The organism is Dehalococcoidia bacterium (genome assembly GCA_040902535.1).
In the GTDB taxonomy this organism is placed as follows: domain Bacteria; phylum Chloroflexota; class Dehalococcoidia; order DSTF01; family JACRBR01; genus JBBDXD01.
In genome coordinates this window covers 56,231-113,901 of the sequence record JBBDXD010000018.1, presented here as the reverse complement: position 1 = coordinate 113,901, position 57,671 = coordinate 56,231, and the positions used below count along the sequence as shown (strand labels likewise).

The 57,671-nt window shown below is 65.7% G+C and carries 48 protein-coding genes, 2 pseudogenes and 1 riboswitch (1 of these 51 cut by a window edge); of the genes and pseudogenes, 21 read left to right on the top strand and 29 right to left on the bottom strand.

The window, feature by feature from the left end:
* The 4 genes in view from trpS to WEB52_08700 are tightly spaced (at most 1 nt apart) and all read left to right on the top strand, a layout consistent with a single transcriptional unit that may run on beyond the window.
* Positions 1–755, top strand: partial view of a tryptophan--tRNA ligase gene (trpS, locus tag WEB52_08715; protein ID MEX2226515.1) — the 3' portion only. The gene continues 265 nt to the left of window position 1, outside the view; 755 of the gene's 1,020 nt are visible here — the last part of the coding sequence; its start codon lies off the left edge, out of view; it ends in the stop codon at positions 753–755.
* Entirely contained in the window at positions 752–2,239 is a 1,488-nt protein-coding gene (gene trpE / locus WEB52_08710; GenBank protein ID MEX2226514.1) for an anthranilate synthase component I, read from the top strand. Before trpS ends, trpE begins: the two co-directional genes overlap by 4 nt.
* 1 nt (position 2,240) lies before the next feature.
* The gene (locus WEB52_08705; protein MEX2226513.1) at positions 2,241–3,488 is read left to right on the top strand and encodes a methyltransferase domain-containing protein; all 1,248 of its coding nucleotides are present in this window, start codon (positions 2,241–2,243) and stop codon (positions 3,486–3,488) included.
* Positions 3,488–4,069, top strand: coding sequence for an aminodeoxychorismate/anthranilate synthase component II (locus WEB52_08700; protein ID MEX2226512.1), 582 nt, complete (start codon positions 3,488–3,490; stop codon positions 4,067–4,069). Before WEB52_08705 ends, WEB52_08700 begins: the two co-directional genes overlap by 1 nt.
* Positions 4,070–4,156: 87 nt before the next feature.
* On the opposite strand, the gene WEB52_08695 is transcribed toward WEB52_08700, so the two are convergent.
* From WEB52_08695 to WEB52_08675, 5 genes are all read right to left on the bottom strand, one after another.
* On the bottom strand, positions 4,157–4,561 hold the full coding sequence (locus WEB52_08695) for a VOC family protein (GenBank protein ID MEX2226511.1): 405 nt from the start codon (positions 4,559–4,561) through the stop codon (positions 4,157–4,159).
* A gap of 74 nt (positions 4,562–4,635) precedes the next feature.
* Entirely contained in the window at positions 4,636–5,916 is a 1,281-nt protein-coding gene (locus WEB52_08690) for a glycosyltransferase family 4 protein (protein MEX2226510.1), read from the bottom strand.
* 180 nt (positions 5,917–6,096) lie between these two features.
* The gene (locus WEB52_08685; GenBank protein MEX2226509.1) at positions 6,097–6,564 is read right to left on the bottom strand and encodes a VOC family protein; all 468 of its coding nucleotides are present in this window, start codon (positions 6,562–6,564) and stop codon (positions 6,097–6,099) included.
* 157 nt (positions 6,565–6,721) lie between these two features.
* A complete protein-coding gene (locus tag WEB52_08680) occupies positions 6,722–8,020 on the bottom strand; it encodes a right-handed parallel beta-helix repeat-containing protein (protein MEX2226508.1) in 1,299 nt (432 codons plus the stop codon).
* Between the two features lie 196 nt (positions 8,021–8,216).
* Complete coding sequence (locus WEB52_08675; GenBank protein MEX2226507.1) at positions 8,217–9,317, bottom strand: methyltransferase domain-containing protein; 1,101 nt, start codon at positions 9,315–9,317, stop codon at positions 8,217–8,219.
* A 251-nt stretch (positions 9,318–9,568) separates the two neighbouring features.
* Here WEB52_08675 and WEB52_08670 point away from each other — a divergent pair, with 251 nt between their 5' ends.
* Both WEB52_08670 and WEB52_08665 read left to right on the top strand, forming a co-directional pair.
* Positions 9,569–10,564 (top strand): TIGR03557 family F420-dependent LLM class oxidoreductase, encoded by a 996-nt coding sequence (locus tag WEB52_08670; protein MEX2226506.1) that lies wholly within the window; start codon positions 9,569–9,571, stop codon positions 10,562–10,564.
* A gap of 52 nt (positions 10,565–10,616) precedes the next feature.
* Positions 10,617–11,027, top strand: a complete 411-nt coding sequence (locus tag WEB52_08665; GenBank protein ID MEX2226505.1) for a cupin domain-containing protein — start codon at positions 10,617–10,619, stop codon at positions 11,025–11,027.
* Between the two features lie 67 nt (positions 11,028–11,094).
* Here WEB52_08665 and nhaA read toward each other — a convergent pair.
* Positions 11,095–12,963 (bottom strand): annotated as a pseudogene (gene nhaA / locus WEB52_08660) (Na+/H+ antiporter NhaA).
* Between the two features lie 419 nt (positions 12,964–13,382).
* On the opposite strand from nhaA, the gene WEB52_08655 reads away from it, so the two are divergent.
* Positions 13,383–13,943, top strand: coding sequence for an RNHCP domain-containing protein (locus WEB52_08655; GenBank protein MEX2226504.1), 561 nt, complete (start codon positions 13,383–13,385; stop codon positions 13,941–13,943).
* A 75-nt stretch (positions 13,944–14,018) separates the two neighbouring features.
* Here WEB52_08655 and gap read toward each other — a convergent pair whose 3' ends face one another.
* The 7 genes and pseudogenes from gap to WEB52_08620 form a co-directional block, all read right to left on the bottom strand.
* Positions 14,019–15,035 carry a type I glyceraldehyde-3-phosphate dehydrogenase gene (gap, locus tag WEB52_08650; GenBank protein MEX2226503.1) on the bottom strand — a complete coding sequence of 339 codons (1,017 nt, stop codon included), beginning with the start codon at positions 15,033–15,035 and terminating at the stop codon, positions 14,019–14,021.
* A 150-nt stretch (positions 15,036–15,185) separates the two neighbouring features.
* Entirely contained in the window at positions 15,186–16,025 is an 840-nt protein-coding gene (locus tag WEB52_08645) for an amidohydrolase family protein (GenBank protein ID MEX2226502.1), read from the bottom strand.
* Positions 16,026–16,043: 18 nt separating this feature from the next.
* Positions 16,044–17,233 (bottom strand): annotated as a pseudogene (locus WEB52_08640) (ATP-binding protein).
* Positions 17,234–17,315: 82 nt separating this feature from the next.
* Entirely contained in the window at positions 17,316–18,758 is a 1,443-nt protein-coding gene (locus WEB52_08635; GenBank protein MEX2226501.1) for a TldD/PmbA family protein, read from the bottom strand.
* Positions 18,759–18,787: 29 nt separating this feature from the next.
* Positions 18,788–19,594, bottom strand: a complete 807-nt coding sequence (locus WEB52_08630; protein MEX2226500.1) for an alpha/beta hydrolase — start codon at positions 19,592–19,594, stop codon at positions 18,788–18,790.
* A complete protein-coding gene (locus tag WEB52_08625; GenBank protein ID MEX2226499.1) occupies positions 19,581–20,411 on the bottom strand; it encodes an alpha/beta hydrolase in 831 nt (276 codons plus the stop codon). The genes WEB52_08630 and WEB52_08625 overlap by 14 nt, the downstream gene beginning before the upstream one ends.
* Before the next feature lie 82 nt (positions 20,412–20,493).
* Complete coding sequence (locus WEB52_08620) at positions 20,494–22,575, bottom strand: alpha-amylase/4-alpha-glucanotransferase domain-containing protein (protein ID MEX2226498.1); 2,082 nt, start codon at positions 22,573–22,575, stop codon at positions 20,494–20,496.
* A 246-nt stretch (positions 22,576–22,821) separates the two neighbouring features.
* Positions 22,822–22,960: riboswitch (cyclic di-AMP (ydaO/yuaA leader) on the top strand.
* A 4-nt stretch (positions 22,961–22,964) separates the two neighbouring features.
* On the opposite strand from WEB52_08620, the gene WEB52_08615 reads away from it, so the two are divergent.
* Positions 22,965–24,815 (top strand): glycosyltransferase family 2 protein, encoded by a 1,851-nt coding sequence (locus WEB52_08615; protein MEX2226497.1) that lies wholly within the window; start codon positions 22,965–22,967, stop codon positions 24,813–24,815.
* A gap of 90 nt (positions 24,816–24,905) precedes the next feature.
* Here the strand turns inward: WEB52_08615 and WEB52_08610 are convergent, their stop codons facing one another.
* The 5 genes from WEB52_08610 to WEB52_08590 form a co-directional block, all read right to left on the bottom strand.
* Positions 24,906–25,883, bottom strand: a complete 978-nt coding sequence (locus WEB52_08610) for a DinB family protein (GenBank protein MEX2226496.1) — start codon at positions 25,881–25,883, stop codon at positions 24,906–24,908.
* Between the two features lie 4 nt (positions 25,884–25,887).
* Positions 25,888–27,849, bottom strand: a complete 1,962-nt coding sequence (locus tag WEB52_08605) for an alkaline phosphatase family protein (protein ID MEX2226495.1) — start codon at positions 27,847–27,849, stop codon at positions 25,888–25,890.
* A gap of 19 nt (positions 27,850–27,868) precedes the next feature.
* Positions 27,869–28,801 (bottom strand): 23S ribosomal RNA methyltransferase Erm, encoded by a 933-nt coding sequence (gene erm, locus WEB52_08600; protein ID MEX2226494.1) that lies wholly within the window; start codon positions 28,799–28,801, stop codon positions 27,869–27,871.
* Between the two features lie 284 nt (positions 28,802–29,085).
* Positions 29,086–32,283, bottom strand: coding sequence for a DUF3179 domain-containing (seleno)protein (locus tag WEB52_08595; protein ID MEX2226493.1), 3,198 nt, complete (start codon positions 32,281–32,283; stop codon positions 29,086–29,088).
* Positions 32,284–32,440: 157 nt separating this feature from the next.
* Positions 32,441–33,442 carry a hypothetical protein gene (locus WEB52_08590; protein MEX2226492.1) on the bottom strand — a complete coding sequence of 334 codons (1,002 nt, stop codon included), beginning with the start codon at positions 33,440–33,442 and terminating at the stop codon, positions 32,441–32,443.
* 208 nt (positions 33,443–33,650) lie between these two features.
* Between WEB52_08590 and WEB52_08585 the strand changes: the two genes are divergently transcribed.
* Positions 33,651–34,829, top strand: a complete 1,179-nt coding sequence (locus tag WEB52_08585) for a cysteine desulfurase family protein (GenBank protein MEX2226491.1) — start codon at positions 33,651–33,653, stop codon at positions 34,827–34,829.
* Here WEB52_08585 and WEB52_08580 read toward each other — a convergent pair.
* Positions 34,826–36,013: a M20 family metallopeptidase gene (locus tag WEB52_08580; GenBank protein ID MEX2226490.1), complete on the bottom strand. Its 1,188-nt coding sequence runs from the start codon at positions 36,011–36,013 to the stop codon at positions 34,826–34,828. The two genes, WEB52_08585 and WEB52_08580, sit on opposite strands and share 4 nt — an antisense overlap.
* Positions 36,014–36,171: 158 nt before the next feature.
* Here WEB52_08580 and WEB52_08575 point away from each other — a divergent pair, with 158 nt between their 5' ends.
* Positions 36,172–37,110 carry a DUF3105 domain-containing protein gene (locus tag WEB52_08575; protein ID MEX2226489.1) on the top strand — a complete coding sequence of 313 codons (939 nt, stop codon included), beginning with the start codon at positions 36,172–36,174 and terminating at the stop codon, positions 37,108–37,110.
* A gap of 48 nt (positions 37,111–37,158) precedes the next feature.
* Here the strand turns inward: WEB52_08575 and WEB52_08570 are convergent, their stop codons facing one another.
* On the bottom strand, positions 37,159–38,010 hold the full coding sequence (locus WEB52_08570; protein MEX2226488.1) for a phosphatase PAP2 family protein: 852 nt from the start codon (positions 38,008–38,010) through the stop codon (positions 37,159–37,161).
* A 486-nt stretch (positions 38,011–38,496) separates the two neighbouring features.
* On the opposite strand from WEB52_08570, the gene dnaA reads away from it, so the two are divergent.
* From dnaA to WEB52_08545, 5 genes are all read left to right on the top strand, one after another.
* Positions 38,497–39,888, top strand: coding sequence for a chromosomal replication initiator protein DnaA (gene dnaA / locus WEB52_08565; protein MEX2226487.1), 1,392 nt, complete (start codon positions 38,497–38,499; stop codon positions 39,886–39,888).
* An 82-nt stretch (positions 39,889–39,970) separates the two neighbouring features.
* Positions 39,971–41,152: a DNA cytosine methyltransferase gene (locus WEB52_08560; GenBank protein ID MEX2226486.1), complete on the top strand. Its 1,182-nt coding sequence runs from the start codon at positions 39,971–39,973 to the stop codon at positions 41,150–41,152.
* Between the two features lie 69 nt (positions 41,153–41,221).
* Positions 41,222–41,971, top strand: a complete 750-nt coding sequence (locus WEB52_08555; protein MEX2226485.1) for a PmeII family type II restriction endonuclease — start codon at positions 41,222–41,224, stop codon at positions 41,969–41,971.
* Positions 41,972–42,006: 35 nt separating this feature from the next.
* Entirely contained in the window at positions 42,007–42,681 is a 675-nt protein-coding gene (locus WEB52_08550) for an endonuclease III (protein ID MEX2226484.1), read from the top strand.
* Positions 42,682–42,725: 44 nt separating this feature from the next.
* Positions 42,726–43,259, top strand: coding sequence for a DinB family protein (locus tag WEB52_08545; GenBank protein MEX2226483.1), 534 nt, complete (start codon positions 42,726–42,728; stop codon positions 43,257–43,259).
* A 2-nt stretch (positions 43,260–43,261) separates the two neighbouring features.
* Here the strand turns inward: WEB52_08545 and ald are convergent, their stop codons facing one another.
* The 4 genes from ald to WEB52_08525 all read right to left on the bottom strand — a co-directional run bounded on the left by ald (position 43,262) and on the right by WEB52_08525 (position 46,735).
* The gene (ald, locus tag WEB52_08540; protein MEX2226482.1) at positions 43,262–44,380 is read right to left on the bottom strand and encodes an alanine dehydrogenase; all 1,119 of its coding nucleotides are present in this window, start codon (positions 44,378–44,380) and stop codon (positions 43,262–43,264) included.
* A gap of 29 nt (positions 44,381–44,409) precedes the next feature.
* A complete protein-coding gene (locus tag WEB52_08535) occupies positions 44,410–45,273 on the bottom strand; it encodes a fumarylacetoacetate hydrolase family protein (GenBank protein ID MEX2226481.1) in 864 nt (287 codons plus the stop codon).
* Positions 45,273–45,842 carry a GAF domain-containing protein gene (locus WEB52_08530; GenBank protein MEX2226480.1) on the bottom strand — a complete coding sequence of 190 codons (570 nt, stop codon included), beginning with the start codon at positions 45,840–45,842 and terminating at the stop codon, positions 45,273–45,275. Before WEB52_08530 ends, WEB52_08535 begins: the two co-directional genes overlap by 1 nt.
* An 80-nt stretch (positions 45,843–45,922) precedes the next feature.
* Positions 45,923–46,735, bottom strand: coding sequence for an alpha/beta hydrolase (locus WEB52_08525; protein MEX2226479.1), 813 nt, complete (start codon positions 46,733–46,735; stop codon positions 45,923–45,925).
* Between WEB52_08525 and WEB52_08520 the strand changes: the two genes are divergently transcribed.
* The 3 genes from WEB52_08520 (at position 46,734) to WEB52_08510 (ending at position 49,380) form a co-directional block, all read left to right on the top strand.
* Positions 46,734–47,783, top strand: coding sequence for an alpha/beta hydrolase (locus tag WEB52_08520; protein MEX2226478.1), 1,050 nt, complete (start codon positions 46,734–46,736; stop codon positions 47,781–47,783). The genes WEB52_08525 and WEB52_08520 overlap by 2 nt on opposite strands.
* An 86-nt stretch (positions 47,784–47,869) precedes the next feature.
* Complete coding sequence (locus WEB52_08515; GenBank protein MEX2226477.1) at positions 47,870–48,331, top strand: hypothetical protein; 462 nt, start codon at positions 47,870–47,872, stop codon at positions 48,329–48,331.
* A 2-nt stretch (positions 48,332–48,333) separates the two neighbouring features.
* The gene (locus tag WEB52_08510) at positions 48,334–49,380 is read left to right on the top strand and encodes a diguanylate cyclase (GenBank protein ID MEX2226476.1); all 1,047 of its coding nucleotides are present in this window, start codon (positions 48,334–48,336) and stop codon (positions 49,378–49,380) included.
* A gap of 98 nt (positions 49,381–49,478) precedes the next feature.
* On the opposite strand, the gene WEB52_08505 is transcribed toward WEB52_08510, so the two are convergent.
* From WEB52_08505 to WEB52_08495, 3 genes are all read right to left on the bottom strand, one after another.
* On the bottom strand, positions 49,479–50,075 hold the full coding sequence (locus tag WEB52_08505) for a hypothetical protein (GenBank protein ID MEX2226475.1): 597 nt from the start codon (positions 50,073–50,075) through the stop codon (positions 49,479–49,481).
* Between the two features lie 178 nt (positions 50,076–50,253).
* Complete coding sequence (locus tag WEB52_08500) at positions 50,254–50,631, bottom strand: response regulator (protein ID MEX2226474.1); 378 nt, start codon at positions 50,629–50,631, stop codon at positions 50,254–50,256.
* A gap of 101 nt (positions 50,632–50,732) precedes the next feature.
* Entirely contained in the window at positions 50,733–51,632 is a 900-nt protein-coding gene (locus WEB52_08495; protein MEX2226473.1) for a DegV family protein, read from the bottom strand.
* Between the two features lie 91 nt (positions 51,633–51,723).
* On the opposite strand from WEB52_08495, the gene rpsO reads away from it, so the two are divergent.
* Positions 51,724–51,993, top strand: coding sequence for a 30S ribosomal protein S15 (gene rpsO / locus WEB52_08490; protein MEX2226472.1), 270 nt, complete (start codon positions 51,724–51,726; stop codon positions 51,991–51,993).
* A 261-nt stretch (positions 51,994–52,254) separates the two neighbouring features.
* Positions 52,255–54,645, top strand: coding sequence for a polyribonucleotide nucleotidyltransferase (locus WEB52_08485; protein MEX2226471.1), 2,391 nt, complete (start codon positions 52,255–52,257; stop codon positions 54,643–54,645).
* A gap of 96 nt (positions 54,646–54,741) precedes the next feature.
* Here the strand turns inward: WEB52_08485 and WEB52_08480 are convergent, their stop codons facing one another.
* Together WEB52_08480 and WEB52_08475 are read right to left on the bottom strand one after the other, a co-directional pair.
* A complete protein-coding gene (locus WEB52_08480; protein MEX2226470.1) occupies positions 54,742–55,512 on the bottom strand; it encodes an enoyl-CoA hydratase/isomerase family protein in 771 nt (256 codons plus the stop codon).
* Positions 55,512–56,423, bottom strand: coding sequence for a cyclase family protein (locus WEB52_08475; protein MEX2226469.1), 912 nt, complete (start codon positions 56,421–56,423; stop codon positions 55,512–55,514). Before WEB52_08475 ends, WEB52_08480 begins: the two co-directional genes overlap by 1 nt.
* Before the next feature lie 411 nt (positions 56,424–56,834).
* Between WEB52_08475 and WEB52_08470 the strand changes: the two genes are divergently transcribed.
* The gene (locus WEB52_08470; protein ID MEX2226468.1) at positions 56,835–57,446 is read left to right on the top strand and encodes a hypothetical protein; all 612 of its coding nucleotides are present in this window, start codon (positions 56,835–56,837) and stop codon (positions 57,444–57,446) included.
* Positions 57,447–57,671 lie beyond the last annotated feature (225 nt).

The window sequence follows — 57,671 nt, the reverse complement described above, 5'->3', positions numbered from 1 at the left end:
ACGCGGAACTGACGGTGCTGCTGAGTTGGTTCATGCCGCTCGGACGCCTGCAGCGCAACCCAACGCTGAAGGCGGAGATGGCCGACCTCGAGACCGGAAAAAAGGGCGTTCCCGTCGGGTTCTTCATCTATCCGTTGATGCAGGTGGCGAACATCCTCATGCCGCGCGCCCACCTGGTGCCCGTCGGCGACGACCAGCTGCCGCACATCGAGATGACGCGTGAGATCGCGCGAAAGTTCAACCGCGATTTCGGCGAGGTGTTCCCGGAGCCGCAGCCGCTCGTCGGCCGTGTGCCGCGCCTGGCCGGGCTCGATGGTCAGGCGAAGATGAGTAAATCGATCGGCAACACGATCGACCTCAAGGACGACGCCGAGACGGTAACGCGCAAGGTGATGAGCATGTACACCGACCCGACGCGCCTGCGCGCGACCGATCCCGGACACGTCGAGGGCAACCCGGTGTTCATGTACCACGACGCGTTCAACCCAAACGTCGACGAGGTCAACGATTTCAAGGAGCGCTACGTGAAAGGAACGGTCGGCGATGTCGAGGTGAAGAAGAGCCTCGCGGTCGCGATCAACAACCTGCTCGAGCCGTTCCGCGAGCGCCGCGCGCATTACGAAGCGCGCCCCGAACTCGTGCGGGAAGCGCTCGAACAGGGCAGCAAGGCGGGCTACGATGCGGCGCAGGCGACGATCGAAGCCGTGCGCAAGGCGCTGCGCCTCGATTACTTTCCGCGAGGCATGCCGTCATGACCCCCTGCCTCCCGACGCTCGAACAGGTGAAGGCGATGGCCGGCCAGGGCAACATCGTGCCCGTGTACCGCGACGTCGCCGCCGATCTCGAGACGCCGGTGTCGGCGTACCTGAAGGTGGCCCGCGGCCAGTACTCGTTCCTGCTCGAGTCCGTCGAAGGCGGCGAGCGGCTCGCACGCTACAGCTTCATCGGCACGGAGCCGTACCGCGTCATGCGCACCGGCGAGCATGCCACGGAACACGAGCAGTCCGGCGACCCGCTCCTCCAGATCGAGGACGAGTTGCGACGCTACACGCCCGTGCGCGTGCCAGGACTGCCGCGCTTTCACGGCGGCGCCGTCGGGTACATGGCATACGAAGTCGCGCGCTACTACGAGAAGCTGCCGTTGCCGGATGCTGATCCGCAGGGGTTCCCGGAGTCGATCTTTCTCTTGACCGATACACTGCTCGTCTTCGATCACCTGCAACACAACATCAAGGTCGTCAGCCACGCGCGGTTGGACGGCGACATCGATGCCTCATACCGCCAGGCGACGTGGAAGATCGAAGAGCTTGTCGCACGCCTCGAGAAGCCGCTCTCGCGGCTGCCCTACGAAGCGCCGCGCGTCGAGGGGGCCGACCGCAGCGTCGCCTCCAACACGACCGAAGAAGCGTTCAAGGCCAAGGTCGAACGCGCCAAGGAGTACATCCGAAAGGGCGACACTTATCAAATCCAGGTGTCGCAGCGCTTCGAGCGCCGCACCGATGCGCATCCGTTCGAGGTGTATCGGGCGCTCCGCACCGTGAATCCTTCGCCGTACATGTACTACCTGGAACTGGGCGACATGCACGTCGTCGGGGCGTCACCGGAGATGCTCATCCGCGTCGAGGACGGCGCGATCGAGACGCATCCGATCGCCGGCACGCGACGCCGCGGCCGCGATGCCGAAGATGAACAGCGCATGGCCGATGAGTTGCAGACGTCGGAAAAGGAGCGCGCCGAGCACATCATGCTCGTGGACCTCGCGCGCAACGATCTCGGCCGCGTCTGCGAGACGGGCAGCGTGCAGGTCACGTCGCTCATGGCGATCGAGCGCTACTCGCACGTCATGCACATGGTCTCGCACGTCGTCGGCAAGCTCCGCTCCGGCGTCACCATGTACGACGCGCTGCGCGCCTACTTCCCGCACGGCACGGTGACCGGCGCGCCGAAGATACGCACCATGGAGATCATCGCGGAGCTGGAGGGACAGCGGCGCGGCGGCTATGGCGGCTGCGTCGGATATTTCGACATGTCCGGCAACTGCGACACCGCGCTGGCCATCCGCACGGTCTGGATGAAGCCCGGCGTCGCCTACGTGCAGGCGGCGGGCGGCGTCGTCTTCGATAGCACGCCCGAGGAGGAATACACCGAGTCCGGCAACAAGGCGCGTGCGATGATGCGCGCGATCGAACTGGCAGAGCAGCGTCTGGATGCGCTGCCCCGCGGCTCGCTCGGATACTGAGGTGAGCACGCAGCCGGAGTTGTTGTCCGCCGCACTCATCGAACGCGATGCGCTCGTGCTGACGGCGCGTCGCAAGCAAGGCCGCCCGCCGTTTGCGGGGCAGTGGCTGCTGCCCATGACGGCCGTCGGCAACGACGAGACCGCCGAGGAAGCGGTGCGGCGCCACACCGCCCAGCAATTCGGCGTCACCGTCGCGAACGAGATCTTCGTCGATACCGTGTACCTGGAGGATCCCGACGACAACGCGCGCTACGTCGCCAACGTCTTCCGCGCGGAACTCGCCGAAGGCGCGCTGCGCTTCAACGCCGCCGGCGACTACGACGACGCGCGCTGGCTCTCGGCCGGCGATCTGCCGAACGTCTGGATGCCGCCCGCGCTTCGCGAGCCGCTGGTGCGCATCCTCAACGAAGAGCCCGTCGAGGAGATGCCGGCATGGACGCCGGAAGCGACAGCGGAAGCAACGCCGCTCGCCGAGCGCGAAGCCGATCCGGCGCCGCCGTGGCCGCCGCCGGACAACCGCGCCGCATGGGAAGCCATCGCGAAGGCATGGCAGGACGAGCGCTACGGCGACCGATTCGGCACGCGCCTGATGTGGACGTGGCGTTCGTCCGAAGACGACCTGCATGTGCTCGACGACGTGCGAGGCAAGCGTGCGATCGTGCTTGGCTGCGGCGGCGGCCAGGACGCCGTGGCGCTCGAGAAGCTCGGCGCCGTCGTGGTCGGCGTCGATCAGTCGCCGTCGCAGATCGCCTACGCGAAGAAGTACGCGGTCCGGCACGCCGCGCCCAACGCGTCGTTCGGTGAAGGCCCGATCGAAGACCTGTCACGCTTCGACGGCGCCAGCTTCGACCTCGCCATCGCGATCGGTGTCATGGAGTACGTCGAGCGCATCGATCTCGCGCTGGCCGAAGCGGCACGCTTGCTGCGGACCGGCGGCACGCTCGTGCTGTCCGTGAAGCATCCGTTCGACGTCATCGTCGACGGCGGACCGCCGTTCGTCGTCTGGACGTCGTACTGGACGCCGCATCACGATCTCAACCGGCTCGTCGCCGCGACGGACGCGCCGCCGCTGCGCTCGTACATGCGGACGCTGTCCGAGTGGTTCGACCAGCTCGCCGCGGCCGGCTTCGCCGTCGAAGGCATCGTCGAGCCGAAGGAAGACGAACAGCCGCCGATCGCGGACGACCTCAGCGCCGAATGGCTGGCGCTGCTGCCGTATGCACTCATCATCAAGGCGAGGAAACGCTGATGCTCCTGCTCATCGATAACTACGACAGCTTCACGTACAACCTCTACCAGTACCTCGGCGAACTGGGCGCGGAAGTTGAAGTCGTGCGCAACGACGGCGTCACGCTCGAAGACATCGAGGAGATGGCGCCTGACCGCATCATCATCTCACCCGGTCCTGGCAACCCCGACGACGCGGGCATCAGCAAGGACGTCATCCGCCGCTTCGCCGGCAAGACGCCGATCCTCGGCGTGTGTCTCGGCCATCAGTGCATCGGCGAAGTCTTCGGCGGCGTCGTGGAGGGCGCGGGCGAGATCCTGCACGGCAAGGTGTCGCACGTCACGCACGACGGCAAGGGCGTCTTCGCGGGCCTCTCATCGCCGATCGATGCGACGCGCTACCACTCGCTCGCGATCCGGCCCGACAGCGTGCCCGACGCGCTCGAAGTGAGCGCGCGCAGCGAGAGCGGCATCATCATGGGCGTGCGGCACCGCGAACTGCCCGTCGAAGGCGTGCAGTTTCATCCCGAGTCGATCCTGACGCCGGATGGGCATCAACTGCTGCGGAATTTTTTGGCGATGGAACGCAGTTCCAAGTTGTAAGTCCTAAGTTGTAAGTTCTGGGCTGCGAGTTCTGGGTTTCGGGGTTGGTCTCACCACCGCTCACATTGACGCACGATGCCCCGCCGATCACTCAAGGAACTTCCCGATCAGCCAAACATGGCCAAACGGGTCGATGACGCCGCCTTGCAGCATCCGTAGATTTGGTGTCGCCCCGACGGTCTCATGCCGGCGCTCTTCGACAGCGCTCCCTGCCCGCGCCCCCGCCGCGATCGCCCGTTCCTGCACCTGCTGCGGGTCGTCGGCAAACAGCTCGATGCGCACGGTCGTGTAACCAGCCACATCAGGAGATCGGGTCCCGTTCGGCGGCGACTCCTGCGCGAGGAACACCTCCGCCCCGTCAATCGACAGGCCCGCCACCTGCGCCGGCTCGCCGATCCTCCAGCGTTCTTCCGCCCCGAACGCTCGCTTGTAGAACGCGATCGCCGCTTCCGCGTCGCTGACTGCCAGCATCGGTGAGATCTGCGTCGCCATGCGTTCCTCCAGTCCATGCTTTGAACGCGCGGTCAAGGGTTCGAGGTTCTGGGTTCTCCGCGCCGTAGGCGACTTCACACACGAGCACCCACACGCGCATCGCGCGCGATCACTTCCTCGTACAGCTCCACCGTCATCCGCGCCGTCCGCTGCCACGTGAAATTCGCGCGGATGTGCTCGCTCGCCGCGGCGCCCATGCGGGCGCATCGCTCCGGATCGTTGAGCAGCGACTTGATCGCGCCGGCGAGCGCATCTGCATCGCCGGGGCGCACGAGGATCCCCGTGCGGCCGTCCTCGATGAACTCCGGGAACGCCCCCGCCGTCGTCGCGATGACCGCGGCGCCGCATGCCATCGCTTCGGCGGCAGGCAGCCCGAACCCCTCGTACAGCGACGGCGACACGACGATCTGCGTGCTGTTGTACAGCGATACGAGTTCGTCCGTCGTCAGCCGCGGGATGTATTCGACGAAGCGCTGGAGGCCGTGCTTCCACACGAGTGGCGGCACGACCTTCATGTCCTTCTCCTTCTTGTCCTTGAACAGCAGGCGGAAGTCCATCTCGTGCTGCAGGCGCGCGCACGCCTCGATGAGGAAGCGCGCGCCCTTGTTGCGGTCCTCCGAGTCGCCGACGAACAGGATCGTCTCCGGCTCCCGGCGCGCGCCCTCGACCGGGTGCATCACGTCGTGGTCGACGCCGTACGGGGTCTGGCGGATGTGCGACAGCGGGATGTTCATCGACTCGCTCACGGAGTGCGCCGAATTGCGCGACCCCGTGAGCACCATGTCGATGCCGTTCGCGACGATCGACTGCATGCGTCCCGGAAACCACGTCTCATTCCACAGCCGGTCGAAGACGTTCTTCGCCTCGCGGACGTTGTTCGCTTTATCGATGGTCAACGGATGATGCAGGCTCGCGACGACGCGCTTGCCCATCAGCCGTTTCATCGCCAGCACGCCGTACCCGAGCGTCTGGTTGTCGTGCACCACGTCGAACGGCCCCGTCTGCGCCTCGACCTCGGCTAGCTTGCGATACGCGCGCACACTGAAGGTAAAAAACAGCGACGACAGCGATGCGCGCGTCGAGGCGAATTCGTAGAAGTTCCACGGGTGCAGCATCGCCATCGGATGGTGCGAGTGATCGTACGCGTGCTCGTCGCGGCCGTTGAGGAACGCCCAGAAGCTGTACGTGTGCAGCCTGTGATGCACCACGCCCTCGGCCAGCGCTGGATACGGACGCCCGGAGATGACGTGCACCTCGTGGCCCATCTTCAGCAGTTCGCGCGTGATGTAATGCAGGTAGACGCCCTGTCCGCCTGAGTACATGTTGCCCTGGTACATGATGAAGCAGATGCGCATCGGGAGTTGTAAGTCCTCAGTATTGGGAGTTGTAAGTCCTCAGTATTCAGTTCTAAGTTGTAAGCGCCTCGTAGACGCCACTGCGAGTACGAACCGCGTTCTGCCAAACCTTGCGCTGCCGGAAGTCTTGCATGACTCCCCTCCTCGAAGCACTTACGACTTACAACTTACGACTGACAACTAACCGTCATCGCTCCACTCGTCCGGCGTGAGATCGAGCGGTGTCTTCGCTTCCACCGCTTCCGCCGTCTCCACCGTCTCTACCAACTGAATGCTCAACCCGTGCGTCGCCGCCATCGTCACGAATGCCGACCGCACGCCCGGCGTCGCCTCGATCGGCTCGCTCACCTTGATGCCGCGCTCGCCCAGCTCCGCCACCGCCGCATCGAGGTCGTCGACTTCGAGCGCGAGGTTATAGAAGCCCTCACCCTTGCGTTCGAGGAAGCGCATGATTGGGCTGCCCGGCCCGCGCGGCGCAGCCAACTGCAACACGTCGTCGCCGATCGCCACGTCGCGCGTGCGCACGCCGAACGCGTCGATCTCTCGCGGCTCGTCCGATGCACTGGAGAACAGCGCCTCGAACGTCTCGCGCGCCTGTTCGGCGTCACGCACCGCGATGGTCAGATGGTGGATGCGCTTGATTCGCATGACGAGCGCCATGGTAGCGGACGCACAACGTACGGCGTAGGACGAAGAATGGAAACCTGGAACCTCGAACTTAGAACTTAGACCTGGAAACTGCGACGACCTTCATCACGTTGAACTAGAGGTTTTAGGTTCAAGGTTCTAAGTTCTCGCTTCTCCGTCACGGCGTCGTCTCGTGACATACGCCGACGCTGTTGTTGACGTTTCCCGTCAGCACGTTGCCCGACGTCGTCACGTTGCCCGCGCGGAAGAGGCAGATGCCCGAGCCGCGATTGTCGTAGATCCTGTTGTTGACGATCCGGCCGAGCGACGTGTTCACGTAGGACACGCCGATGCCGCGGTTGCCGTAGATCCGCGAGTTCGTCACGTCTACGTTCGCCCCTTGCGCGAGCACGCCGCCGCCGAGCGTGCCGGTTTCGGGCAGCACCACCGAGTCGTGGATGTCGTTGTTGTTGATCGAGCCGACGGCGCGTATGCGCTGGTCGACCGCGATCTCCGGATATTTCAACGGGTCCGGATACGCCCGAAGCTCGATCGCGTGCTCTTCGTTGCGGTCGTACTCATCGTTCTCGGAAGAGATCGTCGCGCCCCAGACGAATAGTCCGCTCAACTCGTTGCGCCAGATGTGGTTGTTGCGGAAGGTCCCGCGCGTGCCCGGAAACATCACGATGCCCGTGCTGCCGCTCGCCTGGATCACGTTCGAGTCCAGGATCACGTTCGCGTCGCCCACGTAGGCGCGGAGATTGTCGAGATAGCAGTCCGGCACTTCGACGAAGCCCGGCGGCAGCAGCGCGCACGGCGTCTGGCCGGCGAATACGCCGGGGCCGTCGTTGTGCGAAATGATGTTCCGCGTAACGACGGTGTTCGCCGTCTCACCGACCGTCGATACGCCGACGCCGCGGTTGTTGAAGATCCAGTTGCGTTGCACCGTCACGTTCGACTTGTTGCGCGTCAGCACGCCGTCCCCCTGGATGGCGTACACGAACGAATCTTCGATCGTGCCGATGCTGTTGCCGTCGTAGTGAATGCCGAGCGTGCCGCCGCCTACGTCAATCCTGCGAAAGACGACGTTCTGACTGCGCCACACGTAGGCGTTGGAAGGGTTCCCGACGTACAGCGTGAAGTCTTCGAAGGTAAGGTTCTTGCTGTTGAACACGAGCATCCCGTCGCGCGTGCCGCCGGCGATGATCGTCTGGCGCGGCCCCTGTCCTCGTAACGTGATGCCTGACTTGCCCTGGAACGTCACCGGCCCGCGATACACGCCTGCCACCATGCAGATCACGTCGCCTGAGCGACCACCATCGATGAGCGATTGAAGCGTATTGGGGAAGGCGAGCTTGTTGCACGTACCCGCTTCTGCGTGCCGCGCACCCTGCGGGCCCAGCAGTGGCATCGCGGCCAGTACCGCGATCGCGACGGCCGCCGCGACGAACAAGCGAACAGGCAGCGTCCCTGGCATCAACACCTCACAACCCCGCACGACGCAACAGCGCTTAGCGTACCCGCCGGACCGCGCGCCAGAAAGGACCGCATGCAGCGGTCGCGCATCAGCCTACACAGAGCGTCGGTGTGCGACATCGATCCGTGAAGCTGATCGCATGGCTGACGCTGGCGCCCCAGTGTCGAGCGGCCACGCCGGCGGCCGAGCGGAACGCCTACGGATGCAGCCGATAGAACCGGAACTGCGCGTGCTCGATCGGCAGCACCTCGACGCGCTGGAATCCCGCGTCCGTCGCGTACGTTTCGAGGGTCGATGCGCGCATCACCGTCCCCGTCGCGGCCGATGGCTCGTCGGCCATGCCCGCCGGCAAGCAGAGCAGCGTGCTGAACGCGTAGAACAGCCGCTCCATCGGGTCGTCCGTGACGGTGAACGCGTCCGCCGTGCGCTCATCCGCGACGATCGCCGTGCCGCCCGCGGCGAGCATGTTTCGCATCGCCCGCAACACGTCGACCGGCCGCGATAAATCGTGGATGCACTCGATCGCGAGCGCGAGGTCGAACTGCTTGGCAAACGCCCCGTCGCCGGCGTCCTGCTGATGCACCGTCACGCGTTCACTGAGCCCAGCGTCCGTCACGTTTCGGCGCGCCAGTTTCACGGAATGCTCGTCGAGGTCGAAGCCATCGACGCGCGCCGACGGGTAACCGCGCGCGATCGCGATGCTCGACCACGCGGCACCGCATCCAACATCGGCGACGCGCGCGCCGGTCAGCAACTTCTCATGCACGTCCGGAACAGCGGGCAGCCACTCTTGCGTGAGCAGATGCTCCAGCATCGGCCGGTTGACGTCCGCCTGGCTCTCGATGATGTCGGGGCCAAACGCGTCGTACGGCACGCCCTTGCCCGTGCGGAACGCCTCCATCACCAACGGCAGCGCGTTCGCGCAGCCGATCAGATAGCGCGCGAACGGCGCCGCGTATGCCAGGCTCCGCTCGTCCGTCAGCGCTTCCGCGTGGGGCGCCGGCAACGTGAAGGTGCGCTTGTCGAGCGGCGCTCCCGTGTCGTCGACGTCGAGTACCCCCGCCACCACCTGCTGCTCAAGCCATTCGCGCACCATCCGTTCCGACGACCCTGTGCGCCGCGCCAACTCCGCCGACGTCGCCGGCCCGTCCTGCGCCAACGATCGATAGAAACCCAGCCGGTCGCCGATGTAGACGTTCGCGGCCTCTCCGGTGGCGAGCGCCAGCCCGAAGATTTTCTCTGTGAGCGCGTCTCGCTGCTCCTCGTACGTCGTCTGGTCCGAGCGTGTTGCGGTCACGATGTTTCTCCTCACGATGAACGTCTGCATATTGCCGTCGCAAAGACGCCGGCCGTTTGAGTGTGCAGCATCGCCCCGCACCTGCGCCTCGTCCATCCGGCGGACTACTTGTCCTGATTTCGGACGAAAGGCCGGTGCGGAGCGCGCTCTACACGCTCTCTTAATGCGAGCCGCGCCCGCGGGCACCCGGCGCTTATGCGTGCCGGCCTACCCTTCTCTCAACGATTGCCTGCAACGAAGGATTCCACTCGATGATTGAACTCGGCTACACATTGTCCAGCGAGGAGTTTCCACCCCTCGAGTTGGTGAAGCACGCACGCATGGCCGAAGATGCCGGCTTCACGTTCGCGCTGATCTCCGACCACTACCATCCGTGGGTCGACAGCCAGGGTCACAGTCCGTTCGTCTGGTCCACGATCGGCGGCGTCGCAGCGAGTACCGAACGCATCCGCATCGGCACCGGAGTCACGTGTCCGACGATGCGCATCCACCCCGCGATCATCGCGCAGGCGGCTGCGACCTGTGCAGCCATGCTGCCCGGCCGCTTCTTCCTGGGCGTCGGAACGGGTGAAAATCTCAACGAGCACATCACCGGCGAACGGTGGCCATCCGCCAACGTCCGCCGCGAGATGCTCGAAGAAGCGGTCTGGATCATCCGCAAGCTCTGGAGCGGCGAGAACGTCGACCACGAAGGATCGTTCTACCAGGTCGTCGACGCGCGCATCTACACGCTGCCCGATCCGCTGCCGGAGATTTACGTGGCCGCGAGCGGCGAGCATGCAGCCGAGCTTGCCGGCGAGATCGGCGACGGGCTGATCGGCGTCGCGCCGGCGAAGAACGTCGTCCAGGCGTTCGAGGCCGCGGGCGGCCGGGGCAAGCCAAAGTACGGCCAGCTTACGGTCTGCTGGGCCAAGGACGAGGCGAGCGCCCGCAAGACCGCCTACGAGATCTGGCCCAACGCAGGGATCACCGGCGAACTGAGCGCCGAACTGCCGTTGCCTCGTCACTTCGAACAGGCTTCGAAGATGGTGAGCGCAGACGACGTCGCGAAAGACGTCGTCTGCGGTCCCGATCCGCAGAAGCACATTGAACAGATCCGAAAGTACGCCAACGCCGGATTCGACCACGTCTACGTGCACCAGGTCGGCCCGGACCAGCAGGGCTTCATCGACTTCTATCAACGGGAAGTGGTGCCACAGCTTGGTGACCTGCTCGTCGAACGGCAGCGCAAGCGGCGGGTGGCATAATGTCTCGTGGGCCGTCCGGCCTCGGCGAACGCATCGATAGGGGATACCGCTCATGACGCTGATCTGGACCGGAAACATCGAAGATCTCACCCGCGCCAACACAACGTTTCGCACGGTCGTGCGGGTTGGCGAGCACAGCGAGCTGACGCTCATGTCCATCGAGCCCGGTGGCGAAATCGGACTTGAGGTGCACCCCAACATCGATCAGTTCCTGCGCATCGAGTCCGGCCAGGCGCAGATCAAGGCCGGCCCCGCGAAGGACGACCTCCGCGAAACGCACGACGTCAAGGAGGATTGGGCCTTCATCGTGCCCGCCGGCACCTGGCACAACGTGATCAACACCGGCGATGAGCCGCTCAAGCTCTACACGGTGTACGCACCGCCCAACCACGCACCCGGCACCGTGCACGACACGAAGGAGGACGCCGACGCCGCCGAACGCGCAGAGCACGCCCGGACGTAGACGCTGCGAGCAAAGCAGGATCTCACGTACGCCACGCGAAGCCGTGCGGCGGCACGACTCCGAACTTTCAGCCCGTGCCGGTCGATTCGCGCCCTGCCTCGAGCGCAGCAGCCAGGCTCTCGACGTCGTAGGGGCCGATATGGCGCTGGTCTCCGATGAAGAACGTCGGCGTTCCGCGGGCGCCGCTGGCGGCGGCGCTGATCAGGTCTTCGCGGATGCGCTCCGCGCGGTTGCTCTGGTTTAACGCGCGCGCGAACTGTTCGACGTCCAGGCCAAGCTCATCCGCGTTCCCCAGCAGATCCGCAAACTCGAGCTGATCCTGGCGCTGAAAGAGCAGGTCGTGCATCTCCCAGAAGCGCCCCTGCGCACCGGCGGCTTCCGCCGCCTCCGCCGCCAGTTGGGCGTGCGGGTGGATGCTCGCCAACGGCAAGTGGCGGAAGACATAGCGCAGTTGGCCGCCGAAGCGCTGCCGCAGTTGTTCGACGACGCCGGTCGCCGCGCTGCAGAACGGACACTCGAAGTCCGCGTACTCGACGAGCGTCAGCGGCGCACCGACCGGTCCGCGCACATGATCGCGCCCGGGCTCGACGGCCCGGTCGAGCACCATCGGCAGACTCGCTGTGGGTTCGCCGAGCAGTACCGCCGCCAGCCGAGAGATCACCCATCCGGCCGCGGTGGCCAGCACCGCGGCCATGAGGACGCCCACCGTCGCTTGCTCTCGCAGCGCCGGCGTGTCGAACGCCAGGTCGGCGATCAACAGCGAAACAGTGAACCCGATGCCGGACAACGCCGCGCCTCCGACAAGCTGGCCAGGCGCTACGCCCTGTGGCAATGACCCCAGCCCGAGCCGCACCGCACCCAATACGCCGATCCCGCTGCCCAGCAACTTTCCGGCCACCAGGCCAAGCACGACGCCCCACGTGATCGGCGATCGCAGCGATTCGGCGAGCAGTCCGCCCCGCAGATCCACGCCCGCGTTCGCCAGCGCGAACACCGGCACGATCACGAAGCTGATCCACCCGTGCATCGTCACCTGCAGCCGCTCGTTGACGGAAAAGCTTGCTGCAGTCCGATCTTCGGCGAGTATCCGACGTCGGGCGTCGGCGATTGCCGAAACGCCTGGAACAGCGACGCCGCCCGTTCCACCGCCTCGCGTCGTGGCGCGTACGCGCCGATCAGCAATCCAGCGGCCATGCCGGCGATCGTCGGGTGGAGCCCCGACTCAACGGTCGCCAGCCACAACGCCACGCCGACCACCGCGTACACCGTCGTGCGCCACGCGCCGAGCCGATCGAGCAACGCAAGGGCGCCAAGGCAGCCGACGGCGATTGCCAGCGCGCCGTAGTCGATGGCATCCGAATACACGAATCCGATCACGGTGACGGCGATCAGGTCGTCGAAGAGTCATCGTCAGCAGGAACACGCGGAGCTGCGTCGACACCGCCGGCCCCACCAGCGTGAGCGCACCGAGCAAGAATGCCGTGTCGGTCCCGATCACGACGCCCCAGCCGCTGGCGGCTTCACCCGAAGGATTCAGTGCCAGGAACAGCAGTGCCGGCGCGGCGATGCCCGAAATCGCGCCTATTGCGGGAAGGACGACGCGGCGGGTGTCCGTGAGTTCGCCCACTGACAACTCACGACGCACTTCCAGGCCGAGCACGAAGAAGAACAGCGTCATCAGGCCGTCGTTGACCCAGTGTCGAAGGTCCTTGGTCAGTTGATCGCCGCCTACGCGGACGGCCAACTCGGTGCCCCAGAGCGACTCGTAGCGGTCCGACCACGGCGAATTAGCCCACGCCAGTGCCAGCACCGTCGCGGCCAGCAGCAGCCCGGCGCTGCTCGCCTCCGTCGCCATGAAGTGGCGCAGCGGCGCCGCGACCTGCTCGAACAGGGATTGCTGCCGGGTCTGATCCGACGTCGCGTCAATCGCAGGCATCAGGCGCTCGATCGACGGGTTTGCTGCCAGCGTGGGACGTCGGACATGCAGTCTGGCGTTGGTTCGGTAGATGCTCTCACGACTCGATTATCGCGCATCCGCGCGGCCTAAAAACTTGCGTCGCTCGGTTGCCGCCTGCCATACTCGCCCATCGACCACGGGTCGCTAGAAAGCAGGTCTTGGTGCTTCGAATCACGCTTCCCCTTGTGACGGCGCTCCGCGCCGCAGCGCTGCCTGCTGTGTCCACCCGCTAGCGATCGTTCTCACCCGCGGGCTCTGAGACAGGCTGTCACCAATCGGTGGTGATCCGCTTCTCTTTGCACATGGCATAAACGCGACGGCGTCACGCGTGCGCTTGCAACGCCGCACAGTGCGTTGCGTCCGCACGCCGGAGCCTTGATCTCGGCGTTTTCCACTGAATGTCAACCGGCGTGCACAACCGCGCGCCGGCCAGAGGAGTTGAACCATGTTGTCATCGTCATTCATGCCCACTGCCGTCACTCGGGAACTCATCGGCGAGTTGCAGAGCCGCGCCGCGCACTGCGGTGTCCGCGGCGCCCGAGAGGCGTTCAGCAATGTCCAGGACGTATCGACGCGGATCTCGCTACGAGAGCCGCAAGGGAAGGATTCACGGTGTTAGCGATGAGTTTCGCTGCCGCCACTGCAAGATGATAGTCGGCGCTCCGCCCTCCGGCGGCCGCAATCGCAATCATTGTCCGCTGTGCCTGTATTCACGGCACGTCGATGGCCGCACGCCCGGCGATCGCAACAGCGACTGCGGCGCCATCATGGCGCCCGTCGCCGCGTTCGTCCGGCGCAAGGGTGAGCACGCGATCGTGCATCGCTGTCTTGCCTGCGGCTTCGAGCGCTACAACCGCATCGCCGCCGACGATAACTTCGCGTCGGTGATGCGGCTGCCGGTAGTCGAGCAGCGCACGTCGCGGCGCGGCGACGGGATGCCGTCAGAGCGCACGGCGTAAGTCAGAGGGGCGGCGGAATCACTCCGCCGCCCCTCTCTGTTGTCTGTTGTTTGTTGTCTGTTCTCGCCGAAGCCCCTACAGCCCCTTTGCCGCCACGAACGCGCACAAATCCGCCGTCCGGCACGAGTACCCCCACTCGTTGTCGTACCACGACGCCACCTTCACCAGGTCACCGGCGACCACGTTCGTCGTCGCCGAGTCGACGATCGACGAGTGCGGATCACCCTTGAGGTCCATCGACACCAGCGGTTCGTCCGAGACCGCGAGTATGCCCTTCATCGCGCCGGCGGCGGCCTTCCGCATCGCGTCGTTCACTTCCTCCGCGCTCGTCTGCTTGTCGACCAGCGCCACGATCTCGACGATCGAAACCGTCGGCGTCGGCACGCGGTACGCCACGCCGTCGAGCTTGCCTTCGATCTCCGGGATCACAAGCTTCAGCGCCCGTGCGGCGCCCGTCGACGTCGGGACGATGTTCATGGCGGCCGCCCGCGCCTCGCGCAGGTCGTTCGACGCCATGTCCAGCAGCCGCTGCGAGTTCGTGTACGCGTGGATCGTCGTCATCTGACCCTTGAGGATGCCGAACGTATCGAGCAGCACCTTGACCGTCGGCGCAAGGCCGTTCGTGGTGCACGACGCATTCGACACGACGGTGTGCTTCGAACGGTCGTACGTCTGCTCCGCGTTCACGCCCAGCACGAGCGTCGCGTCTTCGTTCTTCGCCGGCGCCGAGATGATCACCTTCTTGACGCTGTCGCGCACGTGCGCGCGCGCCTTGTCGGCGTCGGTGAACAGCCCTGTGGACTCGACGACGATATCGACGTCGACCTGGCCCCAGGGGATCTTCCCCGGCTCGCGCTCCGCGAACACCGTGATCGGCTTCCCGTCGACGACCAGTCCGCCTTCGGCCGCCTCCACGGTCCCCGGATAGCGCCCGTAGTTCGAGTCGTACTTGAACAGGTGGGCGTTCGTTTTCGTGTCGAAGAGGTCGTTGATGGCGACGACCTCGAGCGCGCCCGGATGCCGCTCCTTGATCGCCTTCAGTACCTGCCGCCCGATGCGGCCAAAGCCGTTAATGCCGATGCGCGTCGCCATGTTGGGCGTCCTTTCCGTCGATGCTGCTGGTACAACCATTGTGCCGCGCCCCGGAAGCGGGGTCTAGCCAAACAACACGCCCCCCGCACCGTAACCACCAGGTTCGAGGTTCCGGGGTTCTTGGTTCTGTCTTCTCAGGCGGCGCTCCCGCTACGGATCGATCCCCAGCAGGCGCGCCGCGTTCTCGCGCAGGATCTTCGGCCTCACGTCGTCGGTGAAGCCGGCCGCTTCGAAGTCACGCAACCAGCGCTCCGGGGAGATCGCCGGATAGTCCGACCCGAAGATCACCTTGTGGCTCACCATGTGATTTGCGTACGTGATCAGTGACGGCGAGAAATACTTCGGCGACCAACCCGAGAGGTCCATGTAGACGTTGGGCTTGTGTACGAGCATCGCGAGCTGCTCCTCTTGCCACGGCCACGCCGGGTGCGCCAGCACGATCCGCAGTTCAGGGAAGTCCGCCGCCACGTCGTCCATGTACGGGATCGGCCGCGCGTAGCCGAGTTTGATGCCGCCGCCGCCCGGCTGTCCCGCCCCGACGCCCGTTGTGCCGGAGTGGAACAACACGATCAATCTCAGTTCCTGCGCCTTCGCCCACAGCGGATAGAACCGCTGGTCGTTCGGAAAGAACGCCTGCTGCTGAGGATGAAACTTCAGTCCCTTGAGCCCGAGATCAACCACGCGCTCCAACTCGCGGACGGCGATCGCGCCCTTCCACGGATCGACGGTTCCGAAGCCCGTGAACGTGTCCGGCCAACGTCGCACGCAGTCGGCGATGTACTGGTTGGGTACCGGCGCGCGCCCCGTCGTCGTCTCCGAGTCGATCGCGAAGAGCACGCCGAACATGTCGAGGCGCTGGTAGTAGTCCGCCATCTCTTCCGCCGTCGATGGCGGTGGCTCGCCGCGAAAGTACGCCGCCATGGCGGCTTGCTCGGCGGTCGAAAGCCCGCCCGGACCCGGCGGGTGAATGTGAAAGTCGATGGCTTTCAAGGCTTCACTTTCAGCTACTCACGCCCGCCATTCGTCGCCGGGCATGATCCGGCGCATGAACTTGTCAAACAAAGGGACCGTGAACGCCGTGTCACCGAACGACGGGCTATAGATCATTCCCTTCGAAATAAGCTTGTTCCGCACGGGCCCTAGCGACGTAACCTTTTGCTCGAGTTCGTCAGCGATATCGCCCGATCTGTGCGGACCGGGACCAAGTTCAGCCATCGCACGCAGGTACCGCTTCTCTCCGGGAGCCAACCGGTCGAGCCGAACACGGAAGAAACTCGCATCGAGCGCTGCCGTCGCCAAGCGAGACGCCGCTCGGACGTCTTTAGCCGTAATCGGCGATTCGTCGGCGATGTCCCAGGCGTGCTTGCCCCACTCCTGAAGAAAGTAGGGATAGCCATGCGTTTCACGCACGATTAGTTCCAGAGCATCGGGCATCACCTCGACCCCGGAGTCGTTGGCGGGTTTGACGATTGCGCGTTTGGCGGCATCGGCAGCGAGTGGACCGATCTCGGGGAACTCGAATAGCCGCTCAGCGTACGACTTAGCGCGTCCCATCCGGCCGCGAAGCTGTGGCAGCCCAGCGCCGATTAGAATCACTGGGAGTCGTGCCTGCGCGGTGCCATGAAGAGCCATGATGAGTGCTGCGAGCTCGTCCTCGTCGACATACTGTAGTTCGTCGATGAACATGGCGAGTACGGTGTCCGCTTGTTGTGCGGCTTGGCCTGCGGCCTCAAGCAGGGCGTGCAAGTCGTGATCCAGATCCCCGTTGTCGGCCAACCCGGGCTCTGGATCGAAGTCCATGCCCACTTCGATGTCGTGATACTTGACCTTCAGTGCTTTCGCAAAGCCTGCGAGCGCGCGAAGCGCACGCTGTGCACGATCTTTCGATCGCTCATCAGAGATAAGCGCAGAAGCGCTTGGCGCAGTTCCGGCGCGAGAAGGGCGGGCAAAGAACGATTCTCAGGCGCCTCGATCCGAAGTGTCTGCACACCTGACGATGCGGCGTCGTCCCTCATCCGGTCGAGGAGCACGGTCTTCCCAACACCGCGGAGTCCTACCATGAGCAGGCTCTTAGCCGACAATCCGCGGCGCGTCCGTTCGACGGCGATCGCTACCACCTGTAGCAGCTCGTCGCGGCCGGCTAGCTCCGGCGGGGGCGTGCCGGCGCCCGGGGCGAAGGGGTTGGTAACCGGATCCATGCGGCAATTATAGCAAGTTTAGGGAGTTTATCGGAAAGAGATAAACTCGCTAAACTCGATCAAATTGATGGGCAACGGCGTCCTACTTCATCAGCCCGACCTGTACACCGCGAAATCGCGCCGCCGCAGCACCGTGCCCGGTGTGCGCCACCTGCTCCGGTTGGCCTTTGCCGCAGTTCGGCGTGCCCCACACCACCCACTCGTCGCGGTTCGCGATGGCGTCACAACTGCCCCAGAAGCGCGGCGTGATGCCGGTGTACGTGGCGTTCTTGATCAGCGCGCCGAGCTTGCCGTTCGTGATCTCCCGGCCTATCTCCGTGCCGAACTGGAAGTTCAACCGCTTGTCGTCGATGCTCCAGCTCCGGTTCGTCTCCATGTACACGCCATCGTCCGTGTCGGCGATCATGTCGGCGAGCGTCCACTCACCCGGCTCCAGGCTCACGTTGGTCATGCGGATCAACGGGATGCGATTCCACCCCGAAGCGCGCATCGCGCCCTGGCTGGTCTGACCGAGCGCGCGCGCCGTCTCGCGCGACGTCAGATAGCCGACGAAGCGCCCTTCGCGCACGATCGGCGTCGACTGCGCGGGCACCCCTTCGTCGTCGTAGCCGAATGTGCCGAGGCCGCCCGGTATCGTCGCGTCGGCCGTCATGTTCACGTGCTCCGAGCCGTACATGAAGCTGTTCAGTTTGTCGAGCGTGAGAAAGCTCGTGCCTGCGAACGCCGCCTCCGTGCCGAGCACGCGGTCCAGCTCGATCGGATGCCCGCACGACTCGTGGATCTGCAGCGCCACCTGGCTGCCATCGAGGATCACGCTCGTCACGCCGGGCTCCAGCGACCTCGCGCGCAGCAATTCCGCTGCTTCTTCACCGACGCGCAACGCATTCTCCTCGAGGTCCCAGCGTTCGATGAACTCCCAGCCCTCGGTGCCCTGGTGGCGGCCGACGCTGTTCGGGAACGACCGGTTCTGCACCTCGCCCTCGTCCACCGCCGTCGCCTCGATGCCGCAGCCGGTCTCGTACAACTCCTGCTCCGTGTACGCGCCCTCGCTGTTGGCGAAGATCTTGTCCTCGCGCTGGCAGTAGACGTTGCTCTCCGCCGAAATGATGTTCGGCGCCTTGCGTATCGCGTCGTTGACGCGCAGCAACAGCGAGATCTTGTCTTCGAGCGACACGGCGAACGGGTCCGTCTGTATCGGCGTGCGATACGTCCCGCTTCCACCCTGCGGCGGTCCGATGTCGGCCTTGGTGCCCGGCACTCGCGCCGATGCCTTCGCGACCGTCACGGCGCGCGCCGCAACGGCGTCCGCCTCATCCATCGTCATCTTGTGACTGCCTGCGAAGCCCCAGTACCCATCGACGATCACGCGAACGCCGAAGCCCAGCGACTCGTCCGACGTCAGCGCCTCGACGTTCTGGTTGCGTACGTCGACGGACTCCGCCTTGAAGCGCACGACGCGCACGTCGGCGTAGCTCGCCCCCCGTTGACGAGCTGTGTCGAGAGCGCGCATCGCGAGGTCGCGCATAAGGCCTCCGTGACTGACAGTGCCGCCGGTTAGCGTTCGTTCTCGGTCAGAAATTCGATGATATCGCGGTTCAGCTCGTCCGCACACTCCGTGAAGACGATGTGCTTCGCGTCCGGATAGATCTTGATGCGCGCATTCGGAATCGCTGCCGCCATCTTGCGGCTATTCTCGACGGGGACGATGCCATCGTGCTGGCCGTGCAGGATCAGCGTCGCCGTGGAAAGCTTCGGCAGCCGGTCCAGCGTGTCGTGCTGGCTGACGGCCGTGAGCTGCCCGATACGCCCCTCGAGCTTCGAACGCAGGTGCGCGTTCGCCAGCGAACGCTCGACGATCGCGGCGTCGTGCTCGGCGATATAGGCGTCGCCGTAGTGCAGCGGATACGTCGATCGCGCCGCGGCGGCCGGGTCCGGAATATCCGCAGCCGCGAGAAACACCGCCATCTGCTCGGGCGGCGGCGATACGTGATGCGGGCCGCCGGGCGTCGTGCAGATCAGCACGAGCCGCCGCACGCGCTCCGGGTACGTCAGCGCGAGGTTCTGCGCCACCATGCCCCCGAATGACGCCGCCGCCACGTGCGCCGACGCTTCGCCGGCGGCGCTGAGCACGCTCACGCAATCGTCTACGAAGCCTTGCATCGAGTAGCCGCTCGATGGCACGTCCGACCGTCCCGATCCGCGCGGGTCGAAGACGATCACCTTGAATCGCTCGGCCAGCGGCGCGATGTTCGCGAAGTACACCAGCGTCGTCGAGCCGAAACCGGGGATCATGAGCAGCGGATCGCCCGAACCGTGGACCTCGTAGTAGAGCTGCGCACCGTCGGCGCTAGCGTGCGGCACTCGTCGCTCCTTCGATGCGGGCATGGCGCTGCAGAAATTCGATCACCAGCTCATCGGCGATCGCCTGCCCCTCGAGGTTATAGCCATGGCCCAGGTCTTCGAGGACGTGCAGCTCGGCGTGTGGCATCCGTTCCTTGAGCAGATGCGCGTTGCCGGCCGGCATCATCACGTCGTCGGCGCCGTGGATGATCATCACCGGACAGGCGATCTCGTGCAGCCGGTCGTACGTATCGTGCCGCGCTGCCGCCAGCACTTGCCGCATGTAGGAATCGCGCGGCGCCGCCAGTTCCGCCGCCGCGCGCGCACGCTCGAGCAGCGACCCGCGGTTCGCCTCGATATATGCATCGCTGTAGCCGAGCCGCCAGCCCGCTTCCATGCCTTCGTCACCGCCGAGCGACTGGTTTTCGATCATGCGCCGCACGGTTTCCGGCGATGGTTGCACGCCGCGAATGGCGCCTCCCGTCGTGCAGCCCAGGATCAGCGCTCGCACCCGCGCCGGGTGACGCAACACCAGTTCTTGCGCCACCATCCCGCCCATCGATGAGCCGTAGATAAACGCCGCATCGATCGCGGTCGCATCCAGCAGCGCCGCCGCGTCGTCCGCGAGCCCGGCGATGCTGTACTCGCCCTCGGGCTTGTCGCTGCGTCCGCAGCCGCGCGCGTCATACCCGATCACTTCGAAGGGCCGGCTGTACGACTCAATGAGGTACGGGATTTCGCGCAGATTCGCGCCGAGGCCGCCGATCCAAAGCAGCGGCTCGCCGGTTCCGTGCCGCTCGTAGTAGATGTCAATGCCGTTGACGCGTGCTACCGACAAATGAACCCCCTCGGCCGGATTGTATCGCGGGCGGCGAACGCGGGCTATGCGGTGAACCGCCGAGGTGGGAACTTTGCGCCGCTCACTCCACCACCGACCACGCAAGCCGCATCGACATCGATGCGCCTGGCGCAAGATCGAGCGCGCGAACGAACGACACCGATGCGCCCTGCGCAACGCGCTCCAGTCCGCCCTCCGATGAAGACACCGTGTGGACGGGAAAATGCCACACATCGACGTCACCTTCGATCTCGCAGCGCATCCCCCACGGCGCGCTTCCCCGCACGACGATCGCGTCCGTCCGCACGACGCCCCGCTCATTGTGAAGATCGATTGAGCGTTCATCGGTCTCCAGCCGCGCGATGCGGTCGTCGCCGTCTGCCGCCTGCGGCGCGGACACGTTCCACTCGCTGACGAACCGTCCGCTACGATGCTCATTACTGACGTTCACGCACTTGTACGTCACCGCGATCTGCTCGCCGCGCGCCGGCATCTCGACGCGCTTCTCTATGCTCCACCCGTTAGACGCACGCGCCATCACGACGGACGCGCCGCCTTCGCCGCAGTCCGTCTCGCACGACCACGCACCGTCCGGTTCAAACAACGCGTGCGCTTCAGAACGTGCAAACCGCTCGATACCCTCGTCCGAAGGCAGCACCCACTCTTGCAGGCCGCCGCGCCGATGTCGGTCGAATGCGAGGTCCTCCGCCAGGCCCTCGTGCTTGAGCCGCACGCCGCCGTGGATGTTCGTCAGGTCGCCTGTCGATTGTCCGGCCGTGCCGCTCAGGAGGGCCTCGTGATACGCCTCGCGCCGCCGCGTGATCACGTCGATGAACGCGTGGTCGCGACGCCGCAGGTCGAATTCGCTCAGCATGCCGCCCTGTTCCGGGTGCAGCATCAATGACACGTCGGAAGACTGCATCAGCAATTCGCGCTGCCCGTCGTAGTCGAAGTCATCGGCTTCGATGCGCACGCCGCTATGTCCGGCTGCCTCATCGGCGAGGCGCTCCGCCTGCACCAGGTTTGCATGCGTCGCCGCGCGAATGTTGCGGAGATACAGCCCGCCGAACACGCCGTGCCAGTAAGGGCAGTTGCATTGCGCGCGCCAGAGGGCATCGCGCGCCGAAGCGTTGTCCGTTTGTTCTAGCTTTCGGTCGATCCGCAGACCGCGCTTGTGCATCGCGTTCGCTTCCGGATATTTCGCCAGGAAGTAACGCCAGAAGCCGCCGCGCACGTACTGCAACACGTCTTCGCGCCCGCTCTCGTGCAGTTGCGCAGCCACTCGATGATATTCCGCGCTGGACTGCGCGGGCATCGCCCACTCCATCATCTCGGCGTACGACGCCGTCGGCAGGTAGACGAGTCCCCGCGCCTCGTGGCGGCGCATGTATTCGCCGGGCGTCACCATCTCGAGCCAGTCTTGCTCAGCCTCGACCGCGGCGAAGAATCGCTCGATCCAACCCTCGTCCCAGACGTGTTTGCGCGTGGTCGGCCAGCCGCCGAACTTCTCGCCGTCGTCCCCGAGCACGATGTACGGCGCTTCGCGTGTGTTCGTGTCGGCGCGGTGTCGCAGCTCCGCTATCAAATCTTCGACGTTCAACCAGGGGATCGTGTAGCGAAGGCGCTGGCTGCCCGAGAACAGGTTGATCCGTTCGCCCTGGTCCTCCGTGATGTAATACCCGTCGAGCGCATCCGCAGGCAGCCCCACCATGCGAAAGTGCGCGTCATCGACAAGCGTCCATCGCACGCCGGCATGCGCAAGCGGCACTGGCAGCCCCGGCTCCCACACGCGTTCTGTCAGCCACAAGCCGGTGGGCGTTTGTCCGAACTTCTCTTCAATGAAGCCCGTCAGCTTGCGGATCTGGCCGGCCTTGTCGCCGTCGGGAATCATCGGCAGGACGGGCTCGTAGTAGCCGCCTGTGAGCATCTCCACCTGGCCGCGCTCGCACAGTCCCCGTAGGCGCTCCATGTAGTCCGGGCGATTCGCCATGATCCAGTCGAAGAGCGGCCCTGAGTTGTGGAGGCCGATGCGGATCCCCTCATGACGCTCAAGCGCCGCCAGCATCGGTTCGTAGGCGTCATTGAACAGTTGTTCAATGACGAACCCGTAGTTCCCGACCGGCTGATGGTTGTGCAGGACAATGCCCAGGTACAGGCGGCTCATGCGGGCAAGCTCCGTACGGCGTCTCGTGCCCAGTCTACGCCCGTATAGAACGCGTACAAAGCCGGAGAGGGATAAAGAACACGTGACGGATGCTCAATCACGGGCGCAGGGGCGAGACACATGGCCGTTTTCGATCTAAGCTCGCCTGTGGGGAGAGGTCGAGGCGCGTGCCCGTGAGGAGCGGACATAGTACGGTCGTTTCTTGACACGCCAACGAAGCCACCCATAAGATCGAGCGGATAATTGAATAGCGAACAGCCGAGTCCCCTCGTGAGAGGGGAGCGGGGGACCCGAACGGATCCCGGGCTGAAGGTCGCACATGCGACCGGGGGAACCTTCTCCCCTAAGCCGGCAGCTAACCTCGTAGGCTTTGAAGGTCGGGCCAATGCATGGACGACCTTTTTTGTTACCCGTCGCAGACTGAGGTGCACGGAGGCACGCCGACGCTCGCGAGAACGAAGAAGCGCATCAAGACAGCCAGCAGCTTCCACGCACCGTGGGAGCCTGTCGTCGCGCCCGAGTTCCGCGACGTGCCACCGCCGCACCTGCTGAGCGGCGGCGCCGTCATGGCCGCGCCCTATGCGCACGCATCCGCCGACCACGACGCCGCGGTTGCGGTGATGCAACGGACCGCGCACCCGCGCGCCCTCAACGAGATCGCGCACCCGGTCGTCGATGTCGCCACGGCGGTGCGCCAGCGCGTGCGCGTTACCCCGTGGATCCGCATCGGGCTGCGCCTGCTCGACGTATTGCCGCTCGCGCTCGCCGTGGGCCTGATCACGTTCCTGGTCTGGGGCGCGATCTGGCTGCCGATCCCGCTTGTCGCCGTGCTCCTCGTCTTCGATGTCTACTGGGCCTGGCGCTCGATCAATACGGGCCTCCACACACTCTGGGGCTATCGCGCGCTCAAGGCCACCGCGCGCATCGACTGGCGCCATAAGTACGATGCAGAGACGTTTACAGGCAACGGCCGCAAGCAGGACGTCGTGGCCTGGGATGACATTCAGCACCTGATCATCATTCCGACGTACAAGGAAAGCATCGAAAAGCTCAGCGCTACCGTCGGCAAGCTCGCCGAAAGCGAAGTCGCGCGGGAAAAGTTGCTGGTCGTTATCGCCATGGAAGCGGCGGATCCCGACGCCGGCGCCCGCTACGAAGAACTGACGCAGCGGTACGGCCACAGCTTCCTCGCCATGGTCGGTACCACGCATCCCAGGGGCATCCCCGGCGAAGTGCCCGGCAAGTCATCGAACGAGGCGTGGGCTGCCCGCCGCGCGAAGCAACTCTTCTGCGATGAGATGGGCTACGACATCGACACGATGACCGTCACAAGCTGCGATGCTGACACGCTCTTCCATCCGCGCTACTTCACCGCTCTCACGTACTACTTCGCCACGAATCCACAGCGTTACCGGACGTTCTGGCAGGGCCCGATCTTCTACTACAACAACGTCTGGGACGTACCGGCCCCGCTGCGCATCCAGAACAGCCTCGGCGGCATCAACCACCTGGCGAAGCTCATGCGCAAATACGTCGTGCTCTTCCCGCAGTCGACGTACAGCCTCAGCATGCGCATGTGCCACGACGTCGGCTACTGGGACGTCGATGTCGTGCCCGAAGACTGGCACATGTTCCTCAAGTGCTTCTTCGAACTCGGCGGCGAGCCCGATGTCCAACCGATCCTGCTGCCCGTCGGCAACGACGGCGTACGCGCGCACAGCTACAAAGGCACGTTCTGGGAGCACTATCAGCAAGCGCGCCGCCATGCATGGGGCTGCTCCGACATCCCGTATGCGCTGCGGCAGTTCGCGCGTCACCCGGAGATCCCGTTCCGCAAGCGTCTGCGCCGCACCTGGAGTCTCACAGAGAATCACGTGCTCTGGTCATCGCAGTGGTTCCTGATCACCGGTGTCGCCGCGAACATGTCGGCGGCGACGTGGGGCGGCTTCATCGGCCTGCAGCCGTTCCAGCAGCACAACATCCCGGAGTGGTTCCTGCCGCTCTCGCGCTACATCCTCATGCCCTGCATGATCCCGCTGATCGTCATGATCGGGCTCGACATGCTGATGCGTCCGCAGCGGCCCTCGCACTGGAAGCTCTGGCTGTATCCGGTGCAGTTCGCGCAGTGGTTCCTGATGGCGCCGATCACGCTGTTCTTCACCGCTATGCCCGCGCTCGATGCACAGATCCGTCTCGCGTTGGGCTTCCGGCTCGACTACAAGGTGACGGAGAAGGCCTGACGCCGTTGTTCCGCGCGCGGACTCGGCCCCGCGCGTTCGTCGCACGTAGAAACGCTCCGGAATTCCGGAGCGTTTCGCATGGTAGCCCGTCTAGTCCGCGCGGGACCGGTGTGCGGCGATCTGTTCAAGATGCGCCCGATTGTGGTTCGCGAGCCACGACCCCATATCCAGCACCGATACGCGGCCGCTCACAAGCTCTACTCGCTTGCGCCAATCGGCGGTACCGAGCGTGGCGATCATCGAGAGTGCATCATCGACAGCCACGGAGAAACGCGATGTCAACTCCTCGCCCGTCATCTCTTCGTAGCCCTGGCCCTCCAACAGCTTCCACGGGAGCGGCGAACGCTCGGCTGCCTGCGGCGTTTCGGGGTCGAGCACGGACCGCAGCCGGCGACAGAACAATTCGGCGATGTCGATCATGTGCCCGGCGATTTCCTTCATGCACCACTCGCCGGCAGCGAGCCTTCCGCGCAGGATCGCGTCAGGTACGCCTGCCATGTTTCCAGCCAGCGCGCCCGGCGCCTCGCTCAGCATCGCTACGATCTCGGCGGGCTGGCGACGTGCGATGCGCTCGCTCGTCGACGAGAAGAACGGCGCGAACAACTCGAACTCAGCGGCGATCGATCCGCACGCGGGACAGACGTCGGGCCGCTGCTCCTCGACGAGGTACCCGCACTCCAGACATCCGAACAGGAACTGCGCGACCTCGCGCTCGAACACGTCGCGATTTCGTTCGAGGCTGCGCCGTGTTGTGTCCACCACGCCATACACAGACTCCGCAACATCCAGAGCGAGCGCGGCGACCGGGGAACTGATGCCGCCCAGTGCTTCGATCTCCCGGTGCAGGTCCTCGGTCAACGTCGCGATAAGCAACGGACTCATCGCGTCAACGGAGAGCGATCGCTCGATGATCAACGCTCGCCCCCGCGACGCCAGCGCCGCCGCGCGCAGCACCTTCGCTGTGTTGAGTCTGCCCTCGTCGACCGCGCGCTCAGCGGCCGCCAAACAGCGTATGGCGTTGATCGCGTTCCGTTCGGCGATCGCACGCAGGCTGGACGCGTCTTCCATGGTGCTAGCGCCCGCCGTACAGTTGTCCCCGCAGGTCCTCCCGCACGCTCGTGCCATCGAGCAGCAGGCGGCGCGGATTGTAGTCTTCGTGTTGCACCAAGATGAACATGTCCTCCGGCTCGACGTTTGCCGGCAGCGGCAGCCCGCACGTGCCGCCCGCGTCCGTCTTCGCGCGCGAGAGCACCTTCGCGCCATGCGTGCCCAGCGTCACCTCCGCGCCCTCGATCGGCGGCCGCTCGCCCGACTCGTCGACGTCATTCGCGAGCACTTCGACCATCGCCGTGCGGCCATCCTCGTGTACCGTGATCGCGACGGCCATGTCGATCAGATAGACAAGCGGCGCCGGGACGACGGCCTTCATGCCCGCATCGACGACAGCCTGCACCTGGTTTGCCCGCAGGTCGGCGTCGGTCGGCGCCATGCCGTGATCCGTCGTCATGACGAACAGCGTGCTCTCCAGCAGGCCCTGCGCCTCCAGCACGTCCATGATGCGGCCCATGCGCACATCCGTCTCGTCGAGCGCCGTGCGTTCGCCGTCCGAGTGCGGCCCGTAATCGTGGCCCACGCCGTCGGGCAGCGTCAGTTCGTGGAACATGAACCTGGGCGGCGGGTGGCTCTCGTCGGTGTACAGCACGATCGCCTGCGCAACGCCCCGGTTATCGACGATCGACTCCTGGTGCGCGCCCTTCTGATCATCCTGCAACCACTTCGCGCTCGTATCGCCTTCGTATCGTGCGGTGATCTCACGCAGCCGGTCGCGGTCGCCGATCACGACGCGCTCGAGCGTCGCGTGGTCGGCGCCGCGCGTGCACGGCTCATGGATCGATGCCGTGAACGCGCCCTGCTGCCCCTGCCACGGCCCGAAGACCCGGTGAAACGCCTCGTACAGCGTCTCCACGCCGTCGCCGAGGAATCGCGCCGTGTCGAACTGCTGCCCTTGCGGCGTCACGACCTCCCGCTTGTCCCGCAGGTAGTACGTCGGGTTGACGATGTCGTGGTGCCCGCCCCAGGCGCCGGTGCCGATCGCGTTGTGGCTCGGCCACGTGATGCTTGGAAAGTTGGTGAACGACCCGAACTCGAACATCGTGCCGTCCTTGATGAGGCGGCGCAGGTTCGGGATCGAGTCCGGATCTTCGGCGAGCCTGTGCTTCAGTTCGGTGTTGCTCAACCCATCGAGCAGGAAGATGTACGCGCGTTCGGCGCGCCCGGCCGCCTCCGGCTCGATGATCTCGTCGAGCACGCGGCCGTCCTGGCGCTTGAGGTACACGTCCGCCGCGACGCCCCGCTCCGACGACGTACGCCCCGTAACGTCCTTGCCATCGATCAACGGCATCCCGCACAGCTTCGCAATCGTCGGCGCGACGTCCACCTGACGCGACGGCGCATCGGTGATCAGGCCCTTCTTAATGCCGGGGCCGCGAAAGACGAGCGGCGAACGCGCCTGCACGGTGTCGAGAGCGCCATGCTGCCCCGGCTGGCGGCCGAACGCGTAAGCCTTCGGGTTCATCACGAGATCGGGCGCGTTCGGGCTGTCGAACAACTGCGCGATGCGCTCGTACGCAAACGGATACGTGTTGTGCTCCGGTTCGATGAACGCCCGGTTGGCGTCAACTCCCGGAAACCCCGAGGCTTTCGACGCGGCGACCTCTTCGTCGATCGTGGCGAGCGCCTTGTGGTCCTGGTTCGCGACCGGGTTCTCGCCGATCTGCTCGATGACGCGATACTCGTAGCCGCCGCCATCCGCTGCCAGAAAGCGCTGAAAGCGGATCATGCCACGCTTCGCCCAGACCTCGTAGGCGTCGTCACGGTGCGTAATCACAAGGTCGGTCTGCGGCCCCGCGGTGGCGTCGGTGAGCAGGATGTGGATCGCGCGGTCGCCGGACTCGTACTGGTTCGCGTCAAGCCCTTGCCCGCCCTCGCGTTCCGGCCCGACGGGGGTGGTCACCCGTTCGTGCGTCGCTGTCATGAGGCACCTCTCGTCGATCTCAGTTCGGGAACCTCCGGGGAGTGGGCATCATGATCGGCCAGCATCGGTCATCGTGCAACCGGCGCGATCCCGCTTCCCGCTTCCCGCATCCCGCCTCCAGACCGGTGGGTCCGCGGCACGCCTGCGCGTGGAACCGGAATAACGCCAGCCACTGGCCGAACGTCAGCGCCGACGGCGCCGCGCGCAGGTCGAAGCGCAGGTCGCGCGAAAGGATCACGAGCTGCCGCCGCGTGAAGTAGGGCCGGAGCGCCGTCCGAGCATCTGCCGCGCCGCTCCGGAAGCCCTGCCGCACGAATTGGCGCCATGCCTCCATCTCCCGCCGCGTGACGAGCGGCTCATGCCGTTGTTTCACGTGCAACATCGCGACGTCGACGGGCGGCGGCGGTGCAAAGTCGCTCCGCGCCAGGCGACGCGCCACCTCGATCGAGAACGCCGGTTTGTGCGCGAGCGAGAACATCGTTTCGTGCGGCACGCCGGCGAACTTCATCGCCGCTTCGCGCTGGACGATCAGCCAGGCGTCATGCGGCGGTTGCGGCGCATCGAGCAGCCGGCGCACGAGCGCCGCCGTGATCGAAAACGGCACGTTCGACACGACGGCGTACGGCTCGCGCGGCAACGGGAACGCCAGCGCGTCGGCGGGGTGACACTCGATGTTCGTGCGCCCCACGAATCGCGACCGCAGCGATCGATACAGCCGCGGATCCTTCTCGATGGCGATGACCGTGTACCCCGCGTCGGCGAGCGCACGCGTGATGATGCCCTGCCCTGCGCCGATGTCGAGCACCATGGTGCCCGGTGCAAAACGCATCTCCGCCACGATGTTTCGCACGAGCGACGGACTGTGCAGAAAATGCTGCGACCGCGGTTCACTCGCGTGTGCAGCGCGCCCCCGACGACCGATGACTGACGACTGACGACTACGACCGACCATGTGTTCCTCCGCGCCGGCCGCAGGCCGCGATGTCGCGAAGAAACGATCAGAGAATGATGAAGAGACGCGGCATCGAGGCCGTCAGCGGGCGTATTGCTACAAACGTCCGTGACAGTTGAAGGTGACCGGCGGACGGATCCGCCGGGCAGCGTCCGCCGGAGCGGACCTTAGCTGCGTGGCCTCATCATGCCTATCATCGAGTACAAGGCTACAGCGGGCGCCGACACGTCGCAATCCGGAACGCAAGCAGGATGACAGGACACGCGCGCGCCCGCCGCATCGAACTACTCATCGATCGAGGAGGCAGCCGGCTCATCGTGCGCGTCAGGGTGCACGATCTCGATGCCGGGATAGACGGAGGCCACGCTAAACCAGAAGCCGACCACCATGGGCACCGGCTCCAACTGCGCCCCCCGAAGCGGACCATCGACAGCCCGGCCGAGCGTGTCCCACACAGACCCCGTGCGGCGTTCGGTGAAGGCGTCCGCACCGCTTGCCTCGAACGTCTCCGTCTCGGGCGATCCCGCGACGTGCGGCGCGTACGCCGTCATCGTCCCGATAGGGCGTGAGTCGCGGTAGTTCTGGCTGTCCAGCAGCGACCACGCGCGCCAGTCGAAGAAAATCACCACGGGCGTGCCGCTTACCGTGATCGGCAGGACCATGTTCATCTTCGGACCGCCGTCCGGAAACGGCACGGCGACGCGCTCGCCGTTTGATTCGATGACGGCGACGCGGTCCATCGGTCGCAACCGATCGTCGATGGCTGCGAGCGTGAAGATTGGCCGGCCATCGCGCACCTCGTAGCCGATGTACGGGTTCGTCGTTCCTTCGAATGCGGATGATTCGATGGCAAGCGTCGGCGCGTCAGGGTATGCCAGCGCGTAGTCCTTCCACGGCACCACACGCGCGCTCCGTGCTTCGAGCCGTGTGCCCGCGAGTTCGCCCGTCACCGCGACGCCCGTGAGCTGTTGCCACCATGTCTCTGTCTCCCGGTCGTAGAGCAGCGCGTTGCCGTCGCGGAGCAGCCCCGTGATGCTGAACGTGACCGTGCGTCCAGGCAACGTCCGGCTGAACACGCGCGCGCTGCCGGCGATCGGATCGTACGTAACGGCCACCGGCTCGCCGCCGATCGTATCGTTGACGATGCCGCGCCAGATCACGTAACGCAGGGGGTAGCCGCGTACACTCTCACCGTCCTCAACGACGAGCACCGGTTCCTCATGAAAGAGCGATACTTCCCTCGCGGGTTTCATCGTCGGATCATCGAGCGCAGCGAAGAAGTCGCGCTCCTGGCCCTTGACGATGCCCTCGAGCCCGTCGCCACGGCTGAGGTCGGTGCGCCACACGCCGGAGAGATCGGCGGCGGCGACGCCTTTCCCCTCCCGCAATGAGACTCCGACGCGCCGATTCGCGGAGCCGGTCAGGTCGGAGACGACCTGGAAGTCCCCTGGCGAACTGGCACCTTCCTGCATCGCCGCCTGCACGCGCCGGATGTCCTCGGCGCCCTCGATCCAGTCGGCTGGATCGAGGTTGGGCAGCACGACGCAGCCGACTCCGCCGGTCGATGGATAAGCGTTGTAGACCTGCGATAAATGGGCGTAATTCAACTGCAGCGGCTTCCGGTGCTTCATGTCGAAGAACGGCCAGTTGAAGTCCATGGTCTGCCCCGGCGCGTTGTGATAGGCGACACTGCGCAACGCACCGTCGCGGCACTGTGAGGCGGACAACTCACGCGCGATGATCGTGTCGTTGGGCGTCGGGTTGCGATGCGCCGAGTAGAGAAAGAAATGGCGGCCGTTCGAGATGAAGAGCAGGGGCGCCAGCACGGCGATCGCGGCAAGCGTCGCGACCCACGCACCCGACCGTGTTGGGTAAACGTCTTCCGCCGCGGACAGCAGCCGGTCAACGGCAATCCCGGCAAACGCGGCCAGCGGCGGCAGCGCGTAGTGCATGCGTGATATGACGACGACACCGTAGGGCGAAAGGACGCCGGAGACGACCACGGCCACCGCAAACCACATCAGGACCATGAAGAACGGCGCACGTCGCACCCGTGTCAGCGCGAAGAAGAACCCGGCGACCGTGAAGACGACGGTGAGACTGTCGAGAAGACTTCCGGCGACGTAGTGGTGATCCGCCGGGTTGTACGTCCAGCCCAGAAGGCTTCGCGAGATATTCTCACCGACGAGCTTCCAGAAGGGGTAGTTCGCCTTATCCGTCCCCTCGCCCAGGGTCGCATCGATCACCTCCCACTGATTTGTTGCGAAGATGGGGAGCGCAAACACGATGAAACCGGCGACGAGCACGCCAATCGACGTCGCCTGGCGGCGCAGCGAGCCGGCGTCGAAGCGCTGCCATGTCAGCGCCAGCGCCGCGACGCCTGCGATCATGATCGCGGACCGTGACGAGTAGAACGTGTAGAAGCCCATGCCCGCGAACAGTCCCGATGCGAAAAGGAAGGCCATGCTGCCGCGGCGGACGCCAGCCGCGAGCAACGCCAGACAACCCACCGCCGGGAAGATCGCGAGAATGTTGTCGTAGCCGGTGTGCGCGTATGCAAACAGGTAGTGCGATGCGCCGAGGAAGAGGGTCCCGAACACCGCGACGCGCACGCTGAACAACTCACGCAACAGCCAGTAGAACAGCGGGAGCGTGAGCGCGATCGCGAGCAGCGATGCCATCTTCCACCCGAATAGCGAGTCGCCGAACACGCGAATGCTCAACGCCTGCCAGGCTGAACTCAGGACCGGGTGATATCCGAACGGTCCCGACTGGCTGAACCAATTGATGTCTGGTTGGTCGCCAATGCGCTTCGCCCAAACGTAGAACTCGCCATCGTCTCCGATGGTCGAGTAGCGCCAGTTGTTCAGATCCCGGGCATTGATCCCGATGAACGTCCCTGTGATCGCGAACACCGCCAGCGCCTCGGCGGCATGAGACCACGCCAGGCGCAGGCGCCCGTAGACCCCGCGCATCACATCGATCGCGACGACGCCTGCAAGCATCGCGAGCACGCTCAAGAAAAACAGCCAACGATACGCAGGTTCGTAATGCCCGTTGTACAGCCGCAGGTTGAGCCACGCCCAGATGACCAGCGGCACGACCAGCAGCGCGACCACAATGCGCGCCCGCAGCGGCAGTGACAGGGATGCAGATGAGGGCAGGAACCGGGGCAGGCCCCGCGGCGCAAGCGCGGCAAACACCAGGCCGCCCGCGACGAACAGCGGCACTCCGAATGCGAGAGCGTTGGGGCGACGGAAGTCCCACGTCCAGCGATGCTCGAGCCAGCGCGTGAAGGGCCAGTCGAACGGGGCTTGCTCGTGATCGATCGCCCACTGGCCCCATGCGATGAGCACGAACGTCATTGCGAGGACTACGAACGTGGCGGCGCGCGCAGCCGATGCGGCGAGCGCCAGCGAGTGCGCCGGCTGGGCTTCGGCGTCAGCCCCGGCCGGCTGAGTTATCTCGTCCTGAGTGTCCATGCGAGGTGATGATACGGGACGCGAGCGGCCTCGTCTCGCGCTATCGGCAGGGTGGCTATTTTCGGACGGCGGGGCGGCGCGAGGGCAGCCTTCGGCCCGAGCCAGGGCGTCTCGCTGCCCGCGCGCGCGTTTCTTCGCGCCCGCACAGGCGTCACCGTCAGTCGCCGGCCGCGATGCCGCCGATCATCTCATCCAGCAGGACGATGAACTCCGCCGTCACCTCGGTGCGGATGGCGTCGTTCACGTAGCCACCGGTGTTGTCCCAGCCGCCGGTGTCCGTCTGCTGCGCGATCAGCGCCTCCCCGACGCGCTCCGCCAGGCCGAGGTAGCGCTGCTCGCCGGTACACGCGTAGACGAGCGCCGCGCCCCAGCCGACCTTGCCGACCTGCGCCGTCTCGTACATGTCGTCGCCGAACTTGAATGCCAGTTCCAGGTACTGCTTGCCAATCTCGACCCACTCGCGGTCCGCGGTCGTCATCGTCAGCTTTGCGAGGAATGCCGCTGCGATGCCCATGTTGAAGTAGGCTTGTCGCGGCTTGCCGAGCTGGATTGATCCGAGCCGTTGCCGCTCCTCCGGGAAGTCCGTCTTTATGCCGGCACCCGGCTTGTAGATGATGTGCAGCGCGTTGGCGGCGTCGGGCTGCGCTTCCCACAGCGTGCGCATGAAGCGGCCGATGTTCTTCGCCGCAGCGACGTGGCCCGTCATCAGCAGCGCGTTCCCCGACTGCGTGCTGCACTGGATGTCCTGCGGCGCCTCCTCGTTGTCGCGCTGCGTGCGGAATCCGCCATCCTCCGCGTGTTGCATGAGCAGCAGGAACTCGGCGCCCTTGCGCGAGATGTCGTAGCGGCCGAGCTTGTGCGCGCCCGCGACGATCCACGCGTTCGGGTATGGATACGCGCGGTCCATCAGCGCACCGCGAAGCGGCCCCGCGAAGTCGCCTTCGCTTGTCTGCACGTTGCGCGCGATCCACGTCGCGAGGCGGTTCGCCGCCTCGGGCTCCCCCGCCGCCGCGAGCGCCCACAGCGACTTGTAGTACGGCCCCAGACCGTCGTTGGCGCCGCCGAACGAGCCGTCGGGCTTCTGCTGCGCCAGCAGGTGCGCTGCGCCTCGATCGCGTGCGTCGCGCAGCCGGGTGATGATCGCCGAACGTGTGACCATGGTATTCCTCACTTCGCTGGGTCTGCGGCCAGTCTATGGCGGCGAGTGCGGACTGTAAACGCCGGAACGAAGAACCTGGAGCCGAGAACCTGGAACCAAGAACCTGGGAACCTGGGCAATTACACGGCGGGGTCCAAGGTTCCTCTGTTGTCTGTTGTCTGTCGTCTGTTGTCCAAGGTGCCTCCGCCCCGTGATATCGTGCATCGCCATGGATAGCGACCGCCGCATCTACTTCGACCACGCCGCGACGACGCCTACCGACGAGCGCGTCGTTAAGGCGATGCTGCCGTACCTGACGAACGCCTGGGGCAATGCCTCCAGCATCTACGCCGAGGCCCGCGAAGCGCGCAAGGGCCTCGATGCGGCACGCCGCACGGTCGCCGGCGTCCTGGGCTGCAAGCCGAACGAGGTGATCTTCACGAGCGGCGGCACGGAGGCCGACAACCTCGGCCTGCGCGGTGTGGCGGAGGCTTCGCGACGGCGAGGCGACCACATCATCACGACGGCGATCGAGCACCATGCCGTCCTCCATGAGTGCGAACAGCTCGAGCGTAGGGGCTTTCGCATCACGTATTTGCCGGTCGATGGCGAAGGCTTCGTCGACCTCGATGCACTGCGCGCCGCGCTCGACGATCGCACGATCCTCGTCAGCGTGATGTACGCGAACAACGAAGTCGGCACGATTGAGCCCATCGCCGAGGTCGCGCGTATCGTCAAGGAGCGTGATCCGCACATCGCGCTGCACACCGATGCCGTGCAGGCTGCCGGTGCGCTCGAACTCGACGTCGACGCTCTCGGCGCCGATCTTTTGTCGCTCGCCGCGCACAAGATCTACGGGCCGAAGGGCGTCGGCGCGCTGTTCGTGCGGAACCGCACGCCGTTCCTGCCGCAGACCGTCGGCGGCTCGCAGGAGCGCAACCGCCGCGCCGGCACCGAGAACGTTGCGGGCGCCGTCGGTCTCGCGACAGCGCTGCAGCTCGCGCAGGACGAACTGTCCGCTCGCAACGCGCACCTCATCGCGATGCGCGACCGGCTGCTCGATGATTTGCCGCGGCGTGTGCCCGGCACGATCGTCACCGGGCCGCTCGACCGCGCACGCCGCCTGCCGAACAGCGCCAGCTTCGCGTTCGAGAACGTCGAGGGCGAGGCCGTGCTGCTGCAGCTCGACCTGCTCGGCGTCGCAGCCAGCAGCGGCTCCGCCTGCACGACGGCATCTCTCGAACCGTCGCACGTGCTCGTCGCGATGGGCGTGCCCGAGCGCTATCAGCGTGGCAGCCTGCGCATCACGCTCGGCAAGGGCAATACGATGGCCGACGTCGACCGCCTGCTCGAGGTGCTGCCGCCGGCGGTCGGGAAGATCCGCGCGCTTGCGCCCGCCGCGCGCTAAGACGCCCGCCGTGCGCTCTCTCTGAAGTCACGCCTGATCGCATCCAACAGCCCCGGCTCCAGCGCGATGTCTACGCCGGTCATGGCAAGCGCCTTCGCGGTCTGCAACATTCCGGCGTGGGCGCCGTCCGTCGCGGCGACGGCCGTGAATTCCGGCGAATGCGTGAACGTCGGGCTGCCGACGCCAAAATTCGGGTGGATCGACGGCACGACCTGGCTGACGTTGCCCATGTCGCTGCTGCCCGACGTGAGGTCCTTCATCTCGTAGAACATCTTGCCGAGCGCCTCGCCGTTGCGACGGTACGCCTCCACCATCGGCCGGTTGATCTTCATCGGCGCGTACTCCTGGTCCTCGTGCCAGTCGATCGAAAGCTCGCAGCCCGTCGCCAGCGCGCCCGCTTCGAAGCAGGCCTTGACGCGCGCCTTGAGTTGCTCCAGGTACCACGGCTTCAGCGCGCGTACGTAGAAGGTCCCGCGCGTCAATCCCGGCACGATGTTCGCCGCCTCGCCGCCGTGCGTGATGATGCCGTGGATCCGCGCATCGCGACGGATGTGCTGCCGGAGCTGGGCGATCGCCTGGTATGCGGTGACGAGCGCGTCGAGGGCGTTGAGACCCTGTTCAGGGAACACCGACGCGTGTACCGACTTGCCCCGATACTCGACGTCCACGTGCGCCACGCCGAACATCGGCGCCGCGTCGATGTCCGCCGGCGCCGGGTGCGCCATCATCGCTACGTCGATGTCCTCGAAGCAGCCGTTGCGGATCATGACGATCTTGCCGCCGCTGCCCTCCTCGGCGGGCGTGCCGAGGATCGCGATCCGCGCTTCGGACGGGTCGAGCGCCGACTTGAGCGCCGCCGCGGCGCCCACGCCCGAGGTGGCTATCAGGTTGTGGCCGCAGGCGTGCCCGATCTGCGGCAGCGCATCGTACTCAGCGCAGATGCCGATCGTGACGGGGCCGTGTCCCCAATCGCCGCGGAACGCCGTCTCCATGCCGTAGGCGCCCTCGCGGACCTCGAAGCCCTGCGCCTTCACGAACGCGATCAGTTGCGCGCACGCGTGATGCTCCTCGTACGCAAGCTCCGGGCGCGCGTGGATCTCGCGCGAGATGCGCATCAGTTCGGGCGCCGCCTCGTCGACCGACTTCGCGACACGTTGCTTCGCTTCTTCGATGTTCGACGGCATGGTCCCTCCCTTACGGCGGCGCAGAAGCGTAACAAGAGGCAACAACATCGTCACAGATGCCGTCGTTTGGCCTGATGCGCTTCTGTCACCTAATCTGTAGCCTGTAAGTCGCCAGGGGAAGGGAGATTACGCCCGAAATGAGCCGAGAACAACGAAGAATGGACCGCAAGAACGCGGCGGGTACAGGATCGGCGACGCCGTCGCGGCGCACGCCCGTGAAGGCGCCCGGCGCCGGCGGCCCGCCGTGGATGCCCATCGCGATCGTCGGCGGCACGATTGCCGTGGTGGCGCTCATCGCCTACCTGATCTTCCAGTCCATCGGCGACAGCGGCGAAGGCCTGAGCGCCTCAGAGAAGGCCGAGCAGGACAGCAGCACTTCGCTCCCCGGCGAATTCGTGCCCTCGCAAGGGGCGGCGCACTTCGGCTTCACCTTTTCGCGTGAGCGGGAGCCTACCCCATTCTGCGAGGGCGTCGAGCACTCGGGCAACGGCGATAGCGGGGGCGCGGCGACGCCACAGAGCGGCGGCGGCGAAGGCGGCGATCCGACGCCCGGCGCGGCCACGCCCGATGATGCCGCGACGCCGGATGATGCATTGACGCCCGATGATGCCTCCACACCGTTATCCACGCAGGAGGGCGCTACGGCGGTCGTGCCGACGGACTGCTACAACAGCAATCCGCCGTCCTCGGGCGAGCACTTGGGCGTGCTGGCAAACGTGGAGATCGCGGACGGCATCATCCTGCCCCGCATCCCGCCGGATCCGAACGTCTACCCCGACGACGTGTTCATTCCGCGCGAGGCGATCCCGCACATCCTGGAGCACGCGGGCGTGTTCGTCGGATACAACTGCGAGGACGGCGACCAGCAGTGTGCAGACGTCGTCGAAGAGCTGACGGGCCTCGTGAACGACCGCATCGACAACAACGACGACCGCGTCGTAATGGCGAACGACCCGGACTTGCCCGAAGGGACAATCGGCGTGTCATCGTGGACGCGCGTGCTCAATATGAGCGCGGCCGATTACGACGAGGACGCCGTCGAAGACTTCATCGGGACGCACGCCTGCCGCTTCGATCCCGAAGGCTTCTGCGGATAGCCAAAGACCCACTGACGATTCGAGGAGGCCCGCGACGTGCGGGCCTCCTCATTCCGAAAGCGCCGGCGTGGTGCCGGCTTCGGCAGGCGTGTTCGTTGGCCCCCACCGGCGCTCGACCTCGCGCTTGATCGCCGGATAACCCCACCGCTGCATCGCCAGCGCCAGCCAGACGCCCGCCAGGCACACCACGAGCCCGGCGAAGGCGTCCAGGATGTAGTGGTTCCCGGTGAACACGATCGATGCCAGTTGGAGCCATGGCAGGCTGAGACCGATCGCCCGGACGAGCGGGTTCTTCGTCGAGAGGACGACTGCGCCGCCCAGGATCATCGCCCACCCGAAGTGCAGGCTCGGCACGGCGGCGTACGGGTTCACGAACGCCTGCGTCGACTGCGCCTGGTAGCTGAGGTCGCTGTACTTCTCGATCGTCCCGACGAACTCGCCCGTCGGCAGGAGCCGCGGCGGCATCACGGGGTACAGGTTGTAGATGACGAGTGCGATCGCGCCTGACAGCAAGATCGCGTCACGCGCGACCGTGTATTCGTGGCGCCGATAGAAGTACATCCATATTCCGACGATGGCGATCAGCGGAAAGTCCAGCCAGAAGTAGATGAAGTTGTTGATCTCGATCAGCCAGCGCTTGTCGAGCACCCACTCCTGCAGTCGTGGCTCCCAGAAGATACCGAGCGCCCGCTCCCAATCCATGATCGTCTGTGCGTTGGCGAGCGCTTCGTCGTGGCGGTCGACGACGAGGCCGCGGACGATGAAATACAGGAGGAACGCGATCACGACGAGCCCGATCTCAAACGCATCACGGAACGCGCGATGCGTTTCGATCGCCGCCACGAAACGGCGGGGCAGTGATGGCGCCGCCTGCGCCGCCAATGCCGCGTCACGCGTCATTGCGAAGTAACGTTGGGTGCGTTGTGGGCTGTCATGTGATCCTTCGCGTGTACGTTAGGCGAGGCGGCGTGCTCCGCGCAACGGACAGGCGAATCATGCTAGTTGACACTGAACTGTTATGCCGCGGAGTCGTTGGTAAGGCTATGGATAGGGGTAAATTGCGGCCGAAGGTTGGCATAAAAGGACTTGATCGCCTCCGAGGGCGCCTGTATTCTCCACCCTGTCCTGAGGAGAACAACACCACCTCACACGACGCGCTCGTTACGGGGCGCGCGTCGTTCCTCCGGCGGGGAGGGAACCGTGCCGAGTGAGGACGGCTGCCGGCGATTGGACGTCGGCCTCGGGATAACCTAACTGCTTTCGTCTCCGAAGATTCGTGTTCCACAAACCGGACGGGTTCCGTCGGGAGGGCTTCGTGTCGTCAATTCGCGCCTGTTACCGCTCGTCGATTACATGCCCCCGCGCCGTCACTGCGGAGCGCAACTCATGAGCGGGCAGACTGCGGCGGCGACATGGAACGCCGTGCTCGGACAACTCGAGCTCACCGTTACTCGCGCGAACTTCGACACCTGGCTGCGGGACACGGTCGGGCTGCGCCATGAGCCGCACGCGTTCGTCATTGGGGCGCCGAACGATTTCGCCATCGAGTGGCTGAGCGCGCGCATGAAGCAGTTGATCACGAAGGCGCTCGCCGGCGTCTTGGGGCATGCCATGGACGTAACGTTCGAGTGCATCCGCCATGAAGACGAACCGCCGGCGCTCCTGCCCGACGTCGACGCGGCGGCGATCCCGGACTTCCTGCGCAAATCGCCGGCGGTGCCGCCCGCCCTCAACCCGGCCCTCACGTTCGATACCTTCGTGGTCGGCGACGATAACCGCATGGCCCACGACGCGGCGTGGAAGACAGCGACGGAACCCGGCGCCATCACGCCGCTCGTCATCTTCGGCACCGCGGGCCTGGGCAAGACGCACCTGCTCAATGCAATCGGGCATGCGGCGCACGCCGCCGGACGGGCGGTGATCTACGCGCCGGCCGAACGCTTCGGCAACGACTACGTGCGCGCCATCAAGGACGCCACGATCGAGAGGTTCCGCGCCCGGTACCGCAGTTGCGACGTCCTGTTGATCGATGACGTGCAGTTCTTCGAGGGCAAAGACAAGTTCCAGGTGGAATTCTTCCACGCGTTCAACGACCTGCACGCCGCCGGCGCCCAGATCGTCGTCAGCGCCGACAGGCCGCCGTCGCAGCTTGCCCTCATGGACGCCTTACGGTCGCGTTTCCAGTGGGGACTCGCGGCGGACTTGCAGCGTCCTTCCTTCGAGACGCGCCTGGCGATCTTGCGCGCCAAGGCATCGCAGCATTCCACAAGGCTCCCCGACGATGCGCTGGTCATGATCGCCGAGAAGTGCTGCCCGACGGTGCGGGAGCTGGAGGGCTACCTCAATCGCGTGATCGCCTACATACCGCTGGTGCGCGGCGAACCGACGAGCGACGTCATCGAGCGGGCGCTATCGCCGCTGCAGCCGTCGAACCGCGCCGATGGCTCACACGTTATCGAAGGTCCGTGCGCGGACGATGTCATCGGCGCGGTGTGCCGCCGCACGGGCGCGCAGCCCGCCGACCTGCGCGGGCGCAGCCGCAACCGCCAGGTCGCCTACGCGCGCCACCTGGCGATGTTCGTGCTGAAGGAGGACGCGCGCAAGTCGATCGCCGAGATCGGGCGTGCGTTCTCGAACCGCGACCACTCGACGGTGATTGCAGGCGTCGAGCGCATCCGCATGGAACTGGCGACCCGCCCGGAAACCGCCGACGACCTGGCCGCGGTGCGGGAGCACCTGGCAGCGCAGCGGGAAGCAAGTGTCGCGGCGGCAGGCTGATACACGGTTCCGTGTATTGACGCCGCTCAAACGTTCTGTTAGCCTCCCACCATAGCTCGAAGGGATTCGCTACTTGCCTCGTGTGATCTCGCTCTTCAGCGGTGCCATGGGCCTCGATTTGGGACTCGAAGCCGCCGGCTTTGAGACGGTAGCCGCCGTCGAGCTCGATCGCTGGAGCTGCGCCACGATCAAAGCGAATCGCCCAGACCTACCACTGATCCATGGCGACGTCAGAGAGATCACGGCCAACCAACTCCTGCAACTGTCTGGCGTCGACGGCGAAATCGATGTTGTTGCCGGTGGCCCCCCATGCCAATCGTTCAGCACGGCCGGAAGGCGCTCCTCGATCAGCGACGTACGGGGTGGGCTGTTCCAGGACTTCGCGCGCATCGTCGATGGTGTTCGCCCGCGCTTCTTTGTGATGGAGAACGTGCGTGGCATCCTTTCGGCAGCAGTGCGGCATCGCCCACTGAAGGATCGCGGCGCCGGCTCACCGCAACTTGAACCGGATGAACGTGCGGGCTCCGCGCTCGCCGTCATCATGGACCGGCTCCAAGACCAACTGGGCTATGAGGTGGTCTACGGCCTTGTCGACGCGGTGAACTTCGGCGTACCCCAGTTCCGTCAACGCGTGATTTTCTTGGGCTCGCGAGATCACGAGTTCGGGGCGGCGAAGTGGCTACCGGAGCGAATGCCGATCCAGGAGTTGATCCCGCCCACACACGCGGAGACTCCCACGGTCGAGCAGCCGTATAAGTGGCGGACGCTCGGCGACGCGATCTCTGATCTGAACGAATTGGCACCTGAGTACCTTCGGTATTCAGAGGCTCGCCTCAAATATCTTCGGCTAATACCCCCGGGTCGCAATTGGCGTCACCTCCGTGAGTACGGCGAGGATGTTGTCAAGGCGGCCCTCGGTGGTGCGTACGCCTCGGACGGTGGAAAGGTCGGCTTCTTCCGCCGCCTCACATTTGAACGCCCCTCACCGACCGTCCCGGCGACGCCAATCCAGAAGGGCACGAGCCTTTGTCACCCGGAACACGATCGAGTACTGTCTGTGCGCGAGTATGCACGCGTACAGCAGTTTCCGGATGATTGGCTATTTGCGGGCCCGACCGCCGAGAAGTACAAGCAGATCGGCAACGCCGTTCCAATCGGCCTTGGGCGGGCAATTGGACATGCGCTTCTCGCGTTTTTCGACCAAGACTTGGCGCTCGATGTTCAACTGGACGGCCGCCGCCTCCCCGCCGGAGTGGTTCATTAAACAACGGCGCGCGCACGATCCTGTCGCTGTTCCGGGCGGACACGACGTTCTCGCCCACCTCGTCGCGATATGACTAACGAGGCGGTTCATGCCGCGCTGCGGGATTATGTGGATCGCCGCCTTCACTTCTACAGGACGAAACGATTACGCGACTTATTGTCGAAAGACGTCCTTATGTTCGCCCTTCGTGGCGTGGCGACCTCGGACGGGTTCGTAGAGCAGGCGTTTGCGGCGCTCGAATCGTCATCCGAAGAAACCACAATGGGTCACACGTGGCAGCGGATACTCAAAGATCTCGCCGAGCCCGCCGTTATCGATGCAGGAGATTTCCTGGCCGAGCGCGAAGGCGCGTTGTGGGTGATCGAAGAGAAGAGCCAAACGAACACGCTCAACGCTTCGTCGCTGGCGCAGACGGTTCGGGCGCTCAAAGACCGCGTAGAGCGCTACCGGACCTTTCAACAGGCGAGGCGACAGCCCGTCAAGGCCATGATCGGCGTGATGCGTGGCAGGGAGGATGACCGTGAGATGAGATTCCCGGCTGGCGGGCCGCGGACCGAGAACCGTGATCTGGAAGGTTTCGAATACCGGTACATCGTCGGACCAGCGTTCTGGCGCTGGTTGACAGGCAGGCCGAGCATTCTTTCGTTGATTGGCGACTTTACGGATGCAACGGCTGTACTCGTCGAGGCACGACAGGACTGTTTAGCGAGGCTGCAATTGGAGATTGCCGAACTGCTTGCACAACACTCGCTGCCGCCGACCATTGCCTCGGTTATCACCTTGACGTTTGAGAACGATGACCCCGCCGCGACTCCTTAGCCGCTATTACGTGGACAATCACAAATAAGGCAAGCATGATCGAATACCAGGCCAGCGAGACCTTTAGGATCATCGCGGATCGGCTCGCGGAGGAGTACGGCTCGCCAGGACATGATTCCCTTCCCCTCGGCAATCAATCCGATCCCGTAGACGAACTCGTCTACATCATCCTCACCGTGATGACGGAATCTGGCGCGGAAGACACATTCGCTCATCTGCGCGCCCTATTTCCACGGTGGGAGTCTGTAACGGCGGAGACTGAAGTCATTCTCGCTGAGGTTCTTCGTCCTATAGGGCTCTATCACCAACGCGCTCGCCGTCTCGTCTCAATGTTCGACGTCATTCGCGAGCGAGAAGGGTCGATCGACCTACGGCGGCTGAAAGCCCTACCGGATGATGAGATCGAGGCGTACCTGTCGAGCTTGCCCGGTGTCGGTAAGAAGGTCGCTCGATGCGTCATGCTCTACAGCTTCCGCCGAAATGTATTTCCGGTCGACACCCATGTCCTCCGCGTCTTGAAACGACTCGGGTTCGCCAGCGGGGATTTGCGGCTCACCGCTTCCCAAGACGCCCTCCAAAAGCAGGTTCCCGAGATCCTACGGTTCACGCTTCACGTGAATCTAGTCGTCCACGGCCGCACCGTCTGCCGGGCGCGCAAACCACGCTGCGCGGATTGCGTCCTCTCCTCCCGGTGCCCGTCCGCAAGCTAACGAGTGGCTTGCTTTCCGCTAGCCACCGGGCGTATGCTCGACGCATGCTGCCACAAGAGGTCGTCGATCGCGTCCGTTCGTACATCCAGCACCAGGGAGCGAAATCGCCCGCGGCGCTCGCTGAACTCGTCGAAGCCGGGCAGGTGAAACTGCTCGCCGCCTTAGGGGACGTCGACGAGCGACGCGCGTCGACGAAGCCGGCGCCCGACGAGTGGTCGCTGCGCGAACTCATGCTGCACGTCGTCTCGGCCGAGAGCGGGCTGACGAGCATGCTCGGTCAGCTTTCCGCGGGCACGATGGACGCCGCCGGTGTGACGAAGGAACGCTCGCAGCGCATGATCGGCATGTCACGCGAGGATGACGGAGCGACGTTCGCGGCGCTGCTCGGAGAACTTCGACAGCTCAACGAGCGCACGCTCGCCGCGGTCCGCGCGATCCCCGAGACGGCTGACCGTTCGGCGAAGCCGCATCATCCCTTCTTCGGGCCGCTCGACGTGTTCGAGTGGGCGGCGTTCCAGCGCGTGCACGACGAGGACCACGCCCAGCACGCGCAGAAGATCCTCGACGCGACCAAATAGAGCTACTGCGGCAGCACGCGCTCCAGCGGCACGAACGGCAGTTCGAGCGATGCGGCGAGCGCCTCGTGCGTCACGGCGCCCTCGCTGACGAGCACGCCACGCGCTAATGCGGCGTTCTGCTCGACCGCCAGGCGCGACCCGAGCCCCGCGATCTCCAGCACGTAGGGAAGCGTCGCGGCGGTGAGCGCGGCCGTTGACGTCATCGGCACCGCCCCGGGCATGTTCGAAACGCAGTAGTGCACGACGCGCTCCTCGACGTAGATCGGCTCCTCGTGCGTCGTCGGCCGCGACGTCTCGCACGTGCCGCCCTGGTCGATCGATACGTCGACGATCACGGTGCCTTCGCCCATGCCGCGCACCATGTCGCGCGTCACGAGCTTCGGCGCCGCGGCGCCCGGCACCAGCACGGCGCAAATGAGCACGTCGGCGCTCTCCATGGCGTGCGCTATCGCGAGCCTGCTCGACATCAGCGTCGTCGTGCGTCCCGGCCAGCGCTCCTGCACGCGGCGGAGCTTATCGAGCCGCGTATCGAAGACCGTCACGCGCGCGCCGAGCGCGACGGCCGCCTCGATCGCGTTCTCGGCGACGATGCCCGCGCCCAGCACGACGACGTGCGCGGGCGGCGCGCCGGGAATGCCCGACATCAGCTTGCCGCGCCCCGGGCCGGGCTTGCGAAGATATTGCGCGGCCACCTCGGTCGCCATCTTGCCGGCGATCTGGCTCATCGGGATCAGCAGCGGCAGCGAACCGTCGGGCAGTTGCACGGTCTCATAGCCGATGGCCGTGACGTGTGAGCGGAGCAGCACGCGTGTCAGTTCCGGCAACGCGGCGAGGTGGAGATAGGTGAACAGCGTCTGTTCGTCGCGGATCAGCGCATACTCTTCGGGCAACGGCTCCTTCACCTTGACGACGAGGTCGGCGCTCGCCCACACGGCGCGCGGATCGCGCAGCACGCTGGCGCCCGCGGCGGCATACGCCTCATCGCCGTAGCCAACACCGGCGCCGGCGCCGCTCGCGACGAGCACGCGATGGCCCGCGTCGACGAGCGCGTGCGAGCCCTCCGGCGTCAGGCCGACGCGGTATTCCTCGTTCTTCAGCTCACGGACGGTGCCGACGATCATTCCACTTCAGTATCGGCGTTGGGGGGCCGCTATGCGCGAGCGACTGTGTTGCGGAGCACGCCGATGCCCGTGACTTCAGCTTCGACCACATCGGCCGGCTTCAGGAACTCCGGCGGCTTGCGGCCGACCCCCACGCCGGATGGCGTACCCGTGAGCAGGATGTCGCCCGCTAACAGCGTCATGCCTGCCGACCACTCGGCGATCAACCGCGCGACGCTGAAGATCATGTGGCTGGTGTTCGACTGCTGTTTCGTGTCGCCGTTCACCCGCAGCGCGATATCGAGCGTGTGCGGGTTGGCGATCTCGTCGCGGGTCACGATGACTGGACCGAGGGGACAGAACCCGTCCAGCCCTTTGCCCTTGTACCACTGCTGGTGCCGCGCCTGCAGGTCGCGCGCCGTGACGTCGTTCGCGACGGTGTAGCCGAAGACGCAGTCGAGCGCCGACGCTTCATCGACGTCCTTGCACTCCTCGCCGATGATCACCGCCAACTCGACTTCCCAGTCGATCGACGTGCTGACGTGCGGATGCCAGGGGATCTCGGCTTCCGGTCCGATCACGCATGTCGGCGGCTTCGTGAAGAACACGGGAAACTTCGGCGCATCCGCGCCCGCGGCGGACGCTGACTCCGCGACATGCTCGGCGTAGTTCAATCCCACGCACACGACGTTGCGCCGCGGCGTCTCGATCGGCGCGCAGAGCACGACGTCGGCGAGATTCACGCCCTTGGCGCCGTCTTGCATCGCCCGCGCGGCATCGAGCGCGCGTTCGCCCTGTGCGATGAATCCCAGCATGTCGCGCGAAACGGTATCGAGGAACAGGACGCGATCGCCGGCGATCATCCCGAGTTGCGCGGTGCCGCCTGCGCGCTCGCGAAACGTCACGAGTCGCATCAGTACCAGGACGCTTCGATGATCAGCGCCCCGTGGCGGCTGAGGACGCGCAGTATTTCCTGGTCTTCGTCGGAAAACTCGTTGCCGCTGCGGCGATCGGTAACGTAGAGCGCGCCGCGGACGTTCGCACCGCAGAAGATCGGGACGCCGAGCAGCTCCTTCATACCCGGATGCTTCGGCGGGAAGCCAAACGCCTTCTCGTGTTCACCGACATCACGCAGGTGTACCGGCATGCCGTCCATGCGCATGGTGCCGAGCGGCCCGTGCCCTTGCGGCGGCCCCTTGAGCGAGGCGAGCGCCTTCTCGTCCATGCCGCTGACGGCAAATCCCTCGACATAATCGTCCGTACCGGTGACGGCGAGCGCGCCGTAGGTGCCGTTCGTCAACTCGCGCGCCGCATCGACCACGTGCTGCAATGCGTCTAGCGGCGTCCGGGGCGGGTATCTGCGGTTGCGCTTCGCGAGCAGCGTGAGCGCGCGGTACTCCGGGTCGCGGTCGAGCAGTCCGCGGCGTCGCGGAATCGCCTCTTCCAGCTTCTGGGCCAGTTCGCCCTGCACCTCGACGCTCATCGCCTCAGATTAGCGATTCGGGAGCGATCGAAGTAGCGGGACTGCCGCCAGACGGCGATCGAGCAGGAGCGGCGGCGCCACTACCCTGCTGACGTCTTTATCGGTTCGCGCACGTCGCGCCCGAGCACGCTATCGACGAACTGCGTGATCGCGGGCACCACCAACTCCGTTGCGAAGTCGGTGTGCGCGCCGGCCGGGAATGTCACGTATCGCTTGGGCTCCGGCGCCGCTTCGAAGACGCGCTGGCCCATGCGTTCGGGCACGGTCTGGTCGGCATCGCCGTGCATCACGAGCAGCGGCCGGTCGAGACGCGAAATCTTCGAGAGCGTGTCGTAGTTCGTCAGAGGCAGCCACGGGGCCACCGTCAGCACGGCTCGCAGCTTCGGGTGCCGCCCGACGGCCAGGTCGCGGATCGAAGTGAAGGGCGCGCGCAGGATCAGCCCTGCGCCCGGCTCACGCATCGCCAGCTCCGTCGCGATGCCTGTCCCCAGCGAAAATCCGTAGAAGAAGATCTTCGCGTGGTCGATGTCGTCACGCTCGTACAGCCACCCCAGCGCCGACGCGGCATCGGTGTACGTGCCCTCTTCGGTCGCGGTACCGGCGTTTCGGCCGTAACCCCGGTAGTCGAACAAAAAGAAGTTGGCGCCAATGCCCCGCAGGAAGTCACCGAACGCCTTCGTACGCTCGGGCGAGACCCACATGTCGCTGGCGTTGTAGCTCGTGCCGTGCATGAAGAGGAGCGTCGCGGCGTCGCGCTCCTTCGCCTTGAAGTACCAGCCCTGTAGTTCGAGTCCGTCCGGCGTGAAGATGCGCGCTTCTTCGTGCGGCCAGCCGACGGCGTCGGGCGGGTCCGGATTCCACGGCCCCGCGTAGAACACGCGAGGCCGGATCATGCGCTCAGATGCAATCGTGAGCGCGATCCCCGGCGCTGAGAACAACGCGGCGGCCGCTAATGCCTTCCTGATCATGCCGCAGTGTAGCGCGGCGAGCGACGGCGGCTATGCCGGCTGGCGCTTGCGAAACGGCGACGAGCAGTTGTCCGTTGTGCGCTGGCTGATGTTTCATGCTGCCATGGACGTCAGGCATCGCTTCATCGAAGTCAACAACGTCCGCCTGCATTGCGCAGAGCAGGGCGAAGGCCCGACGGTCATCCTCCTGCACGGCTTTCCGGAGTGCTGGTATTCGTGGGGACGACAACTTCCGGCGCTCGCGGCCGCGGGCTATCACGCCATCGCGCCCGACATGCGCGGTTACAACCTGAGCGACAAGCCGAAGCGCGGCTACGACATCGAATCGCTTGTCAGCGACGTCGTGGAGCTTGCGCGCGCGATTGCCCCCGGGGATCGACGGGTCCATCTCGTCGGCCATGACTGGGGCGGCGCCGTCGCGTGGCAGGTGGCATGGCGATACCCGTCGCTGCTCCATTCGTTGACGGTCATGAATGCGCCGCACCCGGCGGCCTACGCGCGGTACGTGCGTCGCAGTCCCGGGCAGATGCTCAAGAGCAGTTACATGCTGTTCTTCCAGGCGCCGTGGTTGCCTGAGTTCGTGCTGACGCGCAAGGGCGCCGCCGCCATCGCGTCAGCGTTTCGTCGCTCGACGAAGCGTGCCGAGGCGTTCTCCGCCGCCGATCTCGAGGTCTACCGCACGGCATTCTTGCGGCCGGGTGCCGCGCGGGCGGCGATCGACTACTACCGGCAAGCGGTCCGGCAGGGTTCGAAGGTCTTGCCTTCGGCGGCGATCGAGGTGCCGACGCTGGTCCTGTGGGGCGAGGACGATCCGGTCCTCAGCAGGGCGCTGAATGACGGGCTCGATGCTTGGGTGAAGAACTTCACAATCAAGTTCATTCCGAACTGCGGGCATTGGACACAACAAGAGCAGCCAGACGTTGTTACCAGTGAGATGCTGGGCTGGTTCCAGCGCGCCTCGGCGCGCCCCTAAGGGGTTTGGCTTTAGCGCGTCCGGCGAACTACCGACCATTCTGTAGCGCGGGGGACGCCTGATTGGCCCCGCATCGGAGAGCGACCATGGGCGACACCGCCAACTGGGAGTTCGCCGCAGCCGTCGCGGCCGTCGTCATGGGCCTCGGCGGCCTGCTTCTGTTCACGTTGATCGGCACGGTCGGCGCATGGCGCGTCCTCAGCCAGGCGAGCCGCGCGGCGGCCGAAGCTTCGAAGTCGAGCCAGTACGTGCAGGAACTTGCCCGCCACTTGTCATCGCGTGCGGCACAGCAATTGCCGATCATCGATCTGCGGGACGAGGCGGAGGACCTGGCCGACTTGCGAAGACAGGCCGACCTCCTCATCGACCAGCAGGCGCGCCTGCAGGACGCCGTGCGCAATCTCGTCGAGTCGGGGGCGCTGGGTTCCACCACCTCAGACCGGCAACTGCGCGATCTCGACAGCATCGTGCGCCGGCTCGAGGACAATCTCGCGCGGGTTGCGGCGGCCGTCAACGACCTCGAAACGCGCGCGCCACGGGGAGAGTGACCATGGTTGCAAAAGGGAAAGCGACGCAGGACGGCGACCAGGGCGATCCCATCGCAAGGGTGATGGACTCGCTGCTGCCCGTACACTCCGCGCTCTCGCTCGAATGGTTGGTCGATGGCGCGACCACTGCAGCGGAGCGCGGGTTGAACGCGCCGTTTGCGTTTGTGTACTTCGAAGATCAGGATGGCCGGCTTGACTGCAGGGCCCCCGCGTCGGATCTGCGCCGCCGATCCCTGCAGCGCCTCATCGACGCGCTCGACTACGATGTGACGCGCCGCAAACTCGACCCGCGTCAGTCACTGCATCTCGCGGAGGCGTTGGACGCGAACGCCGTGGTCCAGGCGAGCCTCCGGGATTTCTTTGGCCCCTTCGTAGACGTGGCGCGCATCGACCGCGCGGAGAAGGCGCTTTCGCTCGGCACCGTGGCGATCGCGCCGCTCGAGACGGCGGGCGAGCGTCTTGGCGCGCTCGTGCTGCTGTTTCACGATCGGCCCAACGAGGCGCACGTGCGCCTGCTCGCGCAGCACGTCGCGTGCGCCGCCGTCAATTTGCGCAACGCGCATGCTGCCCGCGAGTCCGGCGTCATTGACGTCGTGCGCTCGGTGTTCGATGCGCGCAAGCTGGAGAGCGAGCTACAGCGCGAACTGTCCCGCGGCGAGCGCTACAAGCGGGAAGTCTCGATCGTCGTCATCGAAGCGACGAACCTGGCGCTCTTGGGCGATCAGTATGGCCGCTTCCTGACCGACCGCCTGCTCCAGCGTCTTGGCGAAGCGCTCGCGCAGCACGCACGCGAGATCGACGTCCTCGGCGCGTATCGCGAGAGCGGCTACACGATGATCCTCACCGAAGCCACGCCCGAAGGCGCCGCCGCCGCCGCGACGCGTCTTCTCGCCTCGGCGGAGCGTACGCGTCTCGATGAAGAGGTGCCGGGCCTTGAGTTGCACCTGGCGTCCGGCTGGGCGACGTGCCCGACCGATGGCTCGACGTCCGATGCGCTGTTCGCTGCCGCTGAGCGGCGCATGTACGGAACGGCGTCGCAAGTCGCCTGACCCCGCCTTCCAAACAATCGAAGAAACCGCAAACGGACGGCCAAAGAGGCTGGCAACTGCCAGCCTCTTCCAGCATTCCCGGGTAGGGAGAGCTTCGTCTATGCGGCGTCTTCGAGCGCGACGATCGTGACGTCGCTGTCGCCGAAGATCTGCGCGGCACGGTCACTCAACGCTTGCTGGATGTCGGCGGGGCTCGTCCCGGCGATGACCCACACCTTCAGCGTCGCGTTGCGGCCGTCGTAGTCGAGCAGCGCCACGTCGCGCACGGCCGGGTGTTCGCCCACCGCATCGTCGACGGCGCGCAGGTCCAGCGGCCCGCCGCTGCTCTGGAACTCGAGCCGGAAGCAGATCAGGTCGCCCGCGGCGTTCGGCGTCGGCTGTTGCGTCTCCGCCTCCTGCGCGCCCCACCCGGAGTCGGTAGCTGCATCGGATGGCGCAGACAGCGATTCCACGTTCGGCACGAGCGTCGGCCGCGTGATCGACTCGGCGGGCGCACCGCGAGCGCCGATTCCCTGCCGGCCCGACTGGATCACCGACTCGATCTCGTCCAGGAGCGCGTTCACCGCGCTGACGCGCGGCATCAGGCTCTGGATGCGCGTCGCTGCGTCCGCCGCGCGCGTGAGCGCGATCTGCAAATCGTCGATCGCTTCGCTCAGGTCTTGCGCCAGCACGGTCTTGGAGTCGTTCGTCGCCATCACTGTCTCCTGTGTTGCTTCGCAACGCGCGCGGTTCGATGCACAGGATGCCGCAGCGGCAGCCAGCCGGAATTAGGTGAACACCCCAACTCGGTCGATGCGGAGCACCGCATTTCGTCGCGGGCCGGCAGGTTAGACACCCGCGCAATGCGACGTATGTGCCGTGTCGCGTGTTCGCCTAGTGGCCGGCCGCCGTCAGCAACTCCTCCACCTTGTCGGAGAGGGCATCCGGTGAGAATGGCTTGTTGATGGCGGCCTGTGCGTCCAATTCGCGCTGCGCCTGCCTGGCGCCGTGCGCCGAGACGATCATCACCGGCATGTCGAAGCCCCGCTGACGCAGCTCGCGGTAGAACGCGTGCCCGTCCATCACGGGCATCTTCAGGTCCAGCACGATGATGTCCGGGTGCTCCGCCTCGACCTGTTCGAGACCGCGCTCCCCGTTCGAGGCGATGCTTACGTCGTAGCCGCTCGAACGCAACGTCATCGCGATCATCCGGCTCATCGGGGCGTCATCGTCGATGACGAGGACGCGCGCGTGCTCAAGATGTCCCTGCATTTCGACCAGATTAACGGGATTCGCGCCCGGGAATACCTCTTTCGGGGCACGAGGCGCGTATGTAACGAACCTGCAAGGAGTTCTGCGTCAAGAAGTCCGGGCTATTCCGTCCAGAACGCCACGCCGGTCAGGCCCGGGCCGGTGTGTACGCCCATCACCTGCGTGAACTCCGTGACGAACGACTCCTCGACGTTGAGCGCGCCCACCAGCCGGTCGCGCAGCGCCTCCGCGTCTTCGAGCGCGTCGGCGTGATGCACCGCCAGGTGGATCCGCCGGCCGTGCGCAGCGTCGACCGTCATCGCCGCGATGCGTTCGAGCGCCCGCCGCCGCGTGCGCGTGCGCGCCGCCAGCTTGATGTCGGAAGCGCTGAACCGCACGATCGGCTTCATCTGCAGCAGCCCCGCCGCCCACGCTGCCACTCGCGGCACGCGGCCGCCCCGCGCGAGAAACTCCAGCGTGTCGAGCATCGCCAGCAGTGTGACGCGCGCCGTCATGTCCTGCGCGCGAGCCATGACGTCTTCGATCGATGCGCCGGCGTGCGCCAGGCGTGCCGCCTCGATCACGACGAACCCCTGTGCCATCGCGGCGTTCCGCGAGTCGATGATCCGGATGTCGGCGTCCGGTGATTCGCTCATGAGCATCGCGATCGCCTGGCGCGCCGCGTCGTACATCGCGCTGAACTGCGCGGAGACGGTGATGCACAGCACGCTGTCGGCGCGGCGTGCCGCCCGCGCGATCGCGTCGAGGAACATGCCGGGCGATGGCGCCGCCGTCGTCGGCCGCTCGCGCGATGAGCGCAGCAGCGCGTAGAACTCGTCGTCCGGCAGCATCGCATCGGCGAACGTGCGGCCGCCGAAGATGATGTGCACCGGCACCACCTCGATGCCGTAGCGCTGCACGACTTGCGGCGGGATGCACGCGGTGCTGTCAGTGACGATCGCGACGGTCAACGTGCTCTCCTCGATGGCCGGGGGGGTCGTGGCTTCACCAGAACGTATCATGGGGACGTCCTTTTACTATGAATCCCTGATTTGCGACCCCCGAAGGCCTCTGTTAGACTCACCTTCGAGTAGAAAGAGGACGGAACGTCGCATGGCGCTAACCACAGAGCGCAAAGCCGAACTGATCGGCGAGTACAAGGGCCACGAGACCGATACCGGGTCGACCGAAGTCCAGATCGCAATCCTCACGGAGCGCATCAACAACCTCACCGAACATCTGAAGCGTAACAAGCACGACTACCACACCCAGCGCGGGCTCCTGAAGCTTGTCGGGCAGCGTCGTCGCCTGTTGGCGTATCTCAATAACAGGGACGTCACGCGCTACCGCACCATCCTCGCAAGACTCGGCCTCCGCAAGTAGACGAACAGCCTCTGCGGAGGCTGTTTCATTTGCGACCGGCAGGGTCCGGCTTCGCAGGGAACGGAAGAAAAGAGTCTCCCCTCGAGTTCGGTCTGATGGCACTAGCGGACGCTGCGGCGCCGCCCGAACACCACCAATCCCTCCTCGAGTCGAAGACACGCACCGCCAGGGGCGGCTGCATGCCAGATCAACACAACCACGATCAGGTCCGACATGACCTGCAACCACGACCTCGATGGAGGATGGAGGAACACACAGAACATGGCTGATATCAAGACAGTCACACGAGAGCTCGGCGGCAAGACGCTCACGCTCGAAACGGGGCGCATCGCCGGGCTCGCGGGTGGCGCGGTTACCGTGCGTTACGGCGACACGGTCGTGCTCTGCACCGCCACCATGGCGAGGAAGCCCCGCCCGGGCATGGACTTCTTCCCGCTCACCATCGACTTCGAAGAGAAGCTCTACGCGATCGGCAAGATCCCCGGCTCGTTCTTTCGCCGCGAAGGCCGCCCCAGCACCGAGGCGATCCTCAGCGCGCGCCTGACCGACCGGCCGCTGCGCCCCCTCTTCCCGAAGGGCATGCGCAACGACGTCCAGATCGTCATCACCGTGCTCTCCGCCGACCGTGAGAACGACCCGGATGTGCTCGGCACCGTTGGCGCTTCGGCGGCGCTAAGCATCAGCGAGATCCCGTTCAACGGGCCGGTGAGCTCGGTGCGCGTCGGCTACATCGATGGTCAGTACATCGTCAACCCGACCTTCGACCAGCTCGAGGAGAGCCTCATCGACATGGTCGTCGCCGGTACCCGCGACGCCATCATGATGGTCGAAGCCGGCGCCAGCGAAGCGCCCGAAGACGTCATTCTCGGCGCGATGGACTTCGCGCAGCAGCAGAACCGCATTATCATCGAGCTGCAGGACGAACTGACGAAAATGTTCCCTGTTACCAAGTGGGAGTTCGTGGCGGAGACCGCGCCTGACGCGCTTAAGGAGAAGGTGTTCGCCGATCTCTCCGGCAACGTCGAGCAGTTCATCGCGCTTGCGAAGGACGAACGCCAGGGCGCGCTCGACGACCACCGCGCGCAGCTCGTCGAGAAGTACGGCGAGCAGTACGGCGAGAGCGCCGTCGAGCAGGCCCTCGACGCCTTCATGAAGAAGACGATTCGCGATTCGATCCTCAAGCACGACCGCCGCCCCGACGGTCGCGATTCGGTAACGGTGCGTCCCATTACCTGCGAGGTGAACCTGTTGCCGCGCACGCACGGCAGCGGCCTCTTCACGCGTGGACAGACGCAAGTGCTGAGTATCACGACGCTCGGCGGCGTCGGCGACGCGCAGAAGCTCGACAACCTTTCGCCCGTCGAGAGCAAGCGCTACCTGCACCACTACAACTTCCCGCCGTACTCCGTCGGCGAGACGGGCCGCATGGGCGGCGCCGGCCGCCGCGAGATCGGCCACGGTGCGCTGGCTGAGCGGGCCATCGTTCCCGTGCTGCCGAGCGTCGAAGACTTCCCCTACACGATCCGCGTCGTCTCCGAAGTGCTGTCCAGCAACGGCAGCACGTCGATGGGCAGCGCCTGCGGCAGCACGCTGTCGCTGATGGACGCAGGCGTGCCGATCACGGCCCCGGTGTCGGGCGTCGCGATGGGCCTGATCATGGGTGAAGACGGCAACTACAAGGTGCTAACTGACATCGCCGGCCTCGAAGACGCCATGGGCGACATGGACTTCAAGGTCGCCGGCACCGAGAAGGGCATCACGGCGCTCCAGATGGACATCAAGATCCAGGGCATTCCCATGGACGTCATGCGCGCGGCCGTCGCGCAGGCCCGCGAAGGACGCATGTTCATCCTCAACCGGATGCTCGAGGCGATCAGCGAGCCGCGCGAGGAGATGTCGCCGTTCGCCCCGCGCATGTACCGCCTGCAGATCGACCCTCAGAAGATCGGCACGGTTATCGGCCCGGGTGGGCGCATCATCCGCTCGATCATCGAGGAGACCGGCGCTTCGATCGACATCGAAGACGACGGCTCTGTGTACATCGGCGCAACGAACGAAGAGTCGGCGCGCCGCGCGATCGACATCATCGAAGGCATGACGAAGGACGTCGAGGTCGGCCAGGTGTACACCGGCAAGGTGACGCGCCTGATGAACTTCGGCGCCTTCGTCGAGATTGCGCCCGGCAAGGAAGGCCTGGTGCACATCTCGGAGCTGGCGGACTTCCGCGTGCCGAGCGTCGAAGAAGCGGTGTCGCCCGGCGAAGAAGTGCAGGTCATGGTCACCGAGATCGACTCGATGGGCCGGGTGAATCTTTCGCGGCGGGCCGTGCTCGCCGGTGAAACCGATCCGTCGGAGGTCGTGAAGCGTCAGCAAGCGGAACGCCAGAACCGCGGCCCCGGCGGCGGCGGCGATCGAGGTGGTCGCGGCGGCCCCGGCGGCGGACGCGATCGACGCCCCGGGGGCGGTGGTGGTGGCGGCTACGGTGGCCGCGGCGGCGGCAACGGCGGTAGTGGCGGTGGCCGCGACCGGCGTGGCGGCGGCGGTGGCCGCGATCGGCGCCCCGGCGGTGGTGGCGGCTACGGCGATGGCGGGCCCCCGCCTCCTCCCCCGCGTCCCCCCTTCGCCGGCGGCGGCGGCACCAACCAGGACTAACAGCGCAGCACAACAGTCAAGCGCCCGGACGACTCGTCCGGGCGCTTCGTTTCGTCCTCGCCCAGCGAGCGCCCGCCCTGACGCTTGAAAGCCAAACTAGCCATTGGATCGACGCCGTCGCGCCATCGCATCCGCCAGCAGCAGCAGTTCCGGGTCGCTGTACGTCGCTTCGGCCGGCACCATGAGGTTCGCGAGCGCGTTCGCCGCGGCCTTCGTCGTCGCGAGCGCAAGCTCATCCTTCGCGAGCAGCTTCTCGGCGAGCGCGCGCGCTTCGTCGAGCAAGCGGCCATCGTCGTACACGTGGTTCACGAAGCCCCACCGCTCCGCGTCGTCCGCCGAGAAGCGGTCGCACGTCATGACCAGCTCCTTCGTGCGCGCGGGCCCCAACTCGCGCATCAGCCGGGGCAACGAGTTCCACGTCATCGGCAGGTCGAGGTCGACTTCCGGTATCGAAAACCACGCCGAGCGCGCGGCAAGCCGCAAATCGCAGCACGCCGCGAGGACGACGCCGCCTCCGACCGCGAGTCCGTTGACGGCCGCGATCGTCACCTGCGGCAGCGTCGCGATCGCGTCTGCCGTGCGGTTTCCGGCCGCGACGCGGTGGCGGCGCTCGATGTCGTTTTTCGCCGGCGGGCGCTTCGCCGGCTTCAGGTCATTGCCGGACGAAAACGCCCGTCCTTCGCCGGTCAGCACGACGACACGGATGCCGCCATCGTCGCGGAGTACTGCGCACGCGTGCTGGATCTCATCGTGCATGACGTGGTCTATGGCGTTGAGCCGGTCCGGGCGCGACAGCATCAGCGTCGCAAGACCGCGACGGCGCCGGTCACGCACAAGAGTGATCGTCTTGTAACGGGTTGCCGCCATCAGAACAGCGCGATCGGGTTCACCGGCGACCCCGTACCGCCGACGACCGGTATCGGTGCGAAGGTGAGCATGAATTCGTAGCGTCCCTCATCGGCGCAGGCCTCGGCCAGCGGCTGCAGCACCGAGTTGTCGACCAGCGCGATGCCGTACGAGAAGATCGCGCCGTGGATCGTCCACGGTACGCGATAGTCGTTTGGCGTCGCGTCCATCAGGTCCCACGCCAGCACGGCGACGTCGTGATCGCGCAGGAACGGCAGACACGACGCGTGCAGGCCGGGGTTCGGGCCGCGGTAGCCACTCCAGTCGCGATGGTCCGCCTGGTACGCCTCGCGGCCGCCGTATACGACGAGCGCATCGCCCGGCTCAAGAGCCACACCCTGCGCGCGGGCGATGGCCTCGAGTTCGGCGCCGTGTACGGGCTCCTCCACCGTGACGTACGGCGTTCCGCGAAACGTCGGCACGTCGAGCAGCACGCCGCGCGTGGTGATGCCGTCGCGCCAGTGCTCGATGCCACCCCACAGGGCGCCGCCAAGGAACGTGTCGAATGACTCCGCAGGCTTGCGCCCGCCCCACATGCCGTCGCTATCCCACACGTGGCACAGGGCATCGACGTGCGTCGTCACGTGGCCGTGGTAGTTGATCCCGTAGAAGTCGGTGACGGCGTTCTCATGCACCTGCAGGAAGTGCTGGGCCGGCCAGGGATTATGGCGCCCGGGCCGTTTCGGAAGGTCGCGGCTGATCGAGACACTGCGGCCGCTGCGGACAAGTTGCGCAGCCCGGACGCGCTTCTCGGGCGTGATGAGGTTGATGGCGCCGCGCTGATCGTCGTCGCCCCAGCGCCCCCAGTTGCGCCGGTCGCGCAGGTAGGAAAGCACATCGTCGCGCGTGGTGTTGCTGGCGTCGATCGTCATGGCGGCCTCCCTGGAATGCTTGGCTACGTGGACGCGATCATAGACCGCCATGGCGATCCGCGGAAGCGCATCGATGGGCTGATCGTCTTCCGGCGCCGCGGTCGTACTGGGAGCGTTTCACCCATACTTGTGCAAGCGTCACCCCTAAGCACCCCTTCCTCGCCCCGTAACCTTGACGCGCCGGTATCGTAGGAGGCGGCGATCGCGCCGTTTTCGAAGCTGCTGTTATGCCGGGACGGTGTCTGCACCCTGCTATACTCAGCTTCGGATCCCCGCTTCTCCGGCCGATAACTCAGTGTCAGATGTCGTAGGCGCCGCCGCGGGCCGCCACGCCGTCGACGCAGGCGCGGAGCGCTGAACGTTCGCACGGATGCGGTGTCGTACGGTGTGGTTGCTGCGATTGGATCTGAGATGACGAACGACACCCCCGCGGACCAGCAAGCATCAGACCGCGCCGCGGAGATCATCGCCAGAGCGCTCGCGCAAGGGTTGATGGAGGCGGAAGTCATCCTCGCGGCCGATCGCCAGGCGCGCGCGCCGCAGGTCCCGCCGCAACTGATCGAGACGCTGGAGCGCTTCAGTGCGGTACTGACGCGGCTCGTCGAATTCACCGAACAGATCGGATCGCGCATCAACGACCTGACGGAGGCCGTCAACGTGCTCGCGGACATGCAGGCGCACCAGCCGCTGCCGCAGGCACAGCCCGCGAAGCCGCAACTGCCTGAGATGGAGCCAGCGTTCGCGCCGGGCGGGGAGGGCATCGACGTCACCATCGCGTCGGTGCCGGGCTTCCAGGGGCTCATGGAGCTGCAGCGCGCGCTCGTGCGGCTGCCGCAGGTGCAGAGCGCCGCGGTGCGCCGTTACCAGGACGACGAAGCGGCGATCCAGCTCGTACTCTCGCAGCCCATGAGCGCTTCCGCGATCGCCGAAGGCCTGACGGCCGGTACCGGCCGCACGATCTTCGTCGACGAAGCGCGGCCGGAAACGCTCCGCCTGCGTCTGCGCTTCCTCCACAGCCAATAACGCTCGACCGCGCCCACAACGCTAGGTTCCCGCGTCCAGCGTCCAGCCTCCAATGCCGTGTCCATCTGTGGTTCCCCTCCCGGTTCCCGCTTCCCGCTTCCCGCCTCCAGCTTCCAACGTCCAGTGCCGTGTCCATCTGTGGTTTCCCTCCCGTTCCGCTCCCGTTCCCGCTTCCCGCCTCCAACTTCCACCTACCAACATCTACCGCCCGGCCCTAACCTACAG

Excerpts from the sequence above, each read along its gene's own strand:
- trpE (MEX2226514.1), top strand. The coding sequence starts at position 752 with ATGACCCCCTGCCTCCCGACGCTCGAACAGGTGAAGGCGATGGCCGGC.
- WEB52_08700 (MEX2226512.1), top strand. The coding sequence starts at position 3,488 with ATGCTCCTGCTCATCGATAACTACGACAGCTTCACGTACAACCTCTAC.
- WEB52_08695 (MEX2226511.1), bottom strand. The coding sequence starts at position 4,561 with ATGGCGACGCAGATCTCACCGATGCTGGCAGTCAGCGACGCGGAAGCG.
- WEB52_08690 (MEX2226510.1), bottom strand. The coding sequence starts at position 5,916 with ATGCGCATCTGCTTCATCATGTACCAGGGCAACATGTACTCAGGCGGA.
- WEB52_08685 (MEX2226509.1), bottom strand. The coding sequence starts at position 6,564 with ATGCGAATCAAGCGCATCCACCATCTGACCATCGCGGTGCGTGACGCC.
- WEB52_08680 (MEX2226508.1), bottom strand. The coding sequence starts at position 8,020 with ATGCCAGGGACGCTGCCTGTTCGCTTGTTCGTCGCGGCGGCCGTCGCG.
- WEB52_08670 (MEX2226506.1), top strand. The coding sequence starts at position 9,569 with ATGATTGAACTCGGCTACACATTGTCCAGCGAGGAGTTTCCACCCCTC.
- WEB52_08665 (MEX2226505.1), top strand. The coding sequence starts at position 10,617 with ATGACGCTGATCTGGACCGGAAACATCGAAGATCTCACCCGCGCCAAC.
- WEB52_08655 (MEX2226504.1), top strand. The coding sequence starts at position 13,383 with ATGTCAACCGGCGTGCACAACCGCGCGCCGGCCAGAGGAGTTGAACCA.
- gap (MEX2226503.1), bottom strand. The coding sequence starts at position 15,035 with ATGGCGACGCGCATCGGCATTAACGGCTTTGGCCGCATCGGGCGGCAG.
- WEB52_08635 (MEX2226501.1), bottom strand. The coding sequence starts at position 18,758 with ATGCGCGACCTCGCGATGCGCGCTCTCGACACAGCTCGTCAACGGGGG.
- WEB52_08620 (MEX2226498.1), bottom strand. The coding sequence starts at position 22,575 with ATGAGCCGCCTGTACCTGGGCATTGTCCTGCACAACCATCAGCCGGTC.
- WEB52_08615 (MEX2226497.1), top strand. The coding sequence starts at position 22,965 with ATGGACGACCTTTTTTGTTACCCGTCGCAGACTGAGGTGCACGGAGGC.
- WEB52_08610 (MEX2226496.1), bottom strand. The coding sequence starts at position 25,883 with ATGGAAGACGCGTCCAGCCTGCGTGCGATCGCCGAACGGAACGCGATC.
- WEB52_08605 (MEX2226495.1), bottom strand. The coding sequence starts at position 27,849 with ATGACAGCGACGCACGAACGGGTGACCACCCCCGTCGGGCCGGAACGC.
- erm (MEX2226494.1), bottom strand. The coding sequence starts at position 28,801 with ATGGTCGGTCGTAGTCGTCAGTCGTCAGTCATCGGTCGTCGGGGGCGC.
- WEB52_08595 (MEX2226493.1), bottom strand. The coding sequence starts at position 32,283 with ATGGACACTCAGGACGAGATAACTCAGCCGGCCGGGGCTGACGCCGAA.
- WEB52_08590 (MEX2226492.1), bottom strand. The coding sequence starts at position 33,442 with ATGGTCACACGTTCGGCGATCATCACCCGGCTGCGCGACGCACGCGAT.
- WEB52_08585 (MEX2226491.1), top strand. The coding sequence starts at position 33,651 with ATGGATAGCGACCGCCGCATCTACTTCGACCACGCCGCGACGACGCCT.
- WEB52_08580 (MEX2226490.1), bottom strand. The coding sequence starts at position 36,013 with ATGCCGTCGAACATCGAAGAAGCGAAGCAACGTGTCGCGAAGTCGGTC.
- WEB52_08575 (MEX2226489.1), top strand. The coding sequence starts at position 36,172 with ATGGACCGCAAGAACGCGGCGGGTACAGGATCGGCGACGCCGTCGCGG.
- WEB52_08570 (MEX2226488.1), bottom strand. The coding sequence starts at position 38,010 with ATGACGCGTGACGCGGCATTGGCGGCGCAGGCGGCGCCATCACTGCCC.
- dnaA (MEX2226487.1), top strand. The coding sequence starts at position 38,497 with ATGAGCGGGCAGACTGCGGCGGCGACATGGAACGCCGTGCTCGGACAA.
- WEB52_08555 (MEX2226485.1), top strand. The coding sequence starts at position 41,222 with ATGACTAACGAGGCGGTTCATGCCGCGCTGCGGGATTATGTGGATCGC.
- WEB52_08550 (MEX2226484.1), top strand. The coding sequence starts at position 42,007 with ATGATCGAATACCAGGCCAGCGAGACCTTTAGGATCATCGCGGATCGG.
- WEB52_08545 (MEX2226483.1), top strand. The coding sequence starts at position 42,726 with ATGCTGCCACAAGAGGTCGTCGATCGCGTCCGTTCGTACATCCAGCAC.
- ald (MEX2226482.1), bottom strand. The coding sequence starts at position 44,380 with ATGATCGTCGGCACCGTCCGTGAGCTGAAGAACGAGGAATACCGCGTC.
- WEB52_08535 (MEX2226481.1), bottom strand. The coding sequence starts at position 45,273 with ATGCGACTCGTGACGTTTCGCGAGCGCGCAGGCGGCACCGCGCAACTC.
- WEB52_08530 (MEX2226480.1), bottom strand. The coding sequence starts at position 45,842 with ATGAGCGTCGAGGTGCAGGGCGAACTGGCCCAGAAGCTGGAAGAGGCG.
- WEB52_08520 (MEX2226478.1), top strand. The coding sequence starts at position 46,734 with ATGCGCTCAGATGCAATCGTGAGCGCGATCCCCGGCGCTGAGAACAAC.
- WEB52_08525 (MEX2226479.1), bottom strand. The coding sequence starts at position 46,735 with ATGATCCGGCCTCGCGTGTTCTACGCGGGGCCGTGGAATCCGGACCCG.
- WEB52_08515 (MEX2226477.1), top strand. The coding sequence starts at position 47,870 with ATGGGCGACACCGCCAACTGGGAGTTCGCCGCAGCCGTCGCGGCCGTC.
- WEB52_08510 (MEX2226476.1), top strand. The coding sequence starts at position 48,334 with ATGGTTGCAAAAGGGAAAGCGACGCAGGACGGCGACCAGGGCGATCCC.
- WEB52_08505 (MEX2226475.1), bottom strand. The coding sequence starts at position 50,075 with ATGGCGACGAACGACTCCAAGACCGTGCTGGCGCAAGACCTGAGCGAA.
- WEB52_08500 (MEX2226474.1), bottom strand. The coding sequence starts at position 50,631 with ATGCAGGGACATCTTGAGCACGCGCGCGTCCTCGTCATCGACGATGAC.
- WEB52_08495 (MEX2226473.1), bottom strand. The coding sequence starts at position 51,632 with ATGATACGTTCTGGTGAAGCCACGACCCCCCCGGCCATCGAGGAGAGC.
- rpsO (MEX2226472.1), top strand. The coding sequence starts at position 51,724 with ATGGCGCTAACCACAGAGCGCAAAGCCGAACTGATCGGCGAGTACAAG.
- WEB52_08485 (MEX2226471.1), top strand. The coding sequence starts at position 52,255 with ATGGCTGATATCAAGACAGTCACACGAGAGCTCGGCGGCAAGACGCTC.
- WEB52_08480 (MEX2226470.1), bottom strand. The coding sequence starts at position 55,512 with ATGGCGGCAACCCGTTACAAGACGATCACTCTTGTGCGTGACCGGCGC.
- WEB52_08475 (MEX2226469.1), bottom strand. The coding sequence starts at position 56,423 with ATGACGATCGACGCCAGCAACACCACGCGCGACGATGTGCTTTCCTAC.
- WEB52_08470 (MEX2226468.1), top strand. The coding sequence starts at position 56,835 with ATGACGAACGACACCCCCGCGGACCAGCAAGCATCAGACCGCGCCGCG.